This is a genomic window from Streptomyces azureus (assembly GCF_001270025.1).
In the GTDB taxonomy this organism is placed as follows: domain Bacteria; phylum Actinomycetota; class Actinomycetes; order Streptomycetales; family Streptomycetaceae; genus Streptomyces; species Streptomyces azureus.
The window spans coordinates 1-47,269 of record NZ_DF968190.1 but is presented as its reverse complement, the minus strand read 5'-3'; the positions used below and the strand labels follow the sequence as shown (position 1 = coordinate 47,269).

42 protein-coding genes and 3 pseudogenes are annotated in these 47,269 nt (G+C 71.1%); 21 read left to right on the top strand and 24 right to left on the bottom strand.

Features of this window, described 5'->3' with window-relative positions:
- Window positions 1-10: 10 nt before the first annotated feature.
- Window positions 11-394, top strand: coding sequence for a VOC family protein (locus tag AOQ53_RS01750; protein WP_059414291.1), 384 nt, complete (start codon window positions 11-13; stop codon window positions 392-394).
- 73 nt (window positions 395-467) lie between these two features.
- On the opposite strand, the gene AOQ53_RS01745 is transcribed toward AOQ53_RS01750, so the two are convergent.
- From AOQ53_RS01745 to AOQ53_RS01725, 5 genes are all read right to left on the bottom strand, one after another.
- Entirely contained in the window at window positions 468-1,388 is a 921-nt protein-coding gene (locus tag AOQ53_RS01745) for a DUF5829 family protein (protein ID WP_059414289.1), read from the bottom strand.
- Window positions 1,389-1,465: 77 nt separating this feature from the next.
- Complete coding sequence (locus tag AOQ53_RS01740) at window positions 1,466-2,197, bottom strand: DUF4389 domain-containing protein (RefSeq protein ID WP_059414287.1); 732 nt, start codon at window positions 2,195-2,197, stop codon at window positions 1,466-1,468.
- 84 nt (window positions 2,198-2,281) lie between these two features.
- On the bottom strand, window positions 2,282-3,388 hold the full coding sequence (locus tag AOQ53_RS01735) for an AI-2E family transporter (RefSeq protein WP_174523216.1): 1,107 nt from the start codon (window positions 3,386-3,388) through the stop codon (window positions 2,282-2,284).
- Between the two features lie 97 nt (window positions 3,389-3,485).
- A complete protein-coding gene (msrA, locus tag AOQ53_RS01730; RefSeq protein WP_059414284.1) occupies window positions 3,486-4,154 on the bottom strand; it encodes a peptide-methionine (S)-S-oxide reductase MsrA in 669 nt (222 codons plus the stop codon).
- Between the two features lie 489 nt (window positions 4,155-4,643).
- Window positions 4,644-5,765 (bottom strand): hypothetical protein, encoded by a 1,122-nt coding sequence (locus AOQ53_RS01725; RefSeq protein ID WP_059414283.1) that lies wholly within the window; start codon window positions 5,763-5,765, stop codon window positions 4,644-4,646.
- Window positions 5,766-5,928: 163 nt separating this feature from the next.
- Here AOQ53_RS01725 and AOQ53_RS01720 point away from each other — a divergent pair, with 163 nt between their 5' ends.
- Window positions 5,929-7,083, top strand: a complete 1,155-nt coding sequence (locus tag AOQ53_RS01720; protein WP_059414281.1) for a cystathionine gamma-synthase — start codon at window positions 5,929-5,931, stop codon at window positions 7,081-7,083.
- A gap of 15 nt (window positions 7,084-7,098) precedes the next feature.
- Here the strand turns inward: AOQ53_RS01720 and AOQ53_RS01715 are convergent, their stop codons facing one another.
- The 3 genes from AOQ53_RS01715 to AOQ53_RS01705 form a co-directional block, all read right to left on the bottom strand.
- On the bottom strand, window positions 7,099-7,350 hold the full coding sequence (locus AOQ53_RS01715; RefSeq protein ID WP_059414279.1) for a hypothetical protein: 252 nt from the start codon (window positions 7,348-7,350) through the stop codon (window positions 7,099-7,101).
- A gap of 70 nt (window positions 7,351-7,420) precedes the next feature.
- Window positions 7,421-7,924 carry a sigma factor-like helix-turn-helix DNA-binding protein gene (locus tag AOQ53_RS01710; protein WP_059414277.1) on the bottom strand — a complete coding sequence of 168 codons (504 nt, stop codon included), beginning with the start codon at window positions 7,922-7,924 and terminating at the stop codon, window positions 7,421-7,423.
- 322 nt (window positions 7,925-8,246) lie between these two features.
- Entirely contained in the window at window positions 8,247-8,753 is a 507-nt protein-coding gene (locus AOQ53_RS01705) for a MarR family winged helix-turn-helix transcriptional regulator (RefSeq protein ID WP_174523215.1), read from the bottom strand.
- A gap of 163 nt (window positions 8,754-8,916) precedes the next feature.
- Here AOQ53_RS01705 and ilvA point away from each other — a divergent pair, with 163 nt between their 5' ends.
- From ilvA to AOQ53_RS01690, 3 genes are all read left to right on the top strand, one after another.
- On the top strand, window positions 8,917-10,146 hold the full coding sequence (ilvA, locus tag AOQ53_RS01700; protein WP_059414275.1) for a threonine ammonia-lyase: 1,230 nt from the start codon (window positions 8,917-8,919) through the stop codon (window positions 10,144-10,146).
- Window positions 10,147-10,295: 149 nt separating this feature from the next.
- The gene (locus tag AOQ53_RS01695; protein WP_059414273.1) at window positions 10,296-11,282 is read left to right on the top strand and encodes an ATP-binding cassette domain-containing protein; all 987 of its coding nucleotides are present in this window, start codon (window positions 10,296-10,298) and stop codon (window positions 11,280-11,282) included.
- The gene (locus tag AOQ53_RS01690) at window positions 11,279-12,088 is read left to right on the top strand and encodes an ABC transporter permease (protein ID WP_059414271.1); all 810 of its coding nucleotides are present in this window, start codon (window positions 11,279-11,281) and stop codon (window positions 12,086-12,088) included. Before AOQ53_RS01695 ends, AOQ53_RS01690 begins: the two co-directional genes overlap by 4 nt.
- A gap of 95 nt (window positions 12,089-12,183) precedes the next feature.
- Here AOQ53_RS01690 and AOQ53_RS01685 read toward each other — a convergent pair whose 3' ends face one another.
- Window positions 12,184-12,834 (bottom strand): TetR/AcrR family transcriptional regulator, encoded by a 651-nt coding sequence (locus tag AOQ53_RS01685; protein ID WP_059414269.1) that lies wholly within the window; start codon window positions 12,832-12,834, stop codon window positions 12,184-12,186.
- Window positions 12,835-12,925: 91 nt separating this feature from the next.
- On the opposite strand from AOQ53_RS01685, the gene AOQ53_RS01680 reads away from it, so the two are divergent.
- Complete coding sequence (locus tag AOQ53_RS01680; RefSeq protein WP_236711524.1) at window positions 12,926-14,248, top strand: alpha/beta fold hydrolase; 1,323 nt, start codon at window positions 12,926-12,928, stop codon at window positions 14,246-14,248.
- A 371-nt stretch (window positions 14,249-14,619) separates the two neighbouring features.
- Here AOQ53_RS01680 and AOQ53_RS47940 read toward each other — a convergent pair whose 3' ends face one another.
- The 3 genes from AOQ53_RS47940 to AOQ53_RS01660 form a co-directional block, all read right to left on the bottom strand.
- Complete coding sequence (locus AOQ53_RS47940) at window positions 14,620-14,847, bottom strand: hypothetical protein (protein ID WP_059414263.1); 228 nt, start codon at window positions 14,845-14,847, stop codon at window positions 14,620-14,622.
- Window positions 14,848-15,124: 277 nt separating this feature from the next.
- Entirely contained in the window at window positions 15,125-15,622 is a 498-nt protein-coding gene (gene greA, locus AOQ53_RS01665; protein WP_059414261.1) for a transcription elongation factor GreA, read from the bottom strand.
- A gap of 179 nt (window positions 15,623-15,801) precedes the next feature.
- On the bottom strand, window positions 15,802-16,200 hold the full coding sequence (locus tag AOQ53_RS01660) for a DUF4307 domain-containing protein (protein WP_059414260.1): 399 nt from the start codon (window positions 16,198-16,200) through the stop codon (window positions 15,802-15,804).
- A gap of 147 nt (window positions 16,201-16,347) precedes the next feature.
- Between AOQ53_RS01660 and mca the strand changes: the two genes are divergently transcribed.
- Both mca and AOQ53_RS01650 read left to right on the top strand, forming a co-directional pair.
- On the top strand, window positions 16,348-17,229 hold the full coding sequence (gene mca / locus AOQ53_RS01655) for a mycothiol conjugate amidase Mca (RefSeq protein WP_059414258.1): 882 nt from the start codon (window positions 16,348-16,350) through the stop codon (window positions 17,227-17,229).
- Window positions 17,222-17,485: a hypothetical protein gene (locus AOQ53_RS01650; protein WP_078945094.1), complete on the top strand. Its 264-nt coding sequence runs from the start codon at window positions 17,222-17,224 to the stop codon at window positions 17,483-17,485. The genes mca and AOQ53_RS01650 overlap by 8 nt, the downstream gene beginning before the upstream one ends.
- A gap of 77 nt (window positions 17,486-17,562) precedes the next feature.
- On the opposite strand, the gene AOQ53_RS01645 is transcribed toward AOQ53_RS01650, so the two are convergent.
- Window positions 17,563-20,760: a tetratricopeptide repeat protein gene (locus AOQ53_RS01645; RefSeq protein ID WP_059414255.1), complete on the bottom strand. Its 3,198-nt coding sequence runs from the start codon at window positions 20,758-20,760 to the stop codon at window positions 17,563-17,565.
- 238 nt (window positions 20,761-20,998) lie between these two features.
- Between AOQ53_RS01645 and AOQ53_RS01640 the strand changes: the two genes are divergently transcribed.
- The 5 genes from AOQ53_RS01640 to AOQ53_RS01620 all read left to right on the top strand — a co-directional run bounded on the left by AOQ53_RS01640 (window position 20,999) and on the right by AOQ53_RS01620 (window position 29,751).
- Entirely contained in the window at window positions 20,999-23,086 is a 2,088-nt protein-coding gene (locus tag AOQ53_RS01640) for a thioredoxin domain-containing protein (protein WP_059414252.1), read from the top strand.
- A gap of 137 nt (window positions 23,087-23,223) precedes the next feature.
- Entirely contained in the window at window positions 23,224-24,513 is a 1,290-nt protein-coding gene (locus tag AOQ53_RS01635; protein ID WP_059414251.1) for a glycosyltransferase, read from the top strand.
- The gene (locus tag AOQ53_RS01630; RefSeq protein ID WP_059414249.1) at window positions 24,510-26,159 is read left to right on the top strand and encodes an ArnT family glycosyltransferase; all 1,650 of its coding nucleotides are present in this window, start codon (window positions 24,510-24,512) and stop codon (window positions 26,157-26,159) included. The genes AOQ53_RS01635 and AOQ53_RS01630 overlap by 4 nt, the downstream gene beginning before the upstream one ends.
- On the top strand, window positions 26,156-27,349 hold the full coding sequence (locus AOQ53_RS01625; protein WP_059414247.1) for a glycosyltransferase: 1,194 nt from the start codon (window positions 26,156-26,158) through the stop codon (window positions 27,347-27,349). Before AOQ53_RS01630 ends, AOQ53_RS01625 begins: the two co-directional genes overlap by 4 nt.
- Window positions 27,346-29,751: a galactose oxidase-like domain-containing protein gene (locus AOQ53_RS01620; protein WP_059414245.1), complete on the top strand. Its 2,406-nt coding sequence runs from the start codon at window positions 27,346-27,348 to the stop codon at window positions 29,749-29,751. Before AOQ53_RS01625 ends, AOQ53_RS01620 begins: the two co-directional genes overlap by 4 nt.
- Here the strand turns inward: AOQ53_RS01620 and AOQ53_RS01615 are convergent.
- The 3 genes from AOQ53_RS01615 to trhA all read right to left on the bottom strand — a co-directional run bounded on the left by AOQ53_RS01615 (window position 29,748) and on the right by trhA (window position 31,945).
- The gene (locus tag AOQ53_RS01615) at window positions 29,748-30,473 is read right to left on the bottom strand and encodes a Mut7-C RNAse domain-containing protein (protein ID WP_059414243.1); all 726 of its coding nucleotides are present in this window, start codon (window positions 30,471-30,473) and stop codon (window positions 29,748-29,750) included. The genes AOQ53_RS01620 and AOQ53_RS01615 overlap by 4 nt on opposite strands.
- 33 nt (window positions 30,474-30,506) lie before the next feature.
- On the bottom strand, window positions 30,507-31,127 hold the full coding sequence (locus AOQ53_RS01610) for a TetR/AcrR family transcriptional regulator (protein ID WP_059414241.1): 621 nt from the start codon (window positions 31,125-31,127) through the stop codon (window positions 30,507-30,509).
- A gap of 104 nt (window positions 31,128-31,231) precedes the next feature.
- Window positions 31,232-31,945 carry a PAQR family membrane homeostasis protein TrhA gene (gene trhA, locus AOQ53_RS01605; RefSeq protein ID WP_059414239.1) on the bottom strand — a complete coding sequence of 238 codons (714 nt, stop codon included), beginning with the start codon at window positions 31,943-31,945 and terminating at the stop codon, window positions 31,232-31,234.
- Between the two features lie 326 nt (window positions 31,946-32,271).
- Between trhA and AOQ53_RS01600 the strand changes: the two genes are divergently transcribed.
- A complete protein-coding gene (locus AOQ53_RS01600) occupies window positions 32,272-34,101 on the top strand; it encodes a phosphoenolpyruvate carboxykinase (GTP) (protein WP_059414237.1) in 1,830 nt (609 codons plus the stop codon).
- Between the two features lie 152 nt (window positions 34,102-34,253).
- Here the strand turns inward: AOQ53_RS01600 and AOQ53_RS44390 are convergent, their stop codons facing one another.
- The 5 genes and pseudogenes from AOQ53_RS44390 to AOQ53_RS01585 form a co-directional block, all read right to left on the bottom strand.
- Entirely contained in the window at window positions 34,254-34,469 is a 216-nt protein-coding gene (locus tag AOQ53_RS44390) for a hypothetical protein (protein ID WP_059414236.1), read from the bottom strand.
- A pseudogene (locus AOQ53_RS45635) lies at window positions 34,469-34,941 on the bottom strand (hypothetical protein). The gene AOQ53_RS44390 and the pseudogene AOQ53_RS45635 overlap by 1 nt, the downstream one beginning before the upstream one ends.
- Window positions 34,920-35,093, bottom strand: coding sequence for a hypothetical protein (locus AOQ53_RS44385; protein ID WP_201785050.1), 174 nt, complete (start codon window positions 35,091-35,093; stop codon window positions 34,920-34,922). The pseudogene AOQ53_RS45635 and the gene AOQ53_RS44385 overlap by 22 nt, the downstream one beginning before the upstream one ends.
- 130 nt (window positions 35,094-35,223) lie before the next feature.
- Entirely contained in the window at window positions 35,224-35,646 is a 423-nt protein-coding gene (locus tag AOQ53_RS01590; RefSeq protein ID WP_059414235.1) for an SCO4983 family protein, read from the bottom strand.
- A gap of 112 nt (window positions 35,647-35,758) precedes the next feature.
- On the bottom strand, window positions 35,759-36,970 hold the full coding sequence (locus tag AOQ53_RS01585) for a pyridoxal phosphate-dependent aminotransferase (RefSeq protein WP_059414234.1): 1,212 nt from the start codon (window positions 36,968-36,970) through the stop codon (window positions 35,759-35,761).
- Window positions 36,971-37,096: 126 nt separating this feature from the next.
- On the opposite strand from AOQ53_RS01585, the gene AOQ53_RS01580 reads away from it, so the two are divergent.
- Window positions 37,097-37,831 carry a hypothetical protein gene (locus AOQ53_RS01580; protein ID WP_059414233.1) on the top strand — a complete coding sequence of 245 codons (735 nt, stop codon included), beginning with the start codon at window positions 37,097-37,099 and terminating at the stop codon, window positions 37,829-37,831.
- A gap of 493 nt (window positions 37,832-38,324) precedes the next feature.
- Window positions 38,325-39,248, top strand: a complete 924-nt coding sequence (locus AOQ53_RS01575) for a S1 family peptidase (RefSeq protein ID WP_059414231.1) — start codon at window positions 38,325-38,327, stop codon at window positions 39,246-39,248.
- A gap of 28 nt (window positions 39,249-39,276) precedes the next feature.
- Here AOQ53_RS01575 and AOQ53_RS01570 read toward each other — a convergent pair whose 3' ends face one another.
- Entirely contained in the window at window positions 39,277-40,887 is a 1,611-nt protein-coding gene (locus AOQ53_RS01570) for an N-acyl-D-amino-acid deacylase family protein (RefSeq protein WP_059414229.1), read from the bottom strand.
- A gap of 12 nt (window positions 40,888-40,899) precedes the next feature.
- On the bottom strand, window positions 40,900-42,177 hold the full coding sequence (locus AOQ53_RS01565; protein ID WP_059414227.1) for an amino acid deaminase: 1,278 nt from the start codon (window positions 42,175-42,177) through the stop codon (window positions 40,900-40,902).
- Between the two features lie 208 nt (window positions 42,178-42,385).
- Between AOQ53_RS01565 and AOQ53_RS01560 the strand changes: the two are divergent.
- From AOQ53_RS01560 to AOQ53_RS01545, 4 genes and pseudogenes are all read left to right on the top strand, one after another.
- A pseudogene (locus tag AOQ53_RS01560) lies at window positions 42,386-43,362 on the top strand (sugar kinase).
- Complete coding sequence (locus tag AOQ53_RS01555) at window positions 43,359-44,120, top strand: IclR family transcriptional regulator (RefSeq protein WP_059414225.1); 762 nt, start codon at window positions 43,359-43,361, stop codon at window positions 44,118-44,120. The pseudogene AOQ53_RS01560 and the gene AOQ53_RS01555 overlap by 4 nt, the downstream one beginning before the upstream one ends.
- Complete coding sequence (locus AOQ53_RS01550; RefSeq protein ID WP_059414223.1) at window positions 44,117-44,527, top strand: RidA family protein; 411 nt, start codon at window positions 44,117-44,119, stop codon at window positions 44,525-44,527. The genes AOQ53_RS01555 and AOQ53_RS01550 overlap by 4 nt, the downstream gene beginning before the upstream one ends.
- Before the next feature lie 256 nt (window positions 44,528-44,783).
- Window positions 44,784-45,290, top strand: a complete 507-nt coding sequence (locus tag AOQ53_RS01545; RefSeq protein ID WP_059414221.1) for a hypothetical protein — start codon at window positions 44,784-44,786, stop codon at window positions 45,288-45,290.
- A 12-nt stretch (window positions 45,291-45,302) separates the two neighbouring features.
- Here AOQ53_RS01545 and AOQ53_RS01540 read toward each other — a convergent pair whose 3' ends face one another.
- Window positions 45,303-46,658: a M14 family metallopeptidase gene (locus AOQ53_RS01540; protein ID WP_059414219.1), complete on the bottom strand. Its 1,356-nt coding sequence runs from the start codon at window positions 46,656-46,658 to the stop codon at window positions 45,303-45,305.
- Between the two features lie 263 nt (window positions 46,659-46,921).
- Here AOQ53_RS01540 and AOQ53_RS01535 point away from each other — a divergent pair.
- Window positions 46,922-47,269 (top strand): annotated as a pseudogene (locus AOQ53_RS01535) (ATP-binding protein); the annotation flags it as partial.

The window sequence follows — 47,269 nt, the reverse complement described above, 5'->3', positions numbered from 1 at the left end:
GAGGCCCGCCATGACCGTGCAGCTGAACCACACCATCGTCGTCGCGCACGACAAGCGCGTCTCGGCCCGGTTCCTCGCCGACATTCTGGGGCTGGACGTGAGCCCGCCCTACGGCCCGTTCCTCCCGGTCGAGATCTCCAACGGCGTGACGCTCGACTACATGGACAGCCCCGGCGCCATCACGCCGCAGCACTACGCCTTCCTCGTCTCGGAGGACGAGTTCGACCAGATCTTCGCCCGGATCCAGGAGGCCGGTCTGACGTACTGGGCGGATCCGTTCCACAGCCGCCCCGGCGAGATCAACCACAACGACGGCGGCCGCGGCGCGTACTTCGACGACCCCGACGGTCACCGACTGGAGATCATCACGCGGCCGTACGGCAGCGGCGGCTGAGCCGTGTCTCGGGCCAGGGCTACGGCCCAGCTCCACGACCTGACACTGACCATGGTCGAGAAGGCACCGGGCGTCACCTGGAGCGACTCGGCCGGTCCTGGTCTTTGAAGGTCCACACGGCACGGGATCCGGGGCCGACGACGAGGGCCGAGTGACCGATCCGCTCCTCGTGCCGGTACGACACCGGCCTGTTCAGCGACATCTCGACCTGCCGCAGACCCACCTGGTCGAGCGGCACGGCGTCGAACCGCAGCGTGGTGCCGCCGCCCTTCGCGACGGCGCCCCCGCCGGGCAGGGACCGTACGGTGAACCCGCCGGCCTTCAGCAGCGGCACCGTGCTGGCGAGGTCCCGGGCGGTCACCGCCAGCCGGATGCCGGTCACGTCCCGCATCAGGCGGTCGCGGTAACCGTCGGACAGGTAGCGCTCCCGGCCCACGTCACCGGGGTGTGCGGCGGGCTCGGTGTTGCCGCGCGGGTCGGCGAAGTACTCCGGCCGGTACTCCATGCCCCAGGTGCCGAAGAGGTCGTACTGGTCGGTGGTGAAGACGGCGTCGAACCAGGGCACCGGGACGCCGTCGCCGAAGTCACGGGTCTGCTGGAACTCGACAGGGTCGCTGATCCCCAGCTCGCGCAGCCGCGTGATCACCCTCGCCAGATCGCCGTCCCGCTCGGTCGAGACGCCCATGCCGGTGGCGCCGAGGGTGCCGTCCTTGTCCGGGAGGTCGCCGATACCGAACAACTCGAGGTAGGTCTCGCGGCCCATCAGATAGCGACCGGTCCAGGTCTGCCCGCCGGCACCGGTCGTGGTGCGGACCTGGAAGTTGGCGAAGTCCCTCAGAAAGGCGGAGTGCTCGATGGCGTCGGCGGTCTCCCGGTCGAGCACGCCGTAGGCGTGGTTGTAGAACAGGAGCTGCCGCCCGCCGTCCTCGGCCTGCGCGGAGCTCACCCCGCCCTGGACCGCCCCCGCGAGGGCCAGGGCGATGACCATGATCATCTGTAAGGCTCGTCCGACCGTCATGCGCAGGAGCGTAGAGCGGGAGGAAGCGCTTCCGCTGGGGATTGAGGCCTTTGTCAGGGGCCCCTGGCCGGGAGCCCTTCTCCAGGAGCCCTTGGCCCAGAGGGGCTCTTGGTCAGTGGCCCTTGGTCCGGGGGCTCCTGTCCGCCCATGTCGAGGCGGAACGGGGGGTACCGGTCGGTCATCAGGGCGGCGTACGCGGTCACCCGGGCGCACCAGCGGGCGAGGCCGAGCAGAAAGTCGAAGAGGTGCCGCGGATAGCGGGCGGTGAACAGCAGGACGACCACCGCGACCAGCGAGAGGAACGGCATCAGCCCACTTCCCCGCCAGCCGTCCCCGTCGCCCCGGCCCCACCCCCAGCCACCGCCCACGAACATCGCGACGACGATGTACTGCGGGATCGCCAGCAGCCACCACTTCACCAGCACCAGTCCGCGGGAGAGCCGCTCGGGGTAGGCGACGTCGAAGTGGGCCGGATAGTCGGGCACGTCGGACAGGGTGAACGGCGGGTACCGGTCGGTGCCGAGCGCGGTGTGGGCGTAGTAGGTGACCCGCCAGTTCCACCGCAGCACGCCGACGTTGAAGTCGAAGAGGGCCCGGGGGTACCGGGCGGTGAACAGAATGGCGAAGAACGCGACGACGCTGACGAGGACGAACGCGATCCAAAGGAAGCACAGCACGATGTAGTGCGGGATGGCGAGCAGCCACTTCACCAGCCACAGCCATCGGGACAACCGGGCGTCGACGGACGCCTCCAGGCGGACGGGCGACGCGGTGACAGGAAACATGGGGCGGAACTCCCTTCGCTTGCAGGCTCGCAAGCGAGAGGGAGCCCCGCGACCTGGGCGGGGCCGTTCGCGCGTCCGCGACCGTTACGACGGTACGGGAGCGGCGCTGTCCGGTTCTTCGGTGCCGTCCGGTGCCTGTGGCGGATCGGTGAGCTGCTCGCGCACGTAGTTCCAGACCACCGCGATCAGCGCGGCGACGGGGACGGCCAGCAGACTGCCCACGATGCCGGCCAGGCTGCCGCCCAGCGTCACCGCCAGCAGCACCGCGGCCGCGTGCAGGCCGAGCCCCCGGCTCTGGATCATGGGCTGGAACACATTGCCCTCGAGCTGCTGCACCACGACGATGATGGCCAGCACGATCAGCGCGTCTGTCAGGCCGTTGGAGACGAGCGCGATGAGGACCGCGACAAAACCTGCGAACAGGGCGCCGATGATCGGCACGAACGCGGACACGAAGGTCAGCACCGCCAGCGGGAGTACCAGCGGTACGCCCAGGATCCACAGGCCCAGACCGATCAGGACGGCGTCGAGCAGGCCGACGGCCGCCTGGGAGCGCACGAAGGCGCCAAGGGTGTTCCAGCCGCGCTCCAACACGGTCGGGACGTCGGCGGCGAGCCGGCCGGGCAGCTGACGGGAGAGCCACGGCAGGAACCGCGGGCCGTCCTTGAGGAAGAAGAACATCAGGAAGAGGGCGAGAACGGCGGTGACCAAGCCGTTCACCACGGTGCTCACGCCAGTGACGACAGCGCCGACCATGCTGCCGAGGCCCTCCTGAGCGCGGGCGACCGCGGTGTCGAAGGCCTTGTTGATCTGGGCGTCACCGATGTTCAGCGGCGGCCCGGCGGCCCACTCGCGCATCTTCTGGATGCCCTCGACCACGCCGTCGGTCAGCTGACCGGACTGGGACGCCACGGGCACGGCGATCAGCGCCACGACACCCGCGGAGACCAGCAGGAACAGCACGGTCACGACGGACGCGGCGAGCGCGGGCGGCCACCCGCGGCGACGCAGGAAACGGGCCGCGGGCCAGGTCAGCGTGGTCAGCAGCAATCCGACGACGAGCGGCCAGACAACCGACCACATCCGACCCAGCAGCCACAGAGCCACTGTCAGCATCGCGAGCACCAGTAGCAACTCTGCGGAGACACGGGCCGATATCCGGAGCGCGTCACGGGTCTTCGTGGAACTCAAGGGCGCAGTCACGGAGGCACCCTATTGCCACCGCGCCCCGTCGGTTCCAGTGGTGCCGCTGTTCACTTCCCTCGCGCGTGTCACCAGGTGCGGGCGCTCACCCGTCGGCCTTGGCCACGCCGATCGGGCAGGACACGCCCGTACCGCCGATGCCGCAGTAACCCGCCGGGTTCTTGTCCAGGTACTGCTGGTGGTAGCCCTCCGCCGGGTAGAACGGGCGGCCCTCCACCGGGACGATCTCCGTGGTGATGTCGCCGTAGCCGGAAGAGGTGAGGACCTTCTGGTAGGAGTCGCGGGAAGACTTGGCGGTGGCCGCCTGCTCGGGGGTGTGGGTGTAGATCGCCGAGCGGTACTGCGTGCCCGTGTCGTTGCCCTGGCGGAAGCCCTGCGTGGGGTCGTGGGACTCCCAGAACGTCTTCAGGAGGCGCTCGTACGAGATCAGCTTCGGGTCGTAGACCACCCGGACGACCTCAGTGTGGCCCGTCAGGCCCGAGCAGACCTCCTCGTACGTGGGGTTCTCCGTGTAACCGCCCTGGTAGCCGACCAGGGTCGTCCACACCCCTGCCGGGAGCTGCCAGAACTTGCGCTCGGCGCCCCAGAAGCAGCCCAGGCCGAAGTCGGCGGTCTCCAGGTCCTCGGGGTAGGGGCCGAGCAGCGGGTTGCCTAGGACCGTGTGGCGGTCGGGGACCGTGAACGCCGGCTCCGAGCGGCCGGGCAGCGCTTGCTCGGGGGTCGGCAGCTGGGGGGTACGGCTGTGCAGGAACATGCGGTCTCCAATCGGCGCGACACCCACGCGGGGCGACGCCACGTTCAACGTGTGGGGGCCGGAGGGAATTCCGGCCCGGCCACGCCCCGGGTTGGCCGGGGCGCCGCGCCTCGGGCGGCTGGAGCCGGTGTCTCCGGTGGCCTGGGGTGTTGTTTCGGGTGACCGGGGCCTGTGTGCCGGGGCGGCCGGGGCCGTGTCTCGGGCGGCCGGGGGGCGTGCCTCGCGGCGGGAGTCGGTGTCGCGGGCGGTTGGTGCCTGCGCCTCGGCTCGGTGTCGCGGGCGGTGGGTGCCTGCGCCTCGGACGGCTGGAGCCGGTGTTCGGGTGGCCGCAGTCGGCGACTTGGGCCGCCGGGCCCTCGCCCCGGCGGCTGGAGCCCCTGCCTCGCGCGGTGGGAGCCGCGTTACCCGGGCGCCGGAGCCGCGCTCCCGGGGCGGCCGGAGTCGGCGTCCCGGAGCCGGTTGTCTCCGGGCGGGGCCGGGGCCCGCGTCTCAGTGCGGCAGGCTCGCCGGGTTGCCGCCGTTCGCCTCGTAACCTGCCACCGCCAGGGCCCGGTACACCGCGAACTCCGCCGCCGGGTCGGCGGACAGGGTCCAGGGCAGGGCGCCGACGTGGCCGTCGATGTGCACCAGCTGGTTCATGGCCTCCGCCCAGCGCTCGCTGCGGACCAGGAAGAAGACCAGCATGTGCCGCACGTGCGCCAGCATCGGGTCGTCGGGGCGGGCCGAGTGCACCGCGTGCAGCGCGCCGTGGACCGCCTTCGTGACGACCTCGGTCTGCCAGAAGGTGCTGACCAGGGTCACCTCGGGGAGGTGCTCGAACACCGCGAAGAGGGGCATCGCCGCCAGGAGGGAGCCCTTGGGGGCGCGGGCCGCCGCGGCCTCCGCGAACTCGTACGCCAGCGCACGCGAGCCGTGCCACTTCTCGCACCAGTAGTGCAGCGCGGCCAGGTGTGCTCCCATGTGGGCCGGGGCCCGGTCCAGGATCTTCAGCCAGACCTGCTCGAAGTCCTTCTGCGAGTAGCCCAGCCCGCGGGCCACCGACAGCTCGACGATGTACGGGATCGGGTCGCCGGGAGCCAGCAGCGCCGCCTCGCCGCACGCCGCCTTCGCCTCCTCCATGATGATCCGGAACTCGTCCGTCCCGGGCGTCGCCGTACGCCACGCCTGCTGGACCAGGAACTCGGCGTGCACCGCGGCCCCGCCCGCGTCCTTGGGCGCCTCGGCCCGCCACACCCGCAGCCACTGCCCGCCCGGCGCCTCGCCCACCCCGCCGGGCCGCTGAGAGAGTTCCAGCGAGGCCGCGCCCGCGAAGGCCTGCACACGCTGCCAGCGCTGCTCGCCCTCCGTCTCCGTGCCCGCGAGGAGCTGCTGCGCCGCGCGGTAGTCCTGCGTGCGCTGCACCACGTCCAGGACGTCCAGCAGGTCCTGGTCGGGGCCGGGCATGCGGATGTCCAGCTCCTCCTCGCGGACGAAGCCGTAGTTCGCCGGGTCCGCGGCGTCCGGGTGGTCGGGCGAGACCAGCCCGATCGCGGTCCCGCGCCTGCGCCGCAGGAAGGGGAGCAGCACGAAGCCCAGCATGACCAGTGCGATCAGGACCCAGAGAATCTCCATGCAACAAGCGAACCAGACCGCGCCGACAATTGGCCAACCTGGTCCCCGAACCTGTGGAAAACCCGGCCGAGCCGCACCCGCCACCCTGTGGAAAACCCGGCTCAGGGGCCCCGCCGCCTCGTCGCCCGGCACTCAACGCGTCGGCGCATTACCCTCGGTGCCCATGAGCGACAGGCATATCAGTCAGCACTTCGAGACGCTCGCGATCCACGCGGGCAACACCGCCGACCCCCTGACGGGCGCGGTCGTCCCGCCGATCTACCAGGTGTCGACCTACAAGCAGGACGGCGTCGGCGGCCTGCGCGGCGGCTACGAGTACAGCCGCAGCGCCAACCCGACCAGGACCGCGCTGGAGGAGAACCTCGCCGCCCTGGAGGGCGGCCGCCGCGGTCTCGCGTTCGCGTCCGGGCTGGCGGCCGAGGACTGCCTGCTGCGTACGCTGCTCAGCCCCGGCGACCACGTGGTCATCCCCAACGACGCCTACGGCGGCACGTTCCGCCTGTTCGCCAAGGTCGTCGCCCGCTGGGGCGTGGAGTGGTCGGTCGCCGACACCGGCGACCCGGCCGCCGTACGCGCCGCCATCACCCCGAAGACCAAGGCCGTGTGGGTGGAGACCCCCTCCAACCCGCTCCTCGGCATCACGGACATCGCCGCCGTCGCTCAGGTCGCCCGGGACGCGGGCGCCCGCCTCGTCGTCGACAACACCTTCGCCACGCCCTACCTCCAGCAGCCGCTCTCGCTCGGCGCGGACGTCGTCGTGCACTCGCTGACCAAGTACATGGGCGGCCACTCGGACGTCGTCGGCGGCGCGCTGATCACGGACGACCCGGACCTGGGCGAGGAGCTGGCCTTCCACCAGAACGCCATGGGCGCGGTCGCCGGGCCCTTCGACTCCTGGCTGGTACTGCGCGGCACCAAGACGCTCGCGGTGCGCATGGACCGGCACAGTGAGAACGCCGCCAAGGTCGCCGACATGCTCACCCGGCACGCGCGCGTGACGAGCGTCCTGTACCCGGGCCTGCCGGAGCACCCCGGCCACGAGGTCGCCGCCAAGCAGATGAAGTCGTTCGGCGGCATGGTCTCCTTCCGCGTGGCGGGCGGCGAGGAGGCTGCCGTCGAGGTCTGCAACCGCGCCAAGGTGTTCACGCTGGGCGAGTCCCTGGGCGGTGTCGAGTCGCTGATCGAGCACCCCGGCCGGATGACGCACGCCTCCGCGGCCGGCTCGCTCCTGGAGGTGCCCGGCGACCTGGTGCGGCTGTCCGTCGGCATCGAGAACGCGGACGATCTGCTGGAAGACCTTCAGCAGGCGCTCGGCTAGAGGCCCACGGCGGGGTCACCAGCTGGTGAGGGGTGGAGTCGTGTCCGACGGCGGCTCCACCCACGGGCGGGCCGTCAGCGCCCACACCGCGAACGCCACGGCCGCCGCGAACATCAGCAGCCACAACAGGCGTCGCGCGACCATCCTGCGCCGCAGCATCCGGGCGCCCCGGCGCACCGCCTCCGCGTGGATCTCGGGCGGAACGGACCGCGACGACGCCTGCTCCAGCAGCCGCCGAGCGGCCGCCTCGCGGTCGTTCCCGCTCATACCCGCCTCCGTTCGCCGGGAGGGCGCTCGCCGTGACCGTGCTCGCGGAGAGGTTTCCGGCCCGGAGGGCTCATGACGGCACCGCCTTCGCGGCCGTCGCCGCCTGTGCCGGGCCCCGCGAGTGGTGCAGCAAGGTCGTCGTCGCCCGGTGGCAGATGGCCCGTACGCGCTCCGCGGACAGGCCGAGCAGGGCCGCCGTCTGCTCCTCGGCGGCGCCTTCGTAGAGCCTGAGCACGAGGATCAGCCGCTCCTGCGGAGTGAGCGGGGCCAGGGGGCTCGCCGGGTGCGGCCGGGAGCGGCCGAGACCGCCGTGGTGGTGCCACGCGCCGCGCGCGAAGCGGGTGGCCAGGTGCTGTCGCGTGCGGTCGTACGGATCCTCGCCGCGCAGCCGGTCCCAGCACGCGTACGTGTGCGCCAGCGACAGGGTCAGCAGGCGTCGCGCGCGGGGGTTGTCGTCCGGGGCCTCCGCGGTGAGCAGGGTCGCGGCGTGCAGCAGCCGCCCGGCCGCGCCCGCGACGAACGCCTCGAACTCCCGGGCTCGCCGGGTTGACTGGGACGCATGCCCTTGTCGCACCGCGCCTCCCGCCCGACGGCGACCCTGAGGATGCGGGCCCGGCCGGGTACGGGCGCGACGGCCGCGTACGACGGGGACCCGGTCTCATATCAGGCCAGGGCCGGCCCTGCGGTCAAGAGCCGCGCACCGGGTCGGGACGGCGGATGACCCGGCCGGCGCGGGCTGCCCGTGGCCAGGAGCCCCCGCCCGGGCCCGGCCGACCACCGCCGCACGAGCTCGCACCCGCCCCTCCGTCCGTCACGCGCGCGTGGCGGGCACGCGTCGTACGGGCGCCCCCGGAGAGCGAACGGCGCGTCATGCGTCTCTTATGTCCGTGCGGCTCTCATGACGGCGACTGCGCCTCAGGACCCGGCAGCCCCGACACCGCCATCCGGGCGGACAGCGCGCTGTTGAAGCGGGTGAGCAGCGAGCAGAACGCCTCGCGCTCCTCCGGCTCCCAGTCCTCGGTCAGCTCGGCCATCAACTGCCGCCGCGACGAGCGCACTTCCTCCAGCCGCGCCTGCCCGCGCGGGGACAGCTGGAGCACCACCGCCCGCCCGTCCTCGGGGTGCGACGTGCGCTTGACCAAACCGGTGTCGACGAGCGGAGCCACCTGCCGGGTGACCGTCGAGGAGTCGATCCCCATGCTCGCGGCGAGCGCCTTGACGCCCATCGGGCCTTCCTTGTCGAGACGGTTGAGCAGCAGGTACGCGGCGCGGTCCATGGAGTTGCGCACCTGCCCGACCCCGCCGAGCCGCGTCTGTTCGGCACGGCGGGCGAACACCGCCACCTCGTGCTGGAGGGTGTCGAGAAGACCGGTGTCACCGACGGTCGTCATGTCCATCGACATTTCAGGTGTTGTGGGCATGGCCGGGGGCTCACTTCGTGGAGGGCTGGCTGATTGGGGGACAGGGTACGCGGCCGGGGCGCGGGCCGTACCGGGGCTGCGCGAAGCGGGTCTCGGAGGTTGGTCACAACAGCCGTTCCCACCCGTGAACTGCGATGCTGGAGTCATGAGCTACAGCACGGCCGACTCCTTGCGGCCCGTCACCCTCGACGACGTGCGCGGCGCACAGAAGATGCTCTCGGGCGTGGCGCGGGTGACCGCGATGGAGGGCAGCAGGCACCTGTCCCAGATGGTCGGCGCGCCGGTGCATCTCAAGTGCGAGAACCTCCAGCGGACCGGTTCGTTCAAGCTGCGCGGCGCCTACGTCCGGATCGCGGGTCTGCTGCCCGAGGAACGCGCCGCCGGGGTCGTCGCGGCGAGCGCCGGCAACCACGCGCAGGGCGTCGCCCTGGCGTCCGCGCTGCTCGGCGTGCGCTCCACGGTGTTCATGCCGAAGGGCGCCCCGCTGCCCAAGGTCAGCGCCACCCGGGACTACGGGGCGGAGGTGCGGCTGCACGGCCACGTGGTCGACGAGACGCTGGCCGCCGCGCAGGAGTACGCGGCCGAGACGGGCGCGGTGTTCATCCACCCCTTCGACCACCCCGACATCATCGCGGGCCAGGGCACGGTCGGTCTGGAGATCCTGGAGCAGTGCCCGGAGGCGCGCACGATCGTCGTCGGCATCGGCGGGGGCGGGCTGGCCGCCGGGATCGCGGTGGCGGTGAAGGCCCTGCGGCCGGACCTGAGGATCGTGGGCGTCCAGGCGGAGGGCGCGGCGGCCTATCCGCCCTCGCTGGCTGCGGGCCGGCCCGTCTCGGTCGAGAATCCGGCGACGATGGCCGACGGCATCAAGGTCGGGCGGCCCGGCGACGTGCCGTTCGGGATCGTCGGTGAGCTGGTCGACGAGGTGCGGACGGTCAGCGAGGACGAGCTGTCCGCCGCGCTGCTGCTGTGCCTGGAGCGCGCCAAGCTGGTCGTGGAGCCGGCCGGGGCGAGCCCGGTCGCGGCGCTGCTGAGCCGGCCCGGCTCCTTCGAGGGGCCGGTCGTCGCGGTGCTGTCCGGCGGCAACGTCGACCCGGTGCTGATGCAGCGGGTGCTGCGGCACGGCATGGCCGCGCAGGGCCGCTACCTTGCCGTCCGGCTGCGGCTGACGGACCGGCCCGGCGCTCTGGCCACACTCCTGGGCGTGTTGTCAGTGGTCGACGCTAACGTCCTCGATGTGAGCCATGTACGAACCGACCCACGGCTCGGGCTCACGGAGGCGGAGGTCGAGCTGCACCTGGAGACGAAGGGCCCGGTGCACTGCGCCGAGGTGGGCCAGGCGCTGCGCGAAGCGGGCTACACGGTCATGGGCTGACCGTCTCCGGAGCCGGGTTCAAGATCCCTTCGTCGCATGAAGCAACAACGCGGAAAACCTCGTTGTGAGACGCGATACATCGCGTTATGGTGTGTTCGTGCGAAGCGTGATTCACCTGTCCGGCGATCCCCGAAGACGTGGAGATTCATATGCCAGGCGCCATCTATGCCGAAGGTCTGGTCAAGGCCTTCGGTGACGTAAGGGCCTTGGACGGCGTCGACCTCGACGTGCCCGAAGGCACGGTCCTGGGCCTGCTCGGGCCGAACGGCGCGGGCAAGACGACCACCGTCCGCTGCCTGACCACCCTGCTGCGCCCCGACAGCGGACGGGCGGTCGTCGCGGGCATCGACGTGCTCAAACGGCCCGACGCCGTCCGCCGCTCCATCGGCCTGTCCGGCCAGTTCGCGGCCGTCGACGAGTACCTGACCGGCCGCGAGAACCTCCAGATGGTCGGCCAGCTCTACCAGATGAAGGCCAAGGCGGCGAAGGAGCGCGCGGCCGAGCTGCTGGAGCAGTTCCACCTCGCGGACGCGGCCGACCGCCCCGCCAAGACCTACTCCGGAGGCATGCGCCGCCGGCTCGACCTCGCGGCGGCCCTCGTCGTCTCGCCGCCCGTGATGTTCATGGACGAGCCGACGACCGGCCTCGACCCCCGAAACCGCCAGCAGCTGTGGGAGGTCATCAAGCAGCTGGTCTCCGACGGCACGACGCTGCTGCTGACCACGCAGTACCTGGAAGAGGCCGACCACCTGGCGCACGACATCGCGGTGGTCGACCACGGCCGGGTCATCGCCAAGGGCACCTCCGACCAGCTCAAGGCCCGCACCGGCGGCGAGCGCGTGGAGGTCGTGGTGCACGAGCGCGAGCACATCAAGGCCGCCGCCGAGGTGCTCGCCGGCTTCGGCGAGGGGGACGCCACGGTCGAGGAGCACATGCGCAAGCTCACCGCGCCCGTGACCGGCGGCGCCAGGCTCCTCGCCGAGGTCATCCGCGAACTGGACACCCGGGGCATCGAGATCGACGACATCGGCCTGCGCCGGCCGACCCTCGACGACGTCTTCCTGTCGCTGACGGGACACGTGGCCGAGGCGAAGAACGAGGAGAACGAGGAAAACGACGAGGAGGCCGCGAAGTGAGCAGCACCTTGAGCGACTCCCTGGTCATCGCCCGGCGGAACTTGATTCGCATGAGCCGGATTCCCGAGATGATCCTCTTCGGGCTGATCCAGCCGGTGATGTTCGTGATCCTCTTCACGTACGTCTTCGGCGGCTCGATGAAGATCGGCAACACCACCGACCCGGACGTCTACAAGAACTTCTTGATGGCGGGGATCTTCGCGCAGACCGTTACGTTCGCCACCGCGGGAGCGGGCGCCGGCATCGCGGACGACATGCACAAGGGCCTCATTGATCGCTTCCGCTCGCTGCCGATGGCGCGTGGTGCGGTGCTGACCGGCCGTACCGTCGCAGATCTCGTGCAGACGGCCCTTACTCTGCTCGTCCTCGCGATCGTCGCGCTGCTCGTGGGCTGGCGCCCCGGCTACGAGGAGCCGACCAACTTCGCAAAGGTCCTGGGCGGCTTCGGCCTGTTGCTCCTCCTGGGATACGCCTTCACATGGATCGGCGCACTGATCGGCCTGTCCGTGCGCACGCCGGAGGCGGCGACTTCAGGAGGCCTGATCTGGCTGTTCCCGGTGACGTTCATTTCGAACGCCTTCGTCGACCCCAGCCAGATGACCCCCTGGCTGCGGCACGTCGCCGACTGGAACCCGTTCAGCGCCACTGTTGAGGCGTGCCGTCAGCTCTTCGGTGACCCAGGTGTATCCCGGTCCGACGCATGGCCCATGCAGCACCCGGTCTGGGCCTCGCTCATCTACTCGATCCTGATCATCGTCCTGTTCCGCACCCTGGCGGTCCGCAAGTACCGCCGGGTGGACGGTTGAGGGCTCCGCCGTCCCGAGACTTGCTCGCCTGGCGTCGGACGACATCAGAGCAGCCCCGGCCATCCACAAGTGAGACGGCCGGGGCTCCTGCGTGCTCAGGGGCGATCAATCCGAACATCCCCGGAGGATGTCCCGGCGGGGTCGGCATGCCGAAGGGTGCGGAACACCGCGGGGGTCGCCCAGCCGCGCAGCGTCGCGTGAATCGTCGATCGGAACGTGGCATCGGCCGTGGCGGCGTCGAGGGCTCCGGCCAGTTCGAGAGTCACAAGTCCGTGCAGGGCCACCCAGATCGAGAGGGCGATGAACGTCGCTTCGCCGGCGAGGACGGACTCCGCCAGGGCACGATCGATCGCCGCAAGGAGCGGCCGGATGGGGTCACTGGTACCGACCGCGCCGGACGGGTCGAAGGATTGCACGCCACCGAACAGCACTGCGTAGAGGTGACTGTGTTCGCGCCCCCATCGACGGTATGCGGCGGCCAGTGCGTAGAGGTCCGCAAGGGGGTCCTCGGAGGTCGGCACTGCCGACACGTCCTGGAACAGGCCGGCCACGGCTCTGTTGCGCACCTCGCCGATCAGCCCGTCCTTGCCGCCGAACAAGGAGTACACCGCCGTCGTTGACGTCCCGGCGGCAGTGGCCAGGGCGCGGACCGTGACCGTCTCCCGCGGACGGGTGGCGAGCATCTCGATCGCGCACACCACAAGCCGCTCTTTGACGGTCTCATCGTTCGTTCTCGGCCTACCCACGCGACCAGCTTACCCACTCTGATAACGTCGTTCTGAAACAGCGTTCTGGAATGTCGTTCTGAAACAGTGGGAGGCCCTTATGCCACCGTCCGTGATACGTCCCGTCCGATTAGCCGGTCGCCTGGTACTGGCCCTGGCTGCCATCGCGGGGCTGGTCGTCCTCTTCCTGGCGCTCATCGTCCTCACGGACGGGGCAGGATCGGGCATCCCGGCGTGGTTGACAACCCTGGGAATCGCGACTGTCGCCGCAGTGTGGTGGGGTCGGCGCCGTACTTGGCCGACGCGGCTCGTGCCGTTCCTGCCGGTGGTCGTCGCGGCGGCCTTGACGGCGTCGGTCTGCATCCCGACCGTGCCCACGACACGGCAGTACCCGCCCGACCTGCCTTTCGTGGCCACGCAGCACTGGAGCCTGGCCACGGGCAGCCGGGTCGCGGTGTATCACTACCCGCCCGCGAACACCGGCACTCGGCACCCCGTTCCGTTCGTGTACATCAACGGCGGCCCCGTCCGCGGCATCTCGGTGCTCGACCACCGGTTCCTGCAACTCCTGGCGCGACAGGGCTATGACGTCTACGCCTACGAGCAGGCCGGCGGCGGACGCAGCAACCTGCTCCCCATGGATCAGTACACGGTCTCCAGGTCGGTGCGCGACCTCGCCGCCTTCGTCGACCGCCTCGGCAAGGGCAGGGTCGACATCCTCGGATTCTCCTCAGGCGGGGTCGTGCTCACGCGAGCCCTGGCCGATCCGCGCGTCGCCGCCCGCTTGCACCGGGCGATCATCGCCGAGCCCGGCCCGATGGACGGCCCCACCGCGCGCATCGCCGGGCACAAGGGCCGACCGTCCGCACGCGGCCTCGCGCCGGCCATGACCGGACCGCGGTCGACGCATGTTCCGCGGTACGCCGTCGCGTTGGGCCTCATGCGACTCGGGCTCCTCACCCCCGACACCGGACTGATCGGACAGGCCGAAGGCGACAACGCGTTCACCGCCGCCGATCTCGGCAGCGACACCGCATCGAATTACTGCGCACGCGACGCGCGCCGCATCCCCGTCGAGGACACGGAGCAGAACTTCTCCTTCAGCCCCGCCGCCAGCCTCCGCGTCCAGCAGACGGTCAAGGAATCCCCTTCCATCGCCCCGCAACTGAGTCGCTCCCGGACTCCCGCGATGCTGATGATCGCCGAGTGCTCCTCCCAGGTCCGTCAGTGGGCGACCGCGATCCTTGGAAAAGATCCCGCGATCCAGCGCACGCAGTACATGCCCGGTGTCGGACACCGCATGTGGAACGGCCTCGACGACAACAACAACCGGGCCGCTGCCATCGTCACCGCATTCCTTGAGGACAAGCCCGCACCCCTGCCGAACTACCCGACCCGCAGTGAGATCCCCACCTTCCTCCGGGGCCACAAGTGACGACGACCTGCAGCCCGCCACCAGCGCGCTCGGACGCTGCTCGGGCTACGCGTCAGTGGTGTCTGCATGCCGACCGGGGCTACGACTTCGGCAAGCACCGCCGCTTGCTGTGAAAACGCGGTATCAGCCGATGGTCGCCCGACGCGGGGTGGCTCACGGCTCCGGGCTGGGCCGGGTGTGCTGGGTCGTCGAGCGCACCTTCGCCCGGCTCCACCACGTAAAGCGCTGCGCGTCCGCTACGAACGACGCGGCGATCTCCACTTTCGTCTGCCACTGCCGCCGCCGGCGAGCCGCCTGGGTCTCGTACGCCTCGCGTGGGGCGTGGACTGGGAGGCACCACGTCGACTCGGTCGTGGCGGGCGCCGTCCCCCTCACCCCGGGACGCCGTCGCAGACCTCGTCGCGGGCCGCGGGCGCGGCGCCCTTCCGCCGGCCGTCGGCGGGCCTGGCACCGCGCCGACCGAAGGCGGAGACCGCCGCCCCCAGCAGCACCAGGGCCAGCATGGAGACGTCACTGCCCTCGAGGAAGATCGTTCCGCACAGGACGAGGAGCAGGGCCCAGTCTCGTTTGCTCTTGCGGGCCGCGGGGACGGTGGACACGGATACGCTCCTCACCCGTTGGCCGCACCGCACGGGCGGCAGCATCGCCACGGGGCGCTACTACCGGTGCATGGGGCGGCGGGTCGAAGGGGGAGCGCCGGTCACCCTGGATCCAAAGTCGGATCTTCTGGAGCTGCTCGACATTCGGGTTCAGTGGGGGCTGATCCAGCCGATCATGTTCGGGTCGGCGCCCCGATGTACCGGTGCGCGACGGCATGACAACGCCCCCGGCACCGCGAGGACACCGGGGGCGGATCAAGACGTCGGCCGGGGTGGTTCAGCCGTCGTACGGCTCGGCCTTGAGGATCTTCACCGAGGCCTTCTTGCCGTTCGGGAGCTCGTACTGCGCGTCCTCGCCGACCTTGTGGCCGATCACGCCGGTGCCCAGCGGGGACTGCGGGGAGTACGTCTCGATGTCGGCGCTCGCGTACTCGCGCGAGGCGAGCAGGAACGTCAGCGTGTCGTCCTCGTCACCGTCGAACGCGATCGTGACGACCATGCCGGGCGCCACGGCACCGTCCGCCGCAGGCGCCTCACCGACCTTGGCGCTCTCGAGGAGCTGGGTGAGCTGGCGCACACGGAGTTCCTGCTTGCCCTGCTCCTCCTTGGCTGCGTGGTACCCGCCGTTCTCACGCAGGTCGCCCTCCTCGCGCGCGGCGGCGATCTTCGCGGAGATCTCCGCCCGCGCGGGACCAGTAAGGTACTCAAGCTCAGCCTTGAGCTTGTTGTACGCCTCCTGGGTCAGCCAGGTGACGTTCTCGCTGGTCTGGGTCACAGGTGCTCCTCGTAGGTACTGGGAATACAAAGCATCGCCCTACCCAGAAGCATGTTCCTCCACGGATGGGCGAAACCACGAGCCTAACAATTCAGGGGCGGAAGGGGGAGGACATAAGCCACCAGTTCCACGTCACCGCAGGTCAGGCGCTACGTATTGCAGGTGACTCCGGCGGGGTCTCAGCCGGTGTGGCAGCCCAGCAGCTCGGCCGTCGTCCCCGGGGAGGTCGTACGGAGCGTGACGACCTTGTCGATGCGGGTGGCGTCCCCGTCGAAGCGGAAATCGGCCCGGCCGACCTCGGCACCGTTCTCGGCCTGCGAGCGCACGGTGCAGTAGCCGTCGGTGCCGGCGTCCTTGCGGACCTCCAGGTGCACCTGCACGGACTCCTTGCCCGGCTCGAAGCTGATCACCTCGGCGCTGATCTCGCTCTGGGCGACGTAGTGGTAGCCGAACCAGCCGACGAGCCCCAGCAGCGCCGCCGCGAGGACGGCGCCGACGACCTTGAGCGTGCGGTCGGCGCGCTCGTCCGAGGAACGACCGTAACGTCCCTCGGGCAGTCGCGTGCTCGCCGTACTCATGATCGTCCTCCAGGCAGGACCGGGACGAACGTCCCGTAAGCGGGCCCGGGACCCGGTCCCGGAATTATTCGCCCCCCGTTTCGGTCACTATAGAAGCCGCTGATTGCGCCGACGCACACAGGGCGCCGACTTACTGAGGATTGAGTCTTGACTGACCAGTTGCGACTGATGGCCGTTCATGCCCACCCCGACGACGAGTCGAGCAAGGGCGCGGCGACCATGGCCAAGTACGTGTCCGAGGGGGTGGACGTGCTGGTCGTGACCTGCACGGGCGGGGAACGCGGTTCCATCCTCAATCCGAAGCTCCAGGGGGACAAGTACGTCGAGGAGCACATCCACGAGGTACGCAAGAAGGAGATGGACGAGGCCCGGGAGATCCTGGGCGTCAAGCAGGAGTGGCTCGGTTTCGTCGACTCGGGCCTGCCCGAGGGCGACCCGCTGCCGCCGCTGCCGGAGGGCTGCTTCGCCCTGGAGGACGTCGACCACGCGGCCGGTGAGCTGGTGCGGAAGATCCGTGCCTTCCGTCCCCAGGTGATCACCACCTACGACGAGAACGGCGGCTACCCGCACCCCGACCACATCATGACCCACAAGATCTCGATGGTGGCGTTCGAGGGGGCGGCGGACACCGAGAAGTACCCGGAGGCCGAGTACGGCCCCGCGTACCAGCCGCAGAAGCTCTACTACAACCAGGGCTTCAACCGCCCGCGCACCGAGGCGCTGCACCAGGCGATGCTCGACCGCGGCCTGGAGTCGCCCTACGGGGACTGGCTCAAGCGCTGGGAGGAGTTCGGCATGAAGCAGCGCACGCTCACCACGCACGTCCCCTGCGCCGACTTCTACGAGATCCGCGACAAGGCGCTGATCGCGCACGCCACGCAGATCGACCCGGACGGCGGCTGGTTCAAGGTGCCGATGGACATCCAGAGGGAGGTCTGGCCGACGGAGGAGTACGAGCTGGCGAAGTCCCTCGTCGATACCTCCCTCCCCGAGGACGACCTCTTCGCGGGCGTCCGCGACAATGCCTGACATGAGCGCAAGCGCAAGCCTGGCAATGACGCACCTCGTCTCCTTCGCCAAGGAGGTCGACGAGGACAAGGTCACCCCCGGCGTCCTCGGCTTCATCGTCTTCGCGGCGATGGCCCTGGCGGTGTGGGCCCTGATGAAGTCGATGAGCCGCCACATGAACAAGGTCGACTTCCCCCAGGCCCCGGACCCCAAGGCCGAGCAGCCGGAGCCGGCGGACGCGGAGGCCTCCAGCCAGGGCAAGCAGCAGCAGGGCTGACGCCCCCTCCCGGGCGGCCGTCTCTCCCCGGGGGGCACCCGTCGGTGGCCGTGCGCCGCCGACGGGTGTCGCGTGCCCTACGTCTTCGACTCCACGGCCACCCCCATCACCTCCCGCGCATGCCGGTTCGGCACCATGCCCAGGCGCCAGGCCTGCCAGCCGGCCTCCAGGGTCACGCCGCGTTCCAGCAGCAAGGCGTAAGCGTCGAGGTAGTCGTCCAGTTTCCGGTCGCGCAGCGGATGGCTCGCGCGGGACAGCTGGGCCAGTTCCTCCTGGGCCACGGCCGTACCGACCTCCAAGCCGCCGGGGGCCGCGTACGGCAGGAGCGTGCAGCGCAGGAAGCGGGCCCAGTCCTCGCCCCGGCGGTCGCCGTACGACGTGAAGAGGGCCGCCGCCTCGTCGCACAGTGCCAGGGCCTGCTGGGTGCGGGCGTTGCCCGCGTCCACGACCGCCAGCTCCAGGCAGGTCCACGCCTCGCCGTGGGCGACGCCGATGCGCTGGAAGTCGGCGCGGGCGTCCACCAGGAGCTGGCGGGCGAAGCCCGAGTTGCGCAGCGAGCCCGTCTGGGCCGCGCGCTGGTCGCGGGTGACGCGCGCCGAGTGGTGGCGGGCGCAGGCCAGGCCGTAGACGTCCCGCATGCGGGAGAACATCGTGCGGGAGCGTTCCAGTTCGCGGACCGCCTGGTCCAGGTTGCCCGTCTCCTCCAGGGCCTGGCCGAGGTAGTACAGCGTCCACGCCTCGCCGCGCGCGTCCTCGTTGTCGCGGTGCCGGGCGGCCGCCCCGCGCAGTTCCTCCACGGCCGGGGACGCGTCACCGGCGACCAGCCGGGCGCGGGCCAGCTGGGTCAGGGCCCAGGCCTCGCCGCGGGCGTCGCGGGTGCGGCCGTACAGCTCCAGGGCCGCGCGCAGCTCGGACTCGGCGCGCGGGACGTCGCCCATGCGCAGGCCGAGCTGGCCGAGCTGGAAGTGGGCCCACGCCTGGCCGTGCACGGACTCGCCGGCGCGGTGCAGCACCAGCGACTCGGTGAGCAGCTCCAGCGCCTCGGCCAGCCGGGCGCGGTCCCGCTCCACCGCCGCCAGGGCGTGCATCGTCCACGCCCGGTCCGTCGCCAGCTCGGGGGAGGACTGGAGGGCCAGGGCCTCGCGGAGCTTCGCCGACGCCTCCGTCAGATTGCCCTGGTGGTGCAGGGTGATGCCGAGGGAGCACAGGGCGCGGGCGGCACCGGCGTCGTGATGGGCCTCCCGGTAGAGGTCCACGACCGAGGTCAGGGTGGTGCGGGCCTTGTCCAGTTCGCCCAGCTGCCGGGCCGCGATGCCGGTGCGCCACTGCACCGAGCGGACCAGCAGGCCCTCGTCCACCGCCTGGGCCAGCTCGCTGATCTCGCCCAGGCGGTAGAGGTCGCCGCGCAGCAGGCAGTAGTCGCACAGGGCGCCCAGGAGGTTCAGGACCGCCGCCTGGTTCACGCCCTCGGCGTGCCGCAGCGCCGCGGTGATGAAGCTCGACTCGTCGTCCAGCCAGCGCAGCGCCTCGTCGAGGGAGGGGAAACCGTACGGGCTGAAGCGGTTCGTGCGGGTCGACATGTTGCCGTCGACCATGCGCAGCACCGAGTCGGCCAGCTCGGCGTAGTTCACGATCAGCCGTTCCTGCGCCGCCGTGCGCTCGGCCTGTTCCTCCTCGTCGAGGAGCCGGGCCTGGGCGAAGGCGCGGACCAGGTCGTGCAGCCGGTAGCGGTCGCCCCGGACGTGGTCGATCAGGCCCGCGCGGGTCAGGGCCTGGAGGTGGCGTTTCGCCTCGGCCTCGTCGGTGGCCAGCAGCGCGGCGGCCGCGGCGGCGCCCAGCGAGGCCCGGCCGGCCAGGGCCAGGCGGCGCAGCAGCCGCCGTACGGGCTCCGGCTGGTCGGTGTAGCGCAGCCACAGGGCGCGTTCGACCGGCTCGACCGGGCCGTAGGCGCCGAGGTCCGTGGCCAGCGCGCGCGGCGAGCGCGGGCCGAGACACGAGCCGGCGATACGCAGCGCCAGCGGAAGCCCGCCGCACAGCTCCCGGACCCGGTCGGCGGACTCGGCGTCGTACGGACCGGAACGGTCCTGCGCCGCCGCACCCAGCAGTTCCTCCGCGCCGGCAGCGTCCAGCGGCTCCACAGCCAGCTGGTGCACCCGCGCGGGCAGCTCCGCCGGCTCCAGGGGTTTGCGCGCGGTCACCAGCACCAGGCTGTCGGACCGCTCCGGGACCAGGGCGCGGACCTGCTCGGCGTCGGAGGCGTCGTCCAGGACGACCGTGACCGGCAGCCCGGTCAGATGCTGGTGGTACAGCTCGCTCAGCCGCTTGACCTGCTGGTCGGGGGAGGAGCGCTCACGGAACAGCAGTTGCTCGCGGGGCGCGCCGAGCCGGTTGAGCAGATGCAGCAGGGCGTCGCGGGTGGACAGCGGTGACTCGCCCGGGCCGTCGGAGCGCAGGTCGACGACGCAGGCGCCGCGGAAGTAATCCTTCAGATCGTGCGTGGCGTGCACCGCGAGGGTCGTACGGCCGCTGCCGGGCGTGCCGTGCAGGACGACCACCGTCGGCTGGGTCGCCGTGCTCGCCCGGGCCGCCTGCACCCACTGCCGGATCTGCGCCAGCTCGTGCCGCCGCCCCGCGAACGGCTGAGCCGGCTCCGGGAGCTGCGCGAAGGACTGCTCCAGCACGTTGCGCCCGCGCGCCGCCGCGCTCTTGTCGGCGCCCCGCAGCCGCGGCCCCGTCTTCTTCGGCCCCGTGGAGGCGGCGAGCACCCGCTGCTGGTCCAGGAACGGCCGGATGCCCCGCACCTCCAGTGCCGTCAGCCACTGGAGCCGCAGCTGTTCGGGCCCGCCCGGCTGGCTCACGGCCCCGGCCCGGTGGTGTGCGGCCGGCAGATGCGAGCCGACGACCTTCACGACGGTCGCCGCGGCGCCCACCACACCCACGGTCACGCCCGCGCCCAGCGCCGTCCCGGTACTCGTGCCGAGGGCCATGTCGGCGACGACGGCCGCGACCGCCGCGACCCCGGCCACCAGCAGCGGTGTCCCGGCGCCCTCCCGGGCGTAGCGCTGACCGAAGGTGAGGTGCCCGGCCGCCGCCTCGTCCAGGGCGCGCGTGTAGGCCTCGTACTCCTCGGCCGCGCTCTGCGCCATCGCGTCGAGCGCCCCGCGCGCCCGGGCGAGCAGCACCTTCCCGTCGGTGCGCCCGCCCGTGCGGCGCACCTCCTCCTCCACGGCCCGTGCCAACAGCCGCTCGGCATCCGCCCGATGACTGTCCCGCATGTCACGTCCCCCTCCGGCGGCGACGGCGTACTCGCTAGTCACCTCGGTCGTTCCCTCGGTCGTTTCCTTGGTCAAGTGTGCTGCCGACGGCGCATCGGGGCGAGGGGGCGTGCCCCGGCCGATTATGTGAAGACAGGGGCGGGTTGAGGCGCCGCGCGTCCGTCGGGCGTGCGCCCCGGGCGGCGCCCGCGCGGCGCCTGACGCGTGCCGGGCTGGGTACTGCGGCAGGATGGACACCATGCCGAACCGACTGGCGCACGAGACGTCCCCCTACCTCCTTCAGCACGCCGACAACCCCGTCGACTGGTGGCCCTGGTCGGCGGAGGCCTTCGCGGAGGCCCGCGAGCGGAACGTGCCCGTGCTGCTCAGCATCGGCTACAGCAGCTGTCACTGGTGTCACGTCATGGCACACGAGTCCTTCGAGGACCAGCAGACCGCCGAGTACCTCAACGCGCACTACGTGAGCGTCAAGGTCGACCGCGAGGAGCGCCCGGACGTCGACGCGGTCTACATGGAGGCCGTGCAGGCCGCGACCGGGCACGGCGGCTGGCCCATGACCGTCTTCCTCACCCCGGACGCCGAGCCGTTCTACTTCGGCACGTACTTCCCGCCCGTCCCGCGCCAGGGCATGCCCTCCTTCCGGCAGGTGCTCCAGGGCGTTCACCAGGCGTGGGAGGAGCGGCGGGAGGAGGTCACCGAGGTCGCCGGGAAGATCGTCCGGGACCTGGCCGGGCGGGAGATCTCCTACGGGGACGCCCGGACGCCCGGCGAGCAGGAACTCGCGCAGGCGCTGCTCGCGCTCACCCGCGAGTACGACCCGCAGCGCGGCGGATTCGGCGGGGCGCCGAAGTTCCCGCCGTCCATGGTGCTGGAGTTCCTGCTGCGCCACCACGCCCGCACCGGCGCCGAGGGCGCCCTCCAGATGGCGCGGGACACTTGCGAGCGCATGGCCCGCGGCGGCATCTACGACCAGCTCGGCGGCGGCTTCGCCCGTTACTCGGTCGACCGCGACTGGATCGTGCCGCACTTCGAGAAGATGCTGTACGACAACGCCCTGCTGTGCCGGGTCTACGCCCACCTCTGGCGCGCCACCGGCTCGGAACTCGCCCGCCGGGTCGCCCTGGAGACCGCCGACTTCATGGTGCGCGAACTGCGCACGAACGAGGGCGGGTTCGCCTCCGCGCTGGACGCCGACAGCGAAGAGGAGGTGCCGCGCGAAGCGCGTCTTCAGAAGGGTGGTGGCGGGCGACGGGAGGGCGGCACCGGCAAGCACGTCGAGGGCGCGTACTACGTGTGGACGCCCGAGCAGTTGCGGGAGGTCCTCGGAGAGCAGGACGCCGAACTCGCCGCCCAGTACTTCGGCGTCACCGAGGAGGGCACCTTCGAGCACGGCCAGTCCGTCCTCCAACTGCCGCAGCAGGACGGCCTGTTCGACGCCGGGAAGATCGCCTCGATCCGCGAGCGCCTGCTGGCGAAGCGGGCCGAGCGTCCCGCCCCGGGCCGGGACGACAAGGTCGTAGCCGCCTGGAACGGGCTGGCGATCGCCGCGCTCGCCGAGACCGGCGCCTACTTCGACCGGCCCGACCTCGTCGAGGCCGCCCTCGCCGCCGCCGACCTCCTCGTCCGGCTGCACCTCGACGAGCAGGCCCGCCTCACCCGCACCAGCAAGGACGGCCACGCCGGCGCCAACGCGGGCGTGCTGGAGGACTACGCCGACGTGGCGGAGGGCTTCCTCGCGCTGGCGTCCGTCACCGGGGAGGGCGTCTGGCTGGAGTTCGCCGGGTTCCTCCTCGACCACGTCCTGGCGCGTTTCACCGACGAGGAGTCGGGCGCCCTGTTCGACACCGCCGCCGACGCCGAGCGGCTGATCCGCCGCCCGCAGGACCCGACCGACAACGCCGCCCCGTCCGGCTGGACCGCGGCGGCGAGCGCCCTGCTCGGCTACGCCGCGCACACCGGATCCGGGCCTCACCGCACCGCCGCCGAGCGGGCCCTCGGCGTCGTCAAGGCGCTCGGACCGCGCGTGCCCCGCTTCATCGGCTGGGGGCTCGCCGCCGCCGAGGCGGCGCTGGACGGGCCGCGCGAGGTGGCGATCGTGGGACCGTCCCTCGACCACGAGGGCACCAGGACCCTGCACCGCACGGCACTTCTGGGCACCGCGCCCGGCGCGGTCGTCGCTGTCGGGGCCCCGGAGAGCGAGGAGTTTCCGCTGCTCGCGGACCGTCCGCTGGTCGGCGGTGAACCGGCCGCGTACGTCTGCCGTAACTTCACATGTGACGCCCCGACGACCGAAGCCGAGAGGTTGCGCGCGGCGTTGAGCGACTGAAGTCGGGAATCAACGGAAACACGCTCTTTATCTGAACAGCCCCCGGGCTTCACAGTTCCCCCTTAATCTCTGCACAGTGCCGTGACCGCTGAGATAAACCGTCACGGCGGGGGGTTCTGGGATCTGGGGGGATCTGTTTGCTGACGTCTGTCTTCATCGCTGCCGTTTCACTGGCCCTGTTCTGGATGGCGGCGTTCACCCTGTGGTGGCAGATGCACGCGTGGCGTACGCCGGAAGTGCTCGCCTCCACGCGGTTCAGCAGTCCGGACGGGGACGAGCACGTCTCCTTCTCGCTGCTGCTGCCCGCGCGGCACGAACAGGCGGTGCTGGATCACACGATCCAGCGGCTGCTGGAGTCGAGCCACACCGACTTCGAGATCATCGTGATCGTCGGACACGACGACCCCGAGACCACCGCCGTGGCCGAGCAGGCCGCGGCACGTGATCCACGGGTCCGTGTCGTCGTCGACACGCACGAGAAGAAGAACAAGCCGAAGGCCATGAACACGGCCCTGCCGCACTGCCGCGGCGATGTCGTCGGTGTCTTCGACGCGGAGGACCAGGTCCACCCCGAGCTCCTCGCGCACGTCGACCACGCCTTCCGCACCACCGGCGCGGACGTCGTCCAGGGCGGGGTCCAGCTGATCAACTTCCACTCCAGCTGGTACAGCCTGCGCAACTGCCTGGAGTACTTCTTCTGGTTCCGCTCGCGGCTCCACCTGCACGCGCAGAAAGGTTTCATTCCGCTCGGCGGCAACACCGTCTTCGTCCGCACGGACGTCCTCAGGGAAGCCGGCGGCTGGGACCCGAACTGCCTCGCCGAGGACTGCGACCTGGGCGTCAGGCTCTCCAGCGTCGGCAAGAAGGTCGTCGTCGCCTACGACTCCGACATGGTGACCCGGGAGGAGACCCCGGGCTCGCTGATGTCCCTGCTGAAGCAGCGCACCCGCTGGAACCAGGGGTTCCTCCAGGTGTACCGGAAGAAGGACTGGAAGCAACTGCCCACCCTCGGGCAGCGGCTGCTCGCCCGCTACACCCTGATGACGCCGTTCATGCAGGCCTTCACCGGCCTGGTCATCCCGCTGAACGTGGCGATCGCGCTGTTCCTGGACGTGCCGGTCGGCATCGCCTTCATCACCTTCCTGCCGGCGGTCACCGCCCTGGTCACCTTCGTCTTCGAGATCGTCGGACTGCACGACTTCGGCAAGCAGTACGGGCTGCGCGTGCGGTTCGCGCACTACCTGAAGCTGATCGTGGGCGGCCCCTTCTACCAGGTCCTGCTCGCCGGGGCGGCCGTCCGCGCCGTGTGGCGTGAGCAGCGCGGGCGCAACGACTGGGAGCTGACGACCCATGTCGGCGCGCATCTCGGCGAGACGGCCGTGACCCGGCAGGACGTTCCCGTGACCCGAGAGGACGTTCCCGCGTGACCTCCACCCTTCCCGCGGTGACCACTGCGAAGGTCCCCGCGCAGCGCCGGCCTGCGCCCCGCACCGGTGCGCACCGACGGCCGGAGCCGCCGAGCCGGCTGCGCTCCTCCCGCCCCGACCTGCTCCTGTGCGGTGTCCTCCTCATGGCGATCCTCGTCGTGCAGGGCTGGAACATCGCCGACTACCCGGCCCTCAGCGACGACGAGGGCACCTACCTCGCCCAGGCCTGGTCGGTCCAGCAGGGCAACGGCCTCGCCCACTACACCTACTGGTACGACCACCCGCCCCTCGGCTGGATCCAGATCGCCGTGCTGACCTGGATCCCGGCGCTGATCAGCCCCGAGTCGATGACGGTGGGCACCATGCGGGCCGCGATGCTGGTGATCAGCGGCATCAGCGCGGTCCTCGTCTACGTACTGGGCCGCCGCCTCGCCCTGCCCCGCTGGGCGGCCGCGCTCGGCATGGTGTTCTTCGGCCTCTCGCCGCTGGCGGTCATCCTCCAGCGGGAGATCTTCCTCGACAACCTCGCGGTGATGTGGACGCTGCTGGCCTTCACCCTGGCCGCCTCCCCGAGCCGCCACCTCTGGCACCACTTCGGCGCGGGGATAGCGGCGGCGACGGCCGTCCTCACCAAGGAGACGATGCTCGTCGTCCTGCCCGCGCTGTTCCTCACCATGTGGCGGCACAGCCACAAGGACACCCGCAAGTTCGCCCTCACCGGAGCCGTCACGGCCTGTGCCCTGATCGGCTTCTCGTATCCGCTGTTCGCCCTGCTCAAGGGCGAGTTGCTGCCGGGCAGCGGGCACGTCTCCCTCTGGGACGGCGTCAAGTACCAGATGACCAGGCCCGGTTCGGGCTTCATCCTGGACCAGGGCTCCGGCTCCTGGGGCGTGCTCCAGTCGTGGCTGTACTACGACAAGATCCTCCCTCTCGGCGGCCTCGCGGGCGCCCTCCTGCTGCTCGTCACCTGGCGCTGGTCGGTCACCGCCCGGGCCCTCGCCGGACCGGCCCTGGCCGTCGCGATCTTCGCCGCGCTGGCCCTGCGTCCGAACGGCTACCTGCCCGCGATGTACGTCATCCAGGCCCTGCCGTTCCTCGCCCTCGTCCTCGCCGGAGGAACCGCCTCCGTCGCCCACGCCGTGCTGAGCCGCTGGCGCTCCGAGGCGGAGAAACGATACGTCAGCGTGGGCCGGTACGCGCTCGCCACGGTCCTCGCCCTCGCCGCCGGGGTCTACGTCGTACCGCACTGGTACGACGGCGCCCGCACCGCCGTCACCACCGACGCCAACGCCCCCTACAAGGCGGCGTCCAAGTGGCTGGCCACCGAAGTCGAGAACCCGGAGCGCACCCGCGTACTGGTCGACGACGCCCTCTGGCTCGACCTCGTGCACCAGGGCTACCGGCCGGGGCTCGGCGTCATCTGGTTCTACAAGGCCGACCTCGACCCGGCGGTGACGAAGACGATGCCGCGCGGCTGGAAGGACCTCGACTACGTCGTCGCCTCGCCGACCGTGCGGCGTGACGCGGCCGACCTGCCCAACGTCAAGGCCGCCATGGAGCACTCGGCCCCGGTCGCCACCTTCGGCACCGGTCCGGACCGCATCGAGATCCGCCAGATCCAGACCACCGCCGGAGGCGCGCGATGAGCCAGGAGTCCACCGTCCCCGGTGAGGTCGTCGAGACCGCCGGGATCCCCGAACCGGGCGCCGTCACCATCGTCGTACCGACGTTCAACGAGTCGGCGAACGTGCGGCAACTGCTGCACCAGATCACCGAGGCCGTGCCGGCCCGGCTGCCCTGCGAGGTCGTCTTCGTGGACGACTCCACCGACGACACGCCCGAGGTCATCCAGAAGGCGGCGCAGGACTGCCCCTTCCCGGTGACCGTCCTGCACCGCCAGGAGCCGGTGGGCGGGCTCGGCGGCGCGGTCGTCGAGGGACTGAAGGCGGCCACGTCCGACTGGATCGTCGTCATGGACGGTGACTGCCAGCATCCGCCGTCCCTCGTGCCCGACCTGGTCGCCACCGGTGAGCGGGCGAACGCTGGGCTCGTCGTCGCCTCCCGGTACATCAAGGGCGGCAGCCGGGCCGGGCTCGCGGGCAGCTACCGCGTGGCCGTCTCGCGCGGGGCGACCTGGCTGACCAAGGCGCTGTTCCCGCGCCGGCTGCACGGCATCAGCGACCCGATGAGCGGCTTCTTCGCGATCCGGCGCAGCGCGGTCACGGCCGAGGTGCTCCAGCCGCTCGGCTACAAGATTCTCCTCGAACTCGCCGTCCGCAGCCGCCCGCGCCGGGTCACCGAGGTGCCCTTCGTCTTCCAGGACCGGTTCGCCGGGGAGTCCAAGTCGACCGCGCAGGAGGGCTTCCGGTTCCTGCGCCACCTGGCCGGGCTGCGCGCCGCCTCGCCGGTCGCGCGCATGGTCGGCTTCGGCCTGATCGGGCTCACCGGCTTCGTACCGAACCTGCTCGGCCTGTGGGCGCTGACCGCCGTCGGCATGCACTACATACCGGCGGAGATCCTCGCCAACCAGCTCGGTGTGGCCTGGAACTTCGTGCTCATCGAGCACCTGCTGTTCCGCGAGCGGCGCCGGCACCGCCGCTGGTGGGACCGGGCCGGCCGGTTCGCGCTGCTCGCCAACGCCGATCTGGTGCTGCGCATCCCGCTGATCGCGCTGTTCGTGCGCCAGTTCCACCTGGGCGTGCTGTCCGCCACCGCGCTCGCGCTGGTGACGACGTTCGTCCTGCGCTTCGCGGCCACCGAAGCGCTGGTCTATCTGCCGCGCCGGGGCCCCGAGAAGCCCGTGCGCGAGAGCCGCACCGCGAGGAGAGCCGTGTGAACAGATACCGGAGAAGGACCGCGCTCGTGGGCGTGGGCGCGCTCACGGCCGGCCTCCTGCTGACCGCGCCCCAGCCCGCCTCCGCCGCCAACCTCATCAGGAACCCCGGCTTCGAGACCGCCGGCACCGGCGGCATGCCGTACTGCTGGGAGAAGTCCGGCTGGGGCGACAACGACTTCTCCTTCACCACCACGAACGACGCGCACACCGGCGGCAAGGCCATGAAGGTCGAGCTGACCCGCCGCGTCGACGGCGACCGCAAGGCGCTGATCACCGAGTCCGCCGAGTGCGCGCCCGTGGTGACGCCGGGCAGGCAGTACGACCTCGGCCTCTGGTACAAGACGACCACACCCGACGCGTCGATCACGCTGTTCCGCCACGACGCGACCGGCGGCTGGCAGTACTGGACCGACCTCAAGACGCTGGACCTCGCGGGCGACTGGACCGAGGCCACCGTCCGCACCCCCGAGGTCCCGGCCGGCACCGACCGCGTCTCCTGGGGCGTCTCCGTCTACGGCACCGGCTCCGCCACCACCGACGACTACACGATGGACCAGGTCGCCGACCCGGTCCCGCCGCCGCAGTGCACCGGCACGGCCGAGCAGTGCGCGAACGGCAAGTGGGACGTGCTGCCCACGCAGAACCCGGTGCGCTCCATGCACTCCGTCGTCCTGCGGGGCGGCAAGGTGCTGCTCATCGCGGGCTCCGGCAACGACGAGTCGATGTTCGAGGCGGGCACGTTCACGTCCGCGGTCTACGACCCGGCGAACGGCTCGTACAAGGTCATCCCCACGCCGAAGGACATGTTCTGCGCCGGCCACGTGCAGCTCCAGGACGGGCGCGTGCTGGTGATGAGCGGCAACAAGGGCTACCCGTCGGCGGACGGCCGCGTCGGCTACCAGGGCTACAAGGACTCGTACGTCTTCGACCCGGAGACCGAGACCTACACGAAGACCAACGACATGAACGACGGCCACTGGTACCCGTCGGCCACCGTCCTCGGCAACGGTGACGTCATCTCCTTCGGCGGCCTGAAGGAGGACTCCACCGGCTCGGTCACCGCCGAGCTGTTCTCCGAGGCCGAGCAGCAGTGGCTGCCGACCTGGAAGGTCAACCAGACCTGGTCGTACTGGGGTCTGTACCCGTCGATGATCCTCATGCAGGACGGCCGCCTCTTCTACTCGGGCAGCCACGTCTTCGGCAACAACATCCCCGGCACGGGCTCGGCGATCTACGACTACGGCGCCAACACCATCACCCAGGTCCCGGGCCTGCGGAAGAAGGACGAGCGCGACCAGTCGGCCAGCGTGCTGCTGCCCCCGGCGCAGGACCAGAAGGTCCTCACCCTCGGCGGCGGCAACATCGACTCCAACCCGGAGGCGAACCGCCTGACCGACATCATCGACCTCAAGCAGCCCAGCCCCTCCTACGTGGCCGGGCCGCCGATCCCGCAGGGCACGGTCGACCTCGGCAACGGACCCGTTCCGCAGACCGGGAACCAGGGCAAGATGTACGTCTCCGCGGTGCTCCTGCCCGATGGCAAGGTGCTGGAGACGGGCGGCGCGCTGCACAACCGCGCCAACCCGGTCTACGAGACGTCGGTCTTCGACCCGGAGTCGGAGACCTTCGACCCGATGGCCGTCGACCCCGAGGCGCGCGGCTACCACTCCTCGGCGTTCCTGCTCCCCGACGGTCGCGTGATGACCACCGGCGACAACCCTGGCAACGGCTCCTGGAACCACGACGTGTCGGTCTACAGCCCGCCCTACCTGTTCAAGGGACCGCGGCCGGCGATCACCTCGGTGATCGACACCGAGTGGAACTACGGCGACACCCAGCGGATCACCGTCGACCGGCCCATCGCCAAGGCCGAGCTGATCCGTCCGGCCGCCGTCACGCACTCCTCCGACCCGAACCAGCGGTTCGTGGACCTGCCGCTGTCCGTCGACGGCGACAACGTCGACCTGAACGTGACGAGCAACCCCAACCTGGCCCCGCCCGGCTGGTACATGCTCTTCGCGGTGGACGCGAACGGGGTGCCGTCGGTGGCGAAGTGGGTGCACCTCCAGGGCCCGCAGGCCCTCAAGGCGACGGACGCCTCGGCGCATGTCCACGACTTCGCGGACTCGCCCGAGGGCAAGGTCGCGGGGCCCGGCAAGAAGCGCACGTCGCAGAAGGTCGGCCCGACGCTCTCCGGCTGCGACCGCCACTACGGCTCGATCAACGTCTGCGTGCCGACCGACTTCCCGGCGGAGGTGAAGAAGACGACGGCCGCCCGCTGCGAGTGGCTCAAGGCGAACGATTACGGCCGCCTGAAGGTCAACGGCAAGGACGACCCACTGCGCCTGGACCGCAACGGGGACGGGACCGCCTGCGGTAAGGGAGACCTGAGGAAGAGTTAGCTTCCGAATTCGGCGAGGGCGCGCTCCACGATGGCCTCCAGCTGCTCGTGGTGCGCGCCCTTCCAGTACGCCCGGCCGCATTCCGTGCACTGCGCGAACACGTCGTACGTCGCGTGCGTGCCGTGCTTGAGCTGGCCGGCGACTTCGTCCTTGGTCGCCTTGCGGAGCAGCCCGTTGCAGGCCGTGCACCGCGTCCAGGGCCGCAGTTCGGGCTGGAAGCGGTCCAGGACGTCCCGGAGCTGCTCCTCCGGACGGGTGCTGTAGACGAACGCCCCCGCCCACAGCTCGCGGCGCCGCAGCAAGCCCCGGTCGCGGCTCAGCATGATCCGCTGCTCGGCCGCCGAACGCGCCGCGAGCGCCGGGTCGCCGATGTCGGTCGACTCGTAGGCCGTGTCCACGCCGAGCAGCCGCAGCCGGCGGGCCAGCGTGCCGAGGTGCACGTCGAGGAGGAAGCGCAGGGGGGCGCCCGGCACCCGCTGGGGGCGGGCGACGGTCCGTACGGTCACCGACTCGCCGGCCGCCGGGACGTGCGAGACGGGCACCTCGCGGCCGTCCACGACCAGGGCGCCCACCTCGGTCAGCGGCACACCCAGCGACTCGACGACATGGCCCAGGCTGGAGACGCCGTCCGTCGTGGCCCGCAGGGCGCCCGCCCGCCGGGCCTGGGGGACGAACACGTACAGCTCGGGCGCGAACTCGACGTGGATCTCGGGACCGTTCACCTGGTCAGGATGTCACGGGGGCGGTCGGCGGCCTCAGGGTTTTCCGGTCGCCAGGCCGTGTTCCAGGACGTCCAGGGCACGGTCGACGAGATCCCGGATGTCGTCCCGGTGGCCGGTCTCGGCCCAGTAGTGGGAGACCTCCATCAGCCCGCCCATCACGGACATGGCGAAGACCCGTACCTCCAGGCTGTCGGGGTCCAGCCCGGAGCGCTCGGCGAGGGCCTCGCGGAGCAGCCGCCCGGTCGCCGCCATGCTCTCCATCATGCGGGCGCGGACTGCGGGGACCTCGACCGCGAGCCGGGTCCGCAGCCGGGTCACCTCGGGTTCCTCCGCGAGGCTCAGGTCGAGGGCTTTGCGCATCACGTGCCGCAGGACGCCGGCCCACGACTCGTCCTCCGGCCGGGCCCGCAGCTCTGCCAGTATCACCGGGTCCCACTCGTCGGTGATGACGATGTCCTCCTTGGCCGGGAAGTACCGGAAGACGGTCGACGGCGACACCTCGGCCCGGTCGGCGATCTGCTCGATCGTCGTGGCGTCGTAACCCTGCTCCTCGATCAGCGCGTAGGTCGCGGCGCGGATAGCCTGGCGGGTCTTGATCTTCTTCCGCTCCCGGAGTCCCAGTGGGGGCCGGTCGGCGGGGGTGCCAGTAGCCATGAATCGACAGTAACTCGCAATCATCAGCCACTGTCAATTTAGCCTCGGGTGCAACGAAAAAGGCCACGGCTCGAAAGCCGCGGCCGGGAAGGTCGAGCGGGTTTCTAGCCGTGCTGGTACGCCACCAGCGAGATCCCCGCGTAGTGCGCGATGAAGGCGGCCAGGGTGAAGGAGTGGAACACCTCGTGGAAGCCGAACCAGCGCGGTGAGGGGTTGGGCCGCTGGAGACCGTAGATCACGCCGCCCGCGCTGTAGAGCAGGCCGCCGACGATGACCAGGACAAGGACGGCGACGCCGCCGGTTCGCATGAAGTCCGGCAGGTAGAAGACGGCTGCCCAGCCCATCGCGATGTAGCACGGCGTGTAGAGCCAGCGCGGGGCGCCGACCCAGAAGACGCGGAAGAGGATGCCGGCCGCCGCCGCGGCCCAGATGCCCCACAGCAGCCACTCGCCCTTGGCGCCCGGCAGGAGCAGCATGGCCAGTGGTGTGTAGGTGCCCGCGATGATCAGGAAGATGTTGGCGTGATCCAGTCGGCGCAGCACGCCGTCCATGCGCGGACTCCAGTCGCCCCGGTGGTACAGCGCGCTCACGCCGAACAGCAGGCACGCCGTCAGTGCGAAGATCCCGCAGGCGATGCGCCCTCTGGTCGAGTCCGCGAGGGCGGTCAGCACCAGGCCCGCGACGAGGACGGCCGGGAACATGCCCAGGTGGAGCCAGCCGCGCAGCTTGGGCTTCACCGGGTGCGGCAGGGGGAGCGCCGTGGGACCACGGCCGTCGGCCGGCGTGTCCGAAGGCGCGTCGGGGGCGAACGCAGTCATGGCCGAATGGTAGCTACGGAACCGTAAGTGACCTATCGGTCCGGTCGATCGGCCGATGAAGAGTGGCCATCCTCTCACCGTGGCCCAACGATGGTTACGCAAACGAACGGTCAGGTGAACCCAATGTGCACGTAAAGGGGCACGAGAAACCGTGGCGAGCCTCACGTTGCTCACCTGTGCGCTCCTCTGGACAGATGGGCGCGCGCGTCGGATGATCAAATGAGTGCGGTCGGCACCGGATGAGCGCCGAGTTTCACCGTGAAGCATCCGGGTCGCAGCCCCCACGGGGCCTCCACATCAAAAAAATCCCTCATTTAGGAGCAATCGTGGCGCGCGACATCGCGGCTCCCACCGTCCCCACCACCCATCAGGGGCTGATCTCGTGGGTCAACGAGATCGCCGAGCTGACGCAGCCGGACAACGTGGTCTGGTGTGACGGATCCGAGGCCGAGTACGAGCGACTGTGCGAGGAGCTCGTCCAGAGGGGCACCTTCCGGAAACTCGACCCGATCAAGCGCCCCCACTCCTACTACGCGGCCTCCGACCCCACCGACGTCGCCCGCGTGGAGGACCGGACGTTCATCTGCTCCGAGAAGGAGGAGGACGCGGGCCCGACCAACCACTGGAAGGCCCCCGCCGAGATGCGGGAGATCTTCCAGGGCTCCGGGGGACAGGGCGGCCTGTTCCGCGGCTCGATGCGCGGCCGGACCATGTACGTCGTGCCCTTCTGCATGGGCCCGCTCGGCTCGCCGCTGTCCGCGCTCGGTGTGGAGATCACCGACTCGGCGTACGTCGCCGTCTCCATGCGCACCATGACCCGCATGGGCCAGGCCGTCCTGGACGAGCTCGGTGACGACGGCTTCTTCGTCAAGGCCGTGCACACCCTGGGCGCCCCGCTGGAACCCGGCCAGGAGGACGTCCCCTGGCCCTGCAACACGACCAAGTACATCTCGCACTTCCCCGAGGACCGCGAGATCTGGTCCTACGGCTCCGGCTACGGCGGCAACGCCCTGCTCGGCAAGAAGTGCTACGCCCTGCGCATCGCCTCCGTGATGGCGCGTGACGAGGGCTGGCTGGCCGAGCACATGCTGGTCCTCAAGCTCACCCCGCCGCGCGGCGAGTCCAAGTACGTGGCGGCGGCCTTCCCGAGCGCCTGCGGCAAGACCAACCTCGCCATGCTGGAGCCGACCATCCCCGGCTGGACGGTCGAGACCATCGGCGACGACATCGCCTGGATGCGCTTCGGCGAGGACGGCCGGCTGTACGCCATCAACCCCGAGGCGGGCTTCTTCGGTGTCGCGCCCGGCACCGGCGAGCACACCAACGCCAACGCGATGAAGACGCTGTGGGGCAACGCGGTCTTCACCAACGTGGCGCTGACGGACGACGGCGACGTCTGGTGGGAGGGCATGACCGAGGAGCCGCCCGCCCACCTCACCGACTGGAAGGGCAACGACTGGACGCCCGAGTCTCAGACGCCGGCCGCGCACCCGAACGCCCGCTTCACCGTCCCCGCCGCCCAGTGCCCGATCATCGCGCCGGAGTGGGAGGACCCCAAGGGCGTGCCGATCTCGGCGATCCTCTTCGGCGGCCGCCGCGCCACCGCCGTACCGCTGGTGACGGAGTCCTTCGACTGGAACCACGGCGTCTTCCTCGGCGCCAACGTGGCCTCCGAGAAGACCGCCGCCGCCGAGGGCAAGGTCGGCGAGCTGCGCCGCGACCCGTTCGCGATGCTGCCGTTCTGCGGCTACAACATGGGCGACTACATGGGCCACTGGGTCGACGTCGCCAAGGACAAGGACCAGTCGAAGCTGCCGAAGATCTACTACGTCAACTGGTTCCGCAAGGACGACGAGGGCAAGTTCGTCTGGCCCGGCTTCGGTGAGAACAGCCGTGTCCTGAAGTGGATCGTGGAGCGTCTGGAGGGCAAGGCGGAGGGCGTCGAGACCCCGATCGGCATCCTGCCGACCAAGGAGGCCCTGGACACCGACGGCCTCGAACTGGCCGACTCCGACCTGGACTTCCTGCTCACCGTCGACAAGGAGGTCTGGCGCGAGGAGGCCGCCCTGGTCCCCGAGCACCTCAACACCTTCGGCGAGCACACGCCCAAGGAGCTGTGGGACGAGTACCGCGCGCTGGTGCAGCGCCTGGGCTGAGACAGCCCTCCACCGACGCCGCGGCCGGCTCCGATCGTGCCCTGACCAGCAACATCGTCACGGCCGGCCGCGGTGACAGCACCATGCGAGGCAGGGGTTCGCACAACGGCGTGCGGGCCCCTGCCTTCGCCGTTTCCGAGGCGCTCCCTCGCTCACGGGTCAGCGGCGACGGCAAGTGCATCGCGCGCGGATCCGCCGCCGGTGCCGTCCCCGACCTGCTGGTGCAGCCGGCCGACCCGGGCGACTCGACCACCCCGCTGGAGTTCGTCCTCGAAGGCAGCCTCGACGGCGACCGGGTCGTGCCGCGCGGCGCGGTACTGGCCGCCGGCCGCGTTGGTGGTGACCGCGAACAGCCGGGAGCCGTCCATCAGGCGCCGAGCCCGCCGGCCGCCGGGCCGCCCCGGTCCTCCAGGTACAGGGTGACGGACTGCTGGCGACGGGCCTCGGTCTCCCGCAGGCCCGCCGCAGGCGCTCGGCCTCCTCACGCAGCAGGTCGAGCTGACGCTCCGGTGCTTCCGCCCCGGGTGTCAGCCGCGACCACCAGCGGGTCCGGACGAAGGCGTCGACGGCCTCCGGCAGGTCCCGGCGCACCGTCCGGGGCAGCGTGTGCACGCCCTCCGGGTCGTGAGCGAGCAACCAGCCCGGGTCCGGCAAGGCGGCCGGCAGGTCGGTCAGTTCGCCGAGCCGTGCCGTGGTGGCGGGCGGCAGGTCGACGCCGACCAGGTGGGAGCGCAGCCTGCGGAGGTCAGCGCGCACCTCGTCGAACTGGGCCGACGGTTCCGGGAAGCCGTGCGGGTCCGGCCGCTCCGGCTGGGCGATCAGCGCGCCGGCCCCGCACAGGCCCGCGACGAGACGGCGTCGAGGGTGCCCATGTGGGTGGGGCGGACCGTGATGCCGGTGTCCTCGTGGATCAGTTCGAGGACGGGGGTCATGTCGCTGGGCTCGCTGGCGGCCAGGACGCGCGGGGTGCCGGGCTCGGGCGCTCCCTGCAACAGGAATAGAGGGCTCCGGGCGTGGTACCCGAGGGCCCTCACGAAGGGGTTGAAGGGGTTGATGGCGCCCGGTCCGCGCGTCGCTGCGGGTGCGCGCGGACCGGGGCCGTCGGGGGAGCCCCGCGGGGGCTCAGCGGGACGCGAGTTCGCGCGGCTCGAGAGCCGCAGCGTGTGCGTCCATCCGCTCGGCGGCCAGGATGGCGGCCGCCGTGTCGGCGCGGGAGGCGGCGACGACCAGCGCCCGGCCGGCGAGGGCGTGTGCTCGCCGGTGGAGGGCTGTCGCGTTGCGCTCGCGGCGGGAGGTCCTCATCGGCGCGCGGACCGGTGTGCGTCCTCCGCGCAGTCGGCCCACCTGCTCCGCGAGCCGCTCCGCCGCGGTGTCCAGGTCGGCCGTGGCCTCCGTCGCACGCAGTTCGTCCGTGACGGCGAGCAGCGCGGCGAGGTGGCCCGCGAGCTGGATGTCCAGCTCTTCCTCGCGGGAACGGTGGGGAAAGTCGGGGCTGGGGCCGTCCACCGTGCTGTGGACCGACTTGGTGCGGATCGGTTCGTACATGGGAGGGCCTCCTGAGTGCTTACAGGAAGCCATCCTAGCTTAGATTTCGTCTAAAGTTGAGTTGTTCACAAAACCGGACTGGCTGCACACATACCGTGAGCGAGGCGTCCCGTCAGGCTTGGGTGTAGCCGTCCAGGAAGTGCCCGATCCGGCCCACCGCGTCCCGCAGGTCCCCGGCCGTCGGCAGGGTCACCACCCGGAAGTGGTCCGGCTCCGGCCAGTTGAAGCCGGTGCCCTGGACGACCATGATCTTCTCGCTCCGGAGCAGGTCCAGAACCATCCGCCGGTCGTCCTTGATCTTGAAGACCTTGGGGTCGAGGCGCGGGAAGAGGTACAGCGCCCCCTTGGGTTTCACGCAGGTCACGCCCGGGATCTGGGTCAGCAGCTCGTAGGCGACGTCCCGCTGCTCGCGCAGCCGGCCGCCCGGCAGCACCAGGTCGTTGATCGTCTGGCGTCCGCTGAGTGCCGCGACGACGCCGTGCTGCCCCGGCATGTTCGCGCACAGCCGCATGTTGGCCAGGATCGTCAGGCCCTCGATGTAGGAGTCGGCGTGCGCGCGGGGCCCGGAGATCGACATCCAGCCGACCCGGTAGCCGGCCACCCGGTAGGCCTTCGACATTCCGTTGAAGGTGAGGGTCAGCAGGTCGGGGGCGACGGCGGCGGTCGGGGTGTGCGTGGCACCGTCGTAGAGGATCTTGTCGTAGATCTCGTCCGAGCAGACCAGCAGGTTGTGGCGGCGGGCGATGTCGGTGAGCCCCTTGACCATCGCCTCGTCGTAGACGGCCCCGGTCGGGTTGTTGGGGTTGATGATCACGATCGCCTTGGTGCGGTCGGTGACCTTGCGCTCGACGTCGGCCAGGTCCGGCATCCAGTCGGACTGCTCGTCACACCGGTAGTGCACGGCGGTGCCGCCGGACAGGGAGACGGCGGCGGTCCACAGCGGATAGTCCGGGGCCGGCACGAGGACCTCGTCCCCGTCGTCCAGCAGGCCCTGCATCGCCATCACGATCAGCTCGGAGACGCCGTTGCCGATGAAGACGTGCTCGACGTCCGTCTCGATGCCGAGGGTCTGGTTGTGCATCACGACCGCGCGGCGCGCGGCCAGCAGACCCTTGGCGTCTCCGTATCCATGCGCCGAGGACACGTTCCGGAGGACGTCCTCCAGGATCTCGGGCGGACACTCGAAGCCGAACGCGGCCGGGTTGCCGGTGTTCAGCTTGAGGATGCGGTGACCGGCGGCTTCCAGCCGCATCGCCTCCTCGAGCACCGGGCCCCGGATCTCGTAACAGACGTTGGCGAGCTTGGTCGACTGGATCACCTGCATGTCTGGGAGCTTACGGCCCGGTATCGCGTCACGGGCCGTGTTTTCCGCCACGTGAGACGCGTCGGTTTGTGCGGATATAGCCGCACGCTGTGCCACCAGCACCATTGATCCCTAGAATTCGCCGTCATGTTCAGGCCATCCGAGTACGCCGACGGAGCGACGAGCGGCGAGCCCCAGGGCCCGCCGAACGTGTACTTGCCGCGGGCCGACCCGCCCCCCGCGTACGACGCGTACGCGGATCCGGCGGCGGCGCACGGGTGGCGGGACGTGTACGACCCCGCGGACGCCCCGAACCCTCTGAACGCCCAGGACGCCACGCGCGGCATGGGCGTCACGCGCGGCATGGACGACACACGGGAGCTGCCGCCGGTGCCGGCGCATGGCCGGTCCGGTGCGGGCCGCCACTCCCGGCGGGAACGGGGGCCGTGGCGTGCCCGCCGCGTGGCGGTCGCCGCCGGAGCCGTGGGGGTCGTGTCGGCCGCCGCGCTGATCGCCGGTCTCGGCTTCTCGAACGCGCCCTCCGGCGGGTCGCGCGAGGGCGGCGGCGGTCGTACGGGACCGACGGCGGGGGAGTCGCCGACGGCGCCGTCCACCGGCACCGGTCGGACACCGGCCCCCGGGACCCCCCTCGTCGGCCGGCCGGCGAACGGTGACGAGCCGTCCGGTGCCGTGTCCGCGAGTGCGTCCGTGGCGGTGAGCCCCACCCCGTCCGAGTCCGGGACGGACGCCCCGAGTCCCTCGGCCGGCAGTCCCACGGCCGGCACCCCGACGCCCTCCGCTCCCGCCGCCACCGCCTCGCCCCCGGGCCGACCCGAGGGGAAACCCGGACACGGTCCCGGCGGCACCAAGGGCCCCAAGTAGATCGGTCTCAGGGCTGTTGAGCAGGGGCGGGCCGATCGGGACCGATGGTGGGGGAGTCGCCGACGGCGCCGTCCACCGGTGCCCGTCCGGCATCGCCCCCCCGGAGGCCCCGCTCTTCGGTCGGCCGGCGGATCGTGGCGAGCCGTCCGGCCCAGCGTCCCGTGGGTACGTCCACGCGGTGAGCCCCGCCCCGTCCGAGTGCGGGCCGGACAGCCCGATTCCCACGGCCGGCACCCCGACGCCCTCCGCTCCCGCCGCCACCGCCTCGCCCCCGGGCCGACCCGAGGGGAAACCCGGACACGGTCCCGGCGGCACCAAGGGCCCCAAGTGATCCGCCCGTCAAGGCCGTTGAGTAGGGTCAGGCCGGACGGGCAGGTTTCGCGCGCGGAACAACTCCTTGCCCCACCCGCCTTGCGACGATCACAATGCGCATGACAACAGTGCAGGCGGCCGGAAGATTTCCGGTCGCCTCCGTCGCAAGAGGGGACCCCCCATGAGAAAACCTCTCGCAGCCGCGTTCTGCGCCCTGGCGATAGCCGGGGCCGGCGCGGCTCCCGCGACCGCTGCCGAGGCCGCCCCCACGGGCGTCGGCAAGGTCGCGGACACGGGCTCGGCCACGTCCGCCGTGTCGGACGTGGTCACGTCCGTGGACCAGACGCTGTCCGGGCTCAACCCGTCGGCCAAGGCCGTGAACCTCGCCGGCACCGTCGCGCTCAGCAACTGCTCCGGTTCCGTCGTCCGCATGCCGGACTCCGAGGCCAACGACCCGGCGCTGGTGATGACCAACGGACACTGCCTGGACAGCGGCTTCCCCGCACCCGGCGAGGTCCTCGTCGACAAGGCGTCCAGCCGCACCTTCAGCCTGCTCAACGCCTCCGGCTCGCGCGTCGCCACCCTGCGCGCCGCCAAGCTCGCGTACGGCACGATGACCGACACGGACGTCGCGTTCTACCAGCTCACCACCACCTACGGGCAGATCAAGAGCTCGTACGGCATCAACCCGCTGACGCTGAACGACAAGCACCCGGTGGCCGGCACCGCCATCAGCATCCCCTCCGGCTACTGGAAGCGGGTCTACAGCTGCGACATCGACGGGTTCGCGCACCGCCTGAAGGAGGGCGACTGGACCTGGAAGGACTCGGTCCGTTACACCTCCGCCTGCAACACCATCGGCGGCACGTCCGGCTCGCCCGTCGTCGACGAGGCCACCGGCAAGGTCGTCGCCGTCAACAACACCGGCAACGAGGACGGCGAGCGCTGCACGGTGAACAACCCCTGCGAGGTCGACGCGAGCGGCAACGTGACGGTCCGCAAGGGCATCAACTACGGCCAGGAGACCTACCAGATCCCGGCCTGCTTCGGCATCGACAACAAGCTCGACCTGAGCGCGAGCGGCTGCACCCTGCCCAAGCCGTAAGGCAGGGGCAGGTCCCCGGGTCGGGCGGTCACGCGGGAGTCCTGCGGATCGCCCGGCCCGCCAGGGCGTCCGTGCGACGCCCGTCCTCGATCACGAACCGCCCGTCGACCAGCACGTACGGGATGCCCGTCGGGAGCACGCGCGGCTCGGCGAAGCTCGACCCCGCCGCGACCGTCGCCGGGTCGAAGAGCACCAGGTCGGCGACGTACCCCTCGCGCACCAGGCCCCGGTCCGGCAGCCGGAGCCGGGCCGCCGGGCGCGAGGTGAGGTGCGCGACGCACTCCTGAAGCGACAACACCCCCAACTCCCGCACGTAGTGCCCGAGGTAGTGCGGGAACGTGCCGTACGCACGCGGGTGCGGCTCGGCGCCCTGGAGGATGCCGTCCGAGCCGCCGGTGTGCACGCGGTGGCGCATGATCGCCCGGACGTTCTCCTCGTGGCCGACGTGCTGGAGGATCGTCGGCGCCAGCCGGTCGGCCAGCAGCAGCCCGCGCGCGGTCAACCAGGGGGCCTCGCCCCGCACGTCCGCCGACTCCTGGACCGTACGGCCGACGAACTCGGCCAGCGCCGGGTCGCCCACGCCCGAGATCTCGATCGTGTCCCACTCGACGGGCACGCCGTGGCAGCCGTCCGAGCCGGTGACCTCCAGGTCGTGGCGGATCCGCTCGGCCGTCTCCTCGTCCGCCAGCCGCTCGATGACCTGTTGCGGCCCGCCCTCGCTCGCCCAGCTCGGCAGCATGGCCGCCAGCGTCGTACAGCCCGGTGTGTAGGGGTAGGTGTCGAGGCTGATGTCCGCCCCGTCCGCCAGCGCCTCGTCCAGCAGGGCCAGCAGTTCGGGCGCCCGGCCCTTGTTCACGCCGAAGTTCATCGTGGCGTGGGCGAGATGCAGGGAGCAGCCCGCCTCCCGGGCCAGCGTGACCATCTCCCGGTACGCCTCCAGGGCGCCCGCACCGTAGGAGCGGTGGTGCGGGCAGTAGTAGCCGCCGTACGACGCCACCACCCGGCACAGCTCGGTCAGTTCGGCGTCCTTCGCGTACATGCCGGGCGTGTACGTCAGCCCCGACGACATGCCGACGGCGCCCTGCTCCATGCCCTCGGCGACCAACTGCCGCATCCGGTCCAGCTCTTGCGGGGTGGCCTCCCGGTCCTCCCAGCCGACGGCGAGCGCGCGGACCGTGCCCTGGGGGATCAGGTAGGCCGCGTTCACGGCGATCCCGCGGTCCAGGCGGTCGAGGTACTCGCCCACCGTCCGCCAGTCGAAGTCGATGTCGTCGCCGGAGCCGTTCCACCCGGCGATCACCCGGCGCACCTCGCCGAGCGTGCGGTCGTCGACCGGCGCGTACGACAGCCCGTCCTGGCCGATGACCTCCAGCGTGACGCCCTGCGCGGCCTTGGCGCCGTGGTCGGGGTCGCGCAGCAGGGCCAGGTCGCTGTGGGCGTGCATGTCGACGAAGCCGGGGGACAGGACGAGGCCCTCGGCGTCCAGCTCCCGGCGCGCCTTCGGCCGCTGGCAGCCGGCCGCGGCGGCCTCCTTGACGATGGACACGATCCGGCCGCCGTCGACCACGACATCGGCCCGGTAGGAGGGTTCGCCGGAGCCGTCCACGACGTCCGCGTCCCGGATGACGAGCTCTTCCATCGCGCCGGCCTCCTAGAAGAACGTCCGGACGTAGTCGACGACCGTGCCGTCGGCCTCGGCGACGGGGATCAGCGGCCACTTGTCGAACGACGTGCACGGATGGGACAGCCCCAGACCGACCCAGTCGCCCACCTCCAGATCCGCCTCCGGCGTGGTGCTCAGCCAGGCGTGCTGGTCGGACAGGGCCGTCACCGACACGCCGGTGGCCGGGCGCTCGACGCCGTCCCGGCGGATCACCTGGGCGAAGGGCAGGTCGATGTCGTAGGCCGCGTCCCGCTTGCCCGCGTTGACGAAGGCCTGCTCGGCACAGGGCCGCGACACCACCTGCGTCCACAGCCGGAACGCCGGCTCCAGCGCGCCCTCCTCGGGCACCCGGTTGAACGGGGTCAGCTTGCGGTAGTGGCCGTCGTCGTGCGAGACGTAGGCGCCCGAGCGCAGCAACTTCAGGACCGGGAGGGAGAGTTCGGGGATCTCCGTGAACACGTCGGCGACCGCGTCGAACCAGGCGCTGCCGCCCGCGCTGACGACGATCTCCTCCACACCGGAGAACCGTCCGGCCTTGTCGAAGTCGGCGGCCAGTGCGACCAGCCGCCGCAGCCACGCCGTCACCCGCTCCGTGTCCGCCTTCGGCACCTCGCCCTCGTAACCCGCGACACCGACCAGCCGCAGGGACCGCGTGCCCGCCACCGCGTCCGCGACCGCCGCACATTCTGCCTCCGTACGCACACCGGTACGGGCGCCCTCCCCGGCCGCGAGTTCGACGACGACGTCCAGCGGGCGCCGGGCATCGCTCAGCGCGGCGTCCATCAGCTCCACCCCGCGCACCGAGTCGACGTAAGCGACGAAGCGGAACTCCGGGTCGGCGTCGAGCTCGGCGGAGACCCAGCGCAGGGCCGCCGGGTCGACCAGCTCGTTCGCCAGGAACACGCGCCGGGTCCCGAACGCGCGCGCCACTCGCACCTGATGCGGCACCGCCAGAGTGATGCCCCACGCCCCGTGCTCGATCTGCCGCCGGAACAGCTGCGGCGCCATGGAGGTCTTGCCGTGCGGCGCGAAGGCCAGGCCGTGCCGGTCCGCGTAGGTCTCCATGAGCCGCAGGTTGTGCTCCAGGCGCTCGGCGGACAGCGCGAGCACGGGCGTGGCGAAGCCGCCGGTGAACAGGTTCCGGCGCTGGGCGGCCAGCTCGCCCACGGTCAGGCCGTCGGCGTCCGGCGGGAGGCCCTTGAAGCGGTGGTCGACGCGCTCGGCGGCGAGCCGGGCGAGGGACTCGGCGGCGGTAACGGCTGTCATGGAGCCTCCCTGATCAGGCCTGTTGCAAGAAGTGCAACATTCATTGCGTATGACGCTCGACGCTGTCTAACGTCTCGGCCACCCGGGGTCAACGAAAGCGGCAGCGCACGCCGCCCCCGCCGAGCAGCCAAGAGCTACGACCATCGTGACCCCCGCCGGATCCTGCAACGCCCCCGACGTCGTGGACGTCGTCGCGCTCGGCGAGGCCATGGTCACGTTCCTGCCGTCCTGGCCGGGCCGCCTCGCCGACGTCCCCTACCTCGACCGGGGCATCGGCGGCGCGGAGTCCAACACGGCGTGCGTGCTGGCCGCCGCCGGGCACTCCGTGCGGTGGGTCAGCCGGGTGGGGGACGACCCGTTCGGCGACCACCTGGTCGAGGCCATCGGCGGGTACGGGGTCGACGTGGCACACGTCCGGCGCGACCCCGCCCGCCCCACCGGCATCTACTTCCGCACCGTCGGCGACCGGGCCACCGACGCGCACGAAGTGGCGTACTACCGGGCCGGCTCCGCGGCCTCGGCCATGTCGCCCGGCACCGTGGACCTGGACGCCGTCCGCGCCGGCCGCGTGCTGCACCTGTCCGGGATCACGGCCGCGCTGTCCGGGACCTGCCTGGACCTGATGCGCGAGCTGACCGCGCGCCGGCCCGGCCGCCCCCTGGTCTCCTTCGACGTCAACCACCGGCCCGGCCTGTGGCGCCACACGGACGCCCCGGAGGCGCTGCGGGACCTCGCGCGGGGCGCGGACCTCGTGTTCGTCGGACAGGACGAGGCCTGGGGACTGCGCGGCGCCGAGGCCGTCCGCGCCGCCCTCCCCGAACCCGGGGTGCTGGTCGTGAAGCAGGGCGCGGCGGGAGCCACCGTCTTCGACGAGCGGGACGTCGCCTTCGTGCCCGCCCCGCGGGTCGCGTCGTAGCCGCCGCCGGGGACGCCTTCGCCGCCGGGTTCCTCTCCGCCACCCTGCGCGGACTGCCCGTCCGGGACCGGCTGCGGCACGGGCACCTGCTGGCCGCCGCCGCCCTCACCGCCCCCGGCGACCTCGCCGCGCCGCCCGCGCGGGAGCACGCCGACCGTCTCGCCGCCCTGGACGGCGCGGTGTGGGGGAGACTGCGACTCGGCCCCGGCTGGACGCGAGCCGTCGACCCAGCCGTCGCACGGGCCGAGGAGGAGGTCCGTACGCCATGAGCCAGACCGTCGACCGCGCGCTCAGTATCCTGCCGCTGCTCGCCGAGGGCCCCGCCGATCTGGGGCAGGTCGCCGACCGCCTCGGCGTGCACAAGTCCACGGCCCTGCGCCTGCTGCGCACCCTCCACGAGCACGGCCTCGTCTACCGCCAGTCCGACCAGCGCTACCGCCTCGGCGCCCGCCTCTTCGCGCTCGCCCAGGAGGCGATGGAGAACCTCGACGTCCGCGAGATCGCCCATCCGCACCTGGCCCGCCTCAACGAGAGCTGCGGACACACCGTGCACCTCGCCGTGTACGAGGAGAACGAGGTCCTCTACATCGACAAGGTCGAGAGCCGCTACCCGGTGCGCATGTACTCCCGCATCGGCAAGCCCGTCGCCATCACCGTCGCCGCGGTCGCGAAGCTGCTGCTGGCCGACCTGCCCGAGCACGAGCGGCGGGCGGTGGCGGAGAAGCTCGACTACCCCGCGTACACGGCCCGTTCGACACCCGACGCCACCGCGTTCCTGCGCGAGCTGGAGCAGGTGCGCGAACAGGGCTGGGCCACCGACCTCGGCGGCCACGAGGAGTCCATCAACTGCGTCGCCGCGCCGATCCGAGGCGCCGACGGCCGGGTCGTCGCCGCGATGTCGGTCTCCGCGCCGAACGTCGTGGTCACCGCCGACGAACTCCTCACCCTCCTGCCGCTGGCGCGCCGTACGGCGGACGCCATCAGCGGCGAGTACTCCGGCAGAACACCAGTGAAGGGCACCGAATGACGGACAAGACCGCACTCACCCCCAAGACCCACACCACCCCGCCGGCGAAGTTCTCGCACGGTGTGAGGAAGGGCAACATCCTCCAGGTCGCCGGCCAGGTCGGCTTCCTGCCCGCCGAGGCGGGCAAGCCGCCCACGCCCGCCGGGCCGACCCTGCGCGAGCAGACCCTCCAGACCCTGGCCAACGTCAAGGCGATCCTCCAAGAGGGCGGCGCCGGCTGGGACGACGCGATGATGATCCGCGTCTACCTGACGGACGTGGCCCACTTCGCCGAGTTCAACGAGATCTACGACGCGTACTTCGAGGAGCAGGGCCTGACCCGGCCGCCAGCCGCGCGCACGACGGTCTACGTCGGCCTGCCCGCGGGTCTCCTCGTCGAGATCGACGCGCTGGCCGTTCTCGGCTGATTCCTCTCAACTCCCGCAGGCCGTCCACGGCAGGGCGTTCCCCGGGACGCCGTGCCGTCTGCATGTTCACCATGAGGGCTGTGACCAGGAAGGTCATCGGTTCTCCGGTGGTGTGTAGCGTCCTTGGGATGTACATGGCTGGAGGCGCTGACCGACGGGACGCCGGCGAACGGGGTGGCAGATCATGCGCATCTTCGTGTAACGATGCGGGGGCCGACTGTGTGCGGCACAGGTTCGTCGACCATACTGCTCCGCTGTGGAGCAGCGCATAGGTTCGAGCAGCCAGCCCCTGGAGGGCGCCGGATTCGACCCGGCCTTCATCCCCGGGCTCACGTCACCAGCGTCCGGCCGGACGGAGGACGACGGGCCGGAGAAGGAGCCCGAGGCCGCCGAGGCCGAGGAAGCCGAGGAAGCCGCCCCCGAGCCGGAGGAGACGGCGGAGACGTCCCCCTCCGAGCCGGAGGAGGCCGATGCCGACGGCCCCGTCTTCGAGGCGTCCGACCGCCGCGCGAGGATGGTCGCCGACCACAGAGGCGTACGCCTGTCCCTGGACGACCAGGAATGCGAGTTCCGCTGGGATGAGATCGGGGCGGTCGAAACGGAGACCGCCCGGTTCGGCAAGCGCTACACCGTCACCGTCCACACCCCTGACCGGCGCTGGTACCCGATCGAGATCGAAGCGCCGGCCAGGAGCCGTTTCACGGAGTGGGACGAGCAGTTGGACGCGGTACTGGACGCCTACTTCGAGGAAGACGCCGAGTAGCCGGCCGGGCGACTACCGGCAGTACTGGGTTTCCTTGCCGATCGACCGGTACATGCAGTCCGCGTTCTCCAGCAACTGCAGCACCGCGTCCCGGTTACGGGAGGTCTCCCGCTCGATCACCTCGTCGGGCGGGTAGAACCCACCACCGCCGGACCTCGGATACATCTCGAACGTGTACCCGAAGATCTTGTGGGCGCCCCAGAGGTAGTCGTCGATCGACCCGTCCGTGATGTACAGGTCGCTGGACTGCTCCGCCGTGTACCCGTTGCTCGCGGCCATCTTCTGCCCGACCGCCTTGAACGCCGCGTTGTCGTCCGCGGTCATCCCGGTGGTCGTGTCGGAGTACGTGTAGCCGAACGGCCACAGCACCAGCTCGCTGTACGTGTGGAAGTCGACGCCGGCCTTGATCTGCTGCACCCCGCCGACGACCCGGCTGCGCACGAAGTCGGCGACGACCTTGACCTCGGGCGCGGACTCGGGCGCGGAGCCCCGGTAGGTGTCGGAGGACGTCGAGCCCGAGGAGCCGCCGCAGCAGCCCCAGCGGTAGTTCCAGTTGCGGTTGAGGTCGGTTCCGACGTACGAACTGCCGCTGTTGGGCTGGCGGTTCTTGCGCCACGAGCGGTACGACCCGGTGGCGATGTCGTACTCGCCGCCGTCCGGGTTGATGTCCGGGACGATCCAGATCTCACGGTTGTTCACCATGCTGGTGACGCGCGAGTCGGAGCCGTAGTCGGAGGTCAGCTCGCGCAGCAGGTAGAGCGCCATCTCGACGGTGAGGTGCTCGCGGGCGTGCTGGTGGTGCGTGAACAGCACCTCCGGCTCGGACTCGTCGCTGCCCACGTTGTCGCTGATCTTGATGGCGACGATGTTCCGGCCCTGGTAGGACTTGCCGATCACCCGCTGGCTGGCGATGGAGGAGTTGGCCGAGACGATCGAGTTGATCTCGCTCGTCATCTCCGCGTAGTTGTGGTAGCGCGAGTCGGCCGACGGAAAGTCGTGGATCCTGACGTCGTCCTCGCCGGCGGACCGGTCGGGGACCGCGCCGAACGGGGTGACCTCGTAGCCCAGCGCGCGCAGCTTCTTGATCTGGTCCGCGCGTCCGGAGACGACGACACCGTGGCCGTGGGCCTCGTCCACGGTCACTCCCGTGCGCTGAAGTGCCGTGCGGTCCTTTGCCGTCGAGTGCATGTGGATCTCGTACTGCCGGACGTCGTCGGCCGACGGGGCCGGCTTGCGGGCGCTGTCGGCGGTCGCGTCGGTCGTCGTCGTCGCGGACAGGGGCGCCGCGAGGGCGAGTGCGAGGAGGGCGGCGAGGGCGGCGGTGCGTCTGCCGGTGCGGGCACCGGAGCCTCGTATGCGGAGTCGCATGAAATCTCCTTGTGGGAGGTGGGGTTGTTCCGTGCGACGTACGTGGTGCGGGTGGCGCACATCGTTCTGCAATGGCATGAGCAGGTCAAGGGTGAAAGTGGACGCGCAGTGTACGCGTGCGGCACGGCGGTCGAGCTGTCCCGGCCGAAGTACACCCACGGGTGTGACCCGAGCGTGCATATGTGTACGCAACGGGGCAGAGTGAGGACCCGCGCTAGGGCCTGTCCGGCCCTCGGACCACACCCCCAGAGGACTGGCTGATCATGGGCGGATCAGCGCCACGACGGGACCACCATCTGCCGGTCGAGACGACCAGCTTCGTCGACCGGCGTGGCGAACTGACCCAGGGCCGCGAGCTGCTGGCCCGCGCACGGCTGGTGACGCTGACCGGGCCTGGCGGCGTCGGCAAGACCCGGCTCGCCGCGCGCGTCGCGGCCCGGGTACAGCGGGCCTTCCCGGACGGCGTGCGCTTCGTGCACCTCTCCGGGCTTCACGACCCGGCGCTCGTGCCGCTCGCCGCCGCCGACGCGCTGGGGCTGCACGACCACTCCGCCCAGCCGCCGCTGGCCGCCCTCGTCGAGCAGGTGCGGGACCGGCGGCTGCTGCTCGTC

Excerpts from the sequence above, each read along its gene's own strand:
- AOQ53_RS01750 (WP_059414291.1), top strand. The coding sequence starts at position 11 with ATGACCGTGCAGCTGAACCACACCATCGTCGTCGCGCACGACAAGCGC.
- AOQ53_RS01745 (WP_059414289.1), bottom strand. The coding sequence starts at position 1,388 with ATGATCATGGTCATCGCCCTGGCCCTCGCGGGGGCGGTCCAGGGCGGG.
- AOQ53_RS01740 (WP_059414287.1), bottom strand. The coding sequence starts at position 2,197 with ATGTTTCCTGTCACCGCGTCGCCCGTCCGCCTGGAGGCGTCCGTCGAC.
- msrA (WP_059414284.1), bottom strand. The coding sequence starts at position 4,154 with ATGTTCCTGCACAGCCGTACCCCCCAGCTGCCGACCCCCGAGCAAGCG.
- AOQ53_RS01725 (WP_059414283.1), bottom strand. The coding sequence starts at position 5,765 with ATGGAGATTCTCTGGGTCCTGATCGCACTGGTCATGCTGGGCTTCGTG.
- AOQ53_RS01720 (WP_059414281.1), top strand. The coding sequence starts at position 5,929 with ATGAGCGACAGGCATATCAGTCAGCACTTCGAGACGCTCGCGATCCAC.
- AOQ53_RS01715 (WP_059414279.1), bottom strand. The coding sequence starts at position 7,350 with ATGAGCGGGAACGACCGCGAGGCGGCCGCTCGGCGGCTGCTGGAGCAG.
- AOQ53_RS01705 (WP_174523215.1), bottom strand. The coding sequence starts at position 8,753 with ATGTCGATGGACATGACGACCGTCGGTGACACCGGTCTTCTCGACACC.
- ilvA (WP_059414275.1), top strand. The coding sequence starts at position 8,917 with ATGAGCTACAGCACGGCCGACTCCTTGCGGCCCGTCACCCTCGACGAC.
- AOQ53_RS01695 (WP_059414273.1), top strand. The coding sequence starts at position 10,296 with ATGCCAGGCGCCATCTATGCCGAAGGTCTGGTCAAGGCCTTCGGTGAC.
- AOQ53_RS01660 (WP_059414260.1), bottom strand. The coding sequence starts at position 16,200 with ATGAGTACGGCGAGCACGCGACTGCCCGAGGGACGTTACGGTCGTTCC.
- AOQ53_RS01650 (WP_078945094.1), top strand. The coding sequence starts at position 17,222 with ATGCCTGACATGAGCGCAAGCGCAAGCCTGGCAATGACGCACCTCGTC.
- AOQ53_RS01645 (WP_059414255.1), bottom strand. The coding sequence starts at position 20,760 with ATGCGGGACAGTCATCGGGCGGATGCCGAGCGGCTGTTGGCACGGGCC.
- AOQ53_RS01640 (WP_059414252.1), top strand. The coding sequence starts at position 20,999 with ATGCCGAACCGACTGGCGCACGAGACGTCCCCCTACCTCCTTCAGCAC.
- AOQ53_RS01625 (WP_059414247.1), top strand. The coding sequence starts at position 26,156 with ATGAGCCAGGAGTCCACCGTCCCCGGTGAGGTCGTCGAGACCGCCGGG.
- AOQ53_RS01610 (WP_059414241.1), bottom strand. The coding sequence starts at position 31,127 with ATGGCTACTGGCACCCCCGCCGACCGGCCCCCACTGGGACTCCGGGAG.
- trhA (WP_059414239.1), bottom strand. The coding sequence starts at position 31,945 with ATGACTGCGTTCGCCCCCGACGCGCCTTCGGACACGCCGGCCGACGGC.
- AOQ53_RS44390 (WP_059414236.1), bottom strand. The coding sequence starts at position 34,469 with ATGGACGGCTCCCGGCTGTTCGCGGTCACCACCAACGCGGCCGGCGGC.
- AOQ53_RS01590 (WP_059414235.1), bottom strand. The coding sequence starts at position 35,646 with ATGTACGAACCGATCCGCACCAAGTCGGTCCACAGCACGGTGGACGGC.
- AOQ53_RS01585 (WP_059414234.1), bottom strand. The coding sequence starts at position 36,970 with ATGCAGGTGATCCAGTCGACCAAGCTCGCCAACGTCTGTTACGAGATC.
- AOQ53_RS01580 (WP_059414233.1), top strand. The coding sequence starts at position 37,097 with ATGTTCAGGCCATCCGAGTACGCCGACGGAGCGACGAGCGGCGAGCCC.
- AOQ53_RS01575 (WP_059414231.1), top strand. The coding sequence starts at position 38,325 with ATGAGAAAACCTCTCGCAGCCGCGTTCTGCGCCCTGGCGATAGCCGGG.
- AOQ53_RS01570 (WP_059414229.1), bottom strand. The coding sequence starts at position 40,887 with ATGGAAGAGCTCGTCATCCGGGACGCGGACGTCGTGGACGGCTCCGGC.
- AOQ53_RS01565 (WP_059414227.1), bottom strand. The coding sequence starts at position 42,177 with ATGACAGCCGTTACCGCCGCCGAGTCCCTCGCCCGGCTCGCCGCCGAG.
- AOQ53_RS01555 (WP_059414225.1), top strand. The coding sequence starts at position 43,359 with ATGAGCCAGACCGTCGACCGCGCGCTCAGTATCCTGCCGCTGCTCGCC.
- AOQ53_RS01550 (WP_059414223.1), top strand. The coding sequence starts at position 44,117 with ATGACGGACAAGACCGCACTCACCCCCAAGACCCACACCACCCCGCCG.
- AOQ53_RS01540 (WP_059414219.1), bottom strand. The coding sequence starts at position 46,658 with ATGCGACTCCGCATACGAGGCTCCGGTGCCCGCACCGGCAGACGCACC.